This is a genomic window from Mycobacterium asiaticum DSM 44297 (assembly GCF_000613245.1).
Lineage (GTDB): Bacteria > Actinomycetota > Actinomycetes > Mycobacteriales > Mycobacteriaceae > Mycobacterium > Mycobacterium asiaticum.
This window is the reverse complement of the sequence record NZ_HG964939.1, coordinates 327,931-384,708: the sequence shown is the minus strand read 5'-3', so window position 1 is coordinate 384,708 and position 56,778 is coordinate 327,931. Positions and strand designations below refer to the sequence as shown.

At 65.9% G+C, this 56,778-nt stretch carries 52 protein-coding genes, 2 pseudogenes and 1 riboswitch (1 of these 55 only partly in view); of the genes and pseudogenes, 33 read left to right on the top strand and 21 right to left on the bottom strand.

The features are described from left to right. The 4 genes from BN972_RS25725 to BN972_RS25710 form a co-directional block, all read left to right on the top strand. On the top strand, positions 1-535 hold the 3' portion of the coding sequence (locus tag BN972_RS25725; protein WP_036365057.1) for a hypothetical protein. Its footprint begins 299 nt before the window's first position; only the last 535 of its 834 coding nucleotides appear in the window; its start codon lies beyond the left edge, outside the window; its stop codon occupies positions 533-535. Then, positions 532-1,080, top strand: coding sequence for a hypothetical protein (locus BN972_RS25720; RefSeq protein ID WP_051545811.1), 549 nt, complete (start codon positions 532-534; stop codon positions 1,078-1,080). Before BN972_RS25725 ends, BN972_RS25720 begins: the two co-directional genes overlap by 4 nt. A 105-nt stretch (positions 1,081-1,185) precedes the next feature. Beyond that, positions 1,186-1,815 carry a hypothetical protein gene (locus tag BN972_RS25715; RefSeq protein ID WP_036365055.1) on the top strand — a complete coding sequence of 210 codons (630 nt, stop codon included), beginning with the start codon at positions 1,186-1,188 and terminating at the stop codon, positions 1,813-1,815. A gap of 9 nt (positions 1,816-1,824) precedes the next feature. After that, positions 1,825-2,001, top strand: coding sequence for a (2Fe-2S)-binding protein (locus BN972_RS25710; protein WP_036365052.1), 177 nt, complete (start codon positions 1,825-1,827; stop codon positions 1,999-2,001). Here BN972_RS25710 and BN972_RS25705 read toward each other — a convergent pair. Further along, a complete protein-coding gene (locus tag BN972_RS25705; RefSeq protein WP_036365050.1) occupies positions 1,998-3,674 on the bottom strand; it encodes an alpha-keto acid decarboxylase family protein in 1,677 nt (558 codons plus the stop codon). The genes BN972_RS25710 and BN972_RS25705 overlap by 4 nt on opposite strands. A gap of 82 nt (positions 3,675-3,756) precedes the next feature. Here BN972_RS25705 and BN972_RS25700 point away from each other — a divergent pair, with 82 nt between their 5' ends. The 5 genes from BN972_RS25700 to BN972_RS25680 are packed head-to-tail and all read left to right on the top strand — an operon-like array spanning position 3,757 to position 6,716. Beyond that, on the top strand, positions 3,757-4,212 hold the full coding sequence (locus tag BN972_RS25700) for an SRPBCC family protein (protein ID WP_036365047.1): 456 nt from the start codon (positions 3,757-3,759) through the stop codon (positions 4,210-4,212). 5 nt (positions 4,213-4,217) lie between these two features. Further along, on the top strand, positions 4,218-5,297 hold the full coding sequence (locus BN972_RS25695) for a CaiB/BaiF CoA transferase family protein (protein WP_036365044.1): 1,080 nt from the start codon (positions 4,218-4,220) through the stop codon (positions 5,295-5,297). Between the two features lie 56 nt (positions 5,298-5,353). Continuing rightward, entirely contained in the window at positions 5,354-5,809 is a 456-nt protein-coding gene (locus BN972_RS25690; RefSeq protein WP_036365042.1) for an SRPBCC family protein, read from the top strand. Positions 5,810-5,849: 40 nt separating this feature from the next. Next, positions 5,850-6,221, top strand: coding sequence for a hypothetical protein (locus BN972_RS25685; RefSeq protein ID WP_036365039.1), 372 nt, complete (start codon positions 5,850-5,852; stop codon positions 6,219-6,221). Positions 6,222-6,281: 60 nt separating this feature from the next. Continuing rightward, positions 6,282-6,716 carry an SRPBCC family protein gene (locus tag BN972_RS25680; RefSeq protein WP_036365036.1) on the top strand — a complete coding sequence of 145 codons (435 nt, stop codon included), beginning with the start codon at positions 6,282-6,284 and terminating at the stop codon, positions 6,714-6,716. Here the strand turns inward: BN972_RS25680 and BN972_RS25675 are convergent. Beyond that, on the bottom strand, positions 6,713-7,879 hold the full coding sequence (locus BN972_RS25675; protein ID WP_036365033.1) for a pyridoxal phosphate-dependent aminotransferase: 1,167 nt from the start codon (positions 7,877-7,879) through the stop codon (positions 6,713-6,715). The genes BN972_RS25680 and BN972_RS25675 overlap by 4 nt on opposite strands. Before the next feature lie 43 nt (positions 7,880-7,922). Then, positions 7,923-8,204, bottom strand: coding sequence for a hypothetical protein (locus BN972_RS25670; protein WP_036365030.1), 282 nt, complete (start codon positions 8,202-8,204; stop codon positions 7,923-7,925). A 160-nt stretch (positions 8,205-8,364) separates the two neighbouring features. Between BN972_RS25670 and BN972_RS25665 the strand changes: the two genes are divergently transcribed. Then, complete coding sequence (locus BN972_RS25665; RefSeq protein WP_036365027.1) at positions 8,365-9,576, top strand: acetyl-CoA C-acetyltransferase; 1,212 nt, start codon at positions 8,365-8,367, stop codon at positions 9,574-9,576. Between the two features lie 17 nt (positions 9,577-9,593). Then, complete coding sequence (locus tag BN972_RS25660) at positions 9,594-11,738, top strand: 3-hydroxyacyl-CoA dehydrogenase NAD-binding domain-containing protein (protein WP_036365023.1); 2,145 nt, start codon at positions 9,594-9,596, stop codon at positions 11,736-11,738. A 118-nt stretch (positions 11,739-11,856) separates the two neighbouring features. Here the strand turns inward: BN972_RS25660 and BN972_RS25655 are convergent, their stop codons facing one another. Together BN972_RS25655 and BN972_RS25650 are read right to left on the bottom strand one after the other, a co-directional pair. Further along, positions 11,857-12,717 carry an LLM class F420-dependent oxidoreductase gene (locus tag BN972_RS25655; protein WP_036365021.1) on the bottom strand — a complete coding sequence of 287 codons (861 nt, stop codon included), beginning with the start codon at positions 12,715-12,717 and terminating at the stop codon, positions 11,857-11,859. Between the two features lie 50 nt (positions 12,718-12,767). After that, positions 12,768-13,970 carry an FAD-dependent monooxygenase gene (locus tag BN972_RS25650; RefSeq protein ID WP_036365019.1) on the bottom strand — a complete coding sequence of 401 codons (1,203 nt, stop codon included), beginning with the start codon at positions 13,968-13,970 and terminating at the stop codon, positions 12,768-12,770. A 166-nt stretch (positions 13,971-14,136) separates the two neighbouring features. On the opposite strand from BN972_RS25650, the gene BN972_RS25645 reads away from it, so the two are divergent. Continuing rightward, positions 14,137-15,120, top strand: coding sequence for an LLM class F420-dependent oxidoreductase (locus tag BN972_RS25645; protein WP_036365016.1), 984 nt, complete (start codon positions 14,137-14,139; stop codon positions 15,118-15,120). On the opposite strand, the gene BN972_RS31055 is transcribed toward BN972_RS25645, so the two are convergent. Continuing rightward, on the bottom strand, positions 15,117-17,021 hold the full coding sequence (locus BN972_RS31055) for a serine/threonine-protein kinase (RefSeq protein WP_036365013.1): 1,905 nt from the start codon (positions 17,019-17,021) through the stop codon (positions 15,117-15,119). The two genes, BN972_RS25645 and BN972_RS31055, sit on opposite strands and share 4 nt — an antisense overlap. Positions 17,022-17,169: 148 nt before the next feature. Here BN972_RS31055 and BN972_RS25635 point away from each other — a divergent pair, with 148 nt between their 5' ends. Beyond that, positions 17,170-17,595, top strand: a complete 426-nt coding sequence (locus BN972_RS25635) for a Zn-ribbon domain-containing OB-fold protein (RefSeq protein WP_036365009.1) — start codon at positions 17,170-17,172, stop codon at positions 17,593-17,595. Between the two features lies 1 nt (position 17,596). Further along, positions 17,597-18,743 (top strand): annotated as a pseudogene (locus tag BN972_RS25630) (thiolase family protein). Positions 18,744-18,874: 131 nt separating this feature from the next. Here BN972_RS25630 and BN972_RS25625 read toward each other — a convergent pair. Both BN972_RS25625 and BN972_RS25620 read right to left on the bottom strand, forming a co-directional pair. Further along, positions 18,875-20,524 (bottom strand): DNA repair helicase XPB, encoded by a 1,650-nt coding sequence (locus tag BN972_RS25625; RefSeq protein WP_036365902.1) that lies wholly within the window; start codon positions 20,522-20,524, stop codon positions 18,875-18,877. 16 nt (positions 20,525-20,540) lie between these two features. Continuing rightward, positions 20,541-22,796: a helicase-associated domain-containing protein gene (locus BN972_RS25620; protein WP_036365007.1), complete on the bottom strand. Its 2,256-nt coding sequence runs from the start codon at positions 22,794-22,796 to the stop codon at positions 20,541-20,543. Positions 22,797-22,859: 63 nt separating this feature from the next. Between BN972_RS25620 and BN972_RS25615 the strand changes: the two genes are divergently transcribed. From BN972_RS25615 to BN972_RS25600, 4 genes are read left to right on the top strand one after another with little or no spacing between them, the layout of a single operon-like run. Continuing rightward, complete coding sequence (locus BN972_RS25615; protein WP_036365005.1) at positions 22,860-23,054, top strand: hypothetical protein; 195 nt, start codon at positions 22,860-22,862, stop codon at positions 23,052-23,054. 9 nt (positions 23,055-23,063) lie between these two features. Beyond that, entirely contained in the window at positions 23,064-23,567 is a 504-nt protein-coding gene (moaC, locus tag BN972_RS25610; protein ID WP_080697209.1) for a cyclic pyranopterin monophosphate synthase MoaC, read from the top strand. Continuing rightward, positions 23,564-24,043, top strand: coding sequence for a MogA/MoaB family molybdenum cofactor biosynthesis protein (locus tag BN972_RS25605; protein WP_036364999.1), 480 nt, complete (start codon positions 23,564-23,566; stop codon positions 24,041-24,043). Before moaC ends, BN972_RS25605 begins: the two co-directional genes overlap by 4 nt. Next, complete coding sequence (locus BN972_RS25600) at positions 24,040-24,465, top strand: molybdenum cofactor biosynthesis protein MoaE (RefSeq protein WP_036364996.1); 426 nt, start codon at positions 24,040-24,042, stop codon at positions 24,463-24,465. The genes BN972_RS25605 and BN972_RS25600 overlap by 4 nt, the downstream gene beginning before the upstream one ends. Positions 24,466-24,489: 24 nt before the next feature. Here BN972_RS25600 and BN972_RS25595 read toward each other — a convergent pair whose 3' ends face one another. The 4 genes from BN972_RS25595 to BN972_RS25580 form a co-directional block, all read right to left on the bottom strand. Beyond that, positions 24,490-25,422 (bottom strand): transglycosylase family protein, encoded by a 933-nt coding sequence (locus BN972_RS25595; protein WP_036364992.1) that lies wholly within the window; start codon positions 25,420-25,422, stop codon positions 24,490-24,492. Positions 25,423-25,431: 9 nt separating this feature from the next. After that, positions 25,432-25,635, bottom strand: a riboswitch (cyclic di-AMP (ydaO/yuaA leader). A 216-nt stretch (positions 25,636-25,851) separates the two neighbouring features. Then, positions 25,852-26,127 carry a MoaD/ThiS family protein gene (locus BN972_RS25590; protein WP_036364989.1) on the bottom strand — a complete coding sequence of 92 codons (276 nt, stop codon included), beginning with the start codon at positions 26,125-26,127 and terminating at the stop codon, positions 25,852-25,854. Beyond that, entirely contained in the window at positions 26,120-27,199 is a 1,080-nt protein-coding gene (moaA, locus tag BN972_RS25585; RefSeq protein WP_036364988.1) for a GTP 3',8-cyclase MoaA, read from the bottom strand. Before moaA ends, BN972_RS25590 begins: the two co-directional genes overlap by 8 nt. Beyond that, on the bottom strand, positions 27,196-27,597 hold the full coding sequence (locus BN972_RS25580; RefSeq protein ID WP_036364986.1) for a YccF domain-containing protein: 402 nt from the start codon (positions 27,595-27,597) through the stop codon (positions 27,196-27,198). Before BN972_RS25580 ends, moaA begins: the two co-directional genes overlap by 4 nt. A 162-nt stretch (positions 27,598-27,759) precedes the next feature. Here BN972_RS25580 and BN972_RS25575 point away from each other — a divergent pair, with 162 nt between their 5' ends. The 3 genes from BN972_RS25575 to BN972_RS25565 all read left to right on the top strand — a co-directional run bounded on the left by BN972_RS25575 (position 27,760) and on the right by BN972_RS25565 (position 31,228). Next, a complete protein-coding gene (locus BN972_RS25575) occupies positions 27,760-28,179 on the top strand; it encodes a cold-shock protein (RefSeq protein ID WP_036364984.1) in 420 nt (139 codons plus the stop codon). A gap of 85 nt (positions 28,180-28,264) precedes the next feature. Continuing rightward, the gene (locus BN972_RS25570; protein ID WP_036364982.1) at positions 28,265-30,214 is read left to right on the top strand and encodes an acyl-CoA dehydrogenase family protein; all 1,950 of its coding nucleotides are present in this window, start codon (positions 28,265-28,267) and stop codon (positions 30,212-30,214) included. 9 nt (positions 30,215-30,223) lie between these two features. After that, positions 30,224-31,228 (top strand): glutathione S-transferase family protein, encoded by a 1,005-nt coding sequence (locus BN972_RS25565; protein ID WP_036364976.1) that lies wholly within the window; start codon positions 30,224-30,226, stop codon positions 31,226-31,228. 18 nt (positions 31,229-31,246) lie between these two features. Here the strand turns inward: BN972_RS25565 and BN972_RS25560 are convergent, their stop codons facing one another. Together BN972_RS25560 and BN972_RS25555 are read right to left on the bottom strand one after the other, a co-directional pair. After that, positions 31,247-31,732 (bottom strand): DUF2771 domain-containing protein, encoded by a 486-nt coding sequence (locus BN972_RS25560; RefSeq protein WP_036364609.1) that lies wholly within the window; start codon positions 31,730-31,732, stop codon positions 31,247-31,249. After that, positions 31,729-33,405 (bottom strand): MFS transporter, encoded by a 1,677-nt coding sequence (locus BN972_RS25555; protein WP_036364607.1) that lies wholly within the window; start codon positions 33,403-33,405, stop codon positions 31,729-31,731. Before BN972_RS25555 ends, BN972_RS25560 begins: the two co-directional genes overlap by 4 nt. 156 nt (positions 33,406-33,561) lie before the next feature. Between BN972_RS25555 and BN972_RS25550 the strand changes: the two are divergent. Continuing rightward, positions 33,562-34,350: pseudogene (locus tag BN972_RS25550) on the top strand (DUF3027 domain-containing protein); the annotation flags it as partial. A 188-nt stretch (positions 34,351-34,538) separates the two neighbouring features. Here BN972_RS25550 and BN972_RS25545 read toward each other — a convergent pair. Further along, positions 34,539-34,994 carry an SRPBCC family protein gene (locus BN972_RS25545; protein ID WP_036364599.1) on the bottom strand — a complete coding sequence of 152 codons (456 nt, stop codon included), beginning with the start codon at positions 34,992-34,994 and terminating at the stop codon, positions 34,539-34,541. A gap of 23 nt (positions 34,995-35,017) precedes the next feature. After that, positions 35,018-35,287 (bottom strand): DUF2530 domain-containing protein, encoded by a 270-nt coding sequence (locus BN972_RS25540; protein WP_036364596.1) that lies wholly within the window; start codon positions 35,285-35,287, stop codon positions 35,018-35,020. 124 nt (positions 35,288-35,411) lie between these two features. Here BN972_RS25540 and BN972_RS25535 point away from each other — a divergent pair, with 124 nt between their 5' ends. From BN972_RS25535 to BN972_RS25525, 3 genes are read left to right on the top strand one after another with little or no spacing between them, the layout of a single operon-like run. Beyond that, complete coding sequence (locus BN972_RS25535; protein ID WP_036364593.1) at positions 35,412-35,843, top strand: Rv0880 family HTH-type transcriptional regulator; 432 nt, start codon at positions 35,412-35,414, stop codon at positions 35,841-35,843. Then, complete coding sequence (locus tag BN972_RS25530; protein ID WP_036364590.1) at positions 35,840-36,679, top strand: TrmH family RNA methyltransferase; 840 nt, start codon at positions 35,840-35,842, stop codon at positions 36,677-36,679. Before BN972_RS25535 ends, BN972_RS25530 begins: the two co-directional genes overlap by 4 nt. Before the next feature lie 11 nt (positions 36,680-36,690). Beyond that, positions 36,691-36,966 carry a DUF2537 domain-containing protein gene (locus tag BN972_RS25525; protein WP_036365893.1) on the top strand — a complete coding sequence of 92 codons (276 nt, stop codon included), beginning with the start codon at positions 36,691-36,693 and terminating at the stop codon, positions 36,964-36,966. Here BN972_RS25525 and sepH read toward each other — a convergent pair. After that, on the bottom strand, positions 36,963-37,757 hold the full coding sequence (gene sepH, locus BN972_RS25520; RefSeq protein ID WP_036365890.1) for a septation protein SepH: 795 nt from the start codon (positions 37,755-37,757) through the stop codon (positions 36,963-36,965). The genes BN972_RS25525 and sepH overlap by 4 nt on opposite strands. A gap of 119 nt (positions 37,758-37,876) precedes the next feature. Continuing rightward, complete coding sequence (gene serC, locus BN972_RS25515) at positions 37,877-38,995, bottom strand: phosphoserine transaminase (RefSeq protein ID WP_036364588.1); 1,119 nt, start codon at positions 38,993-38,995, stop codon at positions 37,877-37,879. A gap of 183 nt (positions 38,996-39,178) precedes the next feature. Here serC and BN972_RS25510 point away from each other — a divergent pair, with 183 nt between their 5' ends. Together BN972_RS25510 and BN972_RS25505 are read left to right on the top strand one after the other, a co-directional pair. Beyond that, entirely contained in the window at positions 39,179-40,204 is a 1,026-nt protein-coding gene (locus tag BN972_RS25510; RefSeq protein WP_036364586.1) for an AurF N-oxygenase family protein, read from the top strand. Positions 40,205-40,243: 39 nt separating this feature from the next. After that, positions 40,244-41,938, top strand: coding sequence for an FAD-dependent oxidoreductase (locus BN972_RS25505; protein ID WP_036364584.1), 1,695 nt, complete (start codon positions 40,244-40,246; stop codon positions 41,936-41,938). Here the strand turns inward: BN972_RS25505 and BN972_RS25500 are convergent. Further along, complete coding sequence (locus BN972_RS25500) at positions 41,935-42,390, bottom strand: VOC family protein (RefSeq protein ID WP_036365887.1); 456 nt, start codon at positions 42,388-42,390, stop codon at positions 41,935-41,937. The two genes, BN972_RS25505 and BN972_RS25500, sit on opposite strands and share 4 nt — an antisense overlap. Positions 42,391-42,633: 243 nt before the next feature. On the opposite strand from BN972_RS25500, the gene BN972_RS27915 reads away from it, so the two are divergent. Both BN972_RS27915 and BN972_RS25490 read left to right on the top strand, forming a co-directional pair. Continuing rightward, positions 42,634-43,245 (top strand): TetR/AcrR family transcriptional regulator, encoded by a 612-nt coding sequence (locus BN972_RS27915; RefSeq protein WP_051545810.1) that lies wholly within the window; start codon positions 42,634-42,636, stop codon positions 43,243-43,245. Beyond that, on the top strand, positions 43,242-43,988 hold the full coding sequence (locus BN972_RS25490) for a sterol desaturase family protein (RefSeq protein ID WP_158086297.1): 747 nt from the start codon (positions 43,242-43,244) through the stop codon (positions 43,986-43,988). Before BN972_RS27915 ends, BN972_RS25490 begins: the two co-directional genes overlap by 4 nt. Here BN972_RS25490 and BN972_RS25485 read toward each other — a convergent pair. Further along, entirely contained in the window at positions 43,975-45,096 is a 1,122-nt protein-coding gene (locus tag BN972_RS25485; protein WP_036364578.1) for a citrate synthase 2, read from the bottom strand. The genes BN972_RS25490 and BN972_RS25485 overlap by 14 nt on opposite strands. Before the next feature lie 106 nt (positions 45,097-45,202). Here BN972_RS25485 and pdxH point away from each other — a divergent pair, with 106 nt between their 5' ends. Together pdxH and BN972_RS25475 are read left to right on the top strand one after the other, a co-directional pair. Continuing rightward, a complete protein-coding gene (gene pdxH, locus BN972_RS25480) occupies positions 45,203-45,829 on the top strand; it encodes a pyridoxamine 5'-phosphate oxidase (protein ID WP_080697235.1) in 627 nt (208 codons plus the stop codon). Positions 45,830-45,858: 29 nt separating this feature from the next. Next, positions 45,859-47,133, top strand: coding sequence for an MFS transporter (locus BN972_RS25475; protein WP_036364572.1), 1,275 nt, complete (start codon positions 45,859-45,861; stop codon positions 47,131-47,133). On the opposite strand, the gene BN972_RS25470 is transcribed toward BN972_RS25475, so the two are convergent. Further along, positions 47,093-54,994, bottom strand: coding sequence for a BTAD domain-containing putative transcriptional regulator (locus tag BN972_RS25470; protein ID WP_036364569.1), 7,902 nt, complete (start codon positions 54,992-54,994; stop codon positions 47,093-47,095). The two genes, BN972_RS25475 and BN972_RS25470, sit on opposite strands and share 41 nt — an antisense overlap. 218 nt (positions 54,995-55,212) lie before the next feature. Between BN972_RS25470 and BN972_RS28610 the strand changes: the two genes are divergently transcribed. After that, positions 55,213-55,710, top strand: a complete 498-nt coding sequence (locus BN972_RS28610; protein WP_235192587.1) for a PE family protein — start codon at positions 55,213-55,215, stop codon at positions 55,708-55,710. 64 nt (positions 55,711-55,774) lie between these two features. Further along, on the top strand, positions 55,775-56,778 hold a 1,004-nt coding region (locus BN972_RS30690), incomplete at its 3' end, for an AAA family ATPase (protein WP_036365878.1).

Sequence of the window (56,778 nt, the reverse complement as noted above, 5' to 3'; positions counted from 1 at the left end):
GCCCACCGCCGAGCCCGGGGGGAGGGCGCCCGGCCTACTGAGCCGACGGGGACTGGGCCTGGTTGCCGCAGCGCTCGCCGTCATCGTGATTCTTGCCGCGCTCGGCGCGGGCGTCGAAATGATTGTGTTGCACAAGAACGCGGTCCGGGAGCGTCAGCGGGTAGCGGAATATGCCGCGGCCGCGCGGCAGGGAGTGGTGACGCTGACATCGTTGGACTACCAACACGCCAACGAGGACGTGCAGCAAATCCTTGAGGTCTCCACCGGTACTTTCAAGGACGATTTCTCGAAGACGGCGGAAGACTTCACCACCACCGTTCGGGAGTCAAAGGTGGTTCTACAGGGCACCGTTCAGGCCGCGGCGGTCGAGCTGGATTCGGTGACAGACAAGTCTGCGGTGGTGCTGGTCGCCAGTTCCTCGGAAGTCACCAATGCGGACGGCGCCAAACAGGATCCGCGCAAGTACCGGCTCATCGTTACGGTCACCCGCGAGGGCGGGCAGTTCAAGATGTCGAAAGTCGAGTTCATCCCGTGATCGCTGAAGGATTCACGCCGGAGGAAGCCGCGCGAAAGGGACGGTGGACGCCGGGGCGATGGTCGGGCAAAGTCGGTGCCGCCCTGTTGATGCTGCTGGTGGCCACCTCTCTGTCGGTGTTGGCCGCACTGTACTGGTCGACCTACAAACCGGATCGCGACGTCAACAGCGAGGCAGCGAAGGCGGCGATCACCGCGGCCAGCGAGGGAACGATTGCCATCCTTTCGTATTCACCCGACACGCTTGACCGCGACTTCTCCACCGCCAGGTCGCATTTGACCGGTGAATTCCTGACTTACTACGACAATTTCAGTAAGCAGGTCGTCGCGCCGGCCGCCACGAGCAATGGGGTGAAGACGAGTGCGGTGGTACTGCGTGGAGCGCTTACGGAATTCCACCCCGACTCGGCCACCGTGTTGGTGTTCGCTAATCAGAGCACCCAGAGCCAGGATCGGCCCGAGCCGGTCATGAAATCCAGCACGGTGCTGGTCACGCTGACGAAAGCTGATGGGAAGTGGCTGATTTCGCAGTTCAACCCGGCGTAAGGGAGCGGCGCCCGCGCCGGCGACGATGCAGAGCGTAGCGATGAGGAGGAGCGGCGCCCGCGCCGGCGACGATGCAGAGCGTAGCGATGAGGAGGAGCGGCGCCAATGACGAACGGTGACCTGCACTCGATGGTGATCGCATCGGACTACCGGATCCCGGACCCGACCCGGGTGTGGCCGCTGCTCGAACGCAACAAGGCGGCCCTTGCCGACATCGGCGCCCACCACGTCTTGGTCTACCTGTCGACGCACGATTACGGTCGCGTACTGGTCATGATCGGGGTGCACAGTCGCGAACCGATCGTCGAACTGCTGCAATCGCGGGTCTTCTTCGACTGGTTCGACGAGGCTGGAGTCGACGACATCCCGGCGGTGTTCGCCGGCGAGATCGTCGAAAGATTCATCACTACCCAACCCGCAGCGCCCAAGGCGCCGGGTGTGGTGCTGGCCGCGTTCGCTTCGGTGGAGGACGTCTCGACACTCACCGCAGAGGTCGGGTTCGCAATGGACAGGTTCGCCGCGGCCGGGATCCGAAAAACCTGGGTGTTTCAAGCCTTTGACGACTCCCACGAGGTACTGATCCTGCAGGAGTTTCCGGACGAAGAGGGTGCGCGGCGGTGGATCGACCATCCCGATTCCACCGCCGAGTGGATGACAGGCGGGGCAGGCACGGGCGCCTATCCGCCGCTCTTCGTCGGCCGCTACTTCGACATGATGCGGATCGACGCGGAATAAGGCCAGTCGATGTTCGTGTGCCTGTGTAACGGCATCACCAGTCAGGCCGTGGCCGATGCCGTCGCGGCCGGAGCCACCACCTGCAACCAGGTTGCCGCCGCGTGCGGGGCAGGCGACGATTGCGGGCGATGCCGGGGCACGGTGCGGGCGATCATCTCGTCGACCGGACGAGCGTCGAGCGGCTAGCGGCGGTGCGCGTCCTCGGGCGGTGACATGGATCCCACCAATTGCCCGAGCAGGTAAGGGATTTCCAGCCGAGGCAACACCACTTCAACAAACACCATGCGGTCCTTGTGTTCGGCGGCGGCCGTCAGCGCGTCGTCGAGTTCGCCGTAGGTTTGTGCACGGAACGCCAGGTGATTGGCCACCCCCAACGTGTTGGGAACGTCGGTCCACCGCCAGGCCACGATGTCGTTGTACGGGGCCGTTTCCCCGTGGATGGCTCGTTCCACGGTGTAGCCGTCGTTGTTGACCACCACGATCACCGGGGACAGCCCTTCCCGGGAGAAGCTGCCGAGTTCCTGCACGGTAAGTTGCGCTGCCCCGTCACCGATCAAGAGGACGGTTCTGCGTTCCGGATGTGCCACCGCGGCGCCGAACGCGGCTGGCAGCGTGTAACCGATTGAGCCCCAAAGGGGTTGGCCGATGAAGGTGACACCCTGGGGCAGTACGTGGTCGGCCATGCCGTAGAACGACGTTCCCTGGTCGGCCAGCACGACGTTGCCGGGGGTGAGCGCCGAGCACAACCGGTCCCACAACATCCGTTGCGTAAGGGGCTCGTCCCGGGCGGGAGTGGGGGGCGGCGGCGCGGCGGGTGGCGGCGCCACCGCCGGCGATTTGACACCGCGTTCGGTCAGGATCGCAGCCAATGCCGTGAGGGCGGCACCCATCTCGAGCGGGGCGAACACCTCGTCGCCGACGCTGCTCTGGTACTGCCCGATGTCGATGGTGCGGGCGGGGTCGATCCGTTGGCTGAAAAACCCGCTGACCATATCGGTGAACACCACCCCGGCGGTGACCAGTACCGGTGCCTGCTCGATAGCCGCGCGGACCCGTTCGGCGCTGGCCGCTCCGGCGTAGATGCCCAGGAAGTTGGGTGAGCTCTCGTCGAGCAGGCTCTTGCCCCACACCAGCGTGGCGTGCGGCACCACGTCGGCCGCCAGCAACGATTCGAGCTCCTCGACCGCCTGCAGGCGATGAACCAACAAGTCGGCGAGCACCGTCAATTGGTGGTCGGCGATCAGTTTGGCGGCGGCCTCGGTGAACAGCGCCAGGGCCCGGGGACTGGTGCCACCGGAGTAGCTGCGCAGGGGCGCGACCGGCGGTTCGGTGGGAAAGCGTGCCACGTCGGTCGACATCAGAATGTATCCGGGGCGCTTCTGCTCCCGCACCTCCTCAAGCACCCGGTCGATCTCCCGGCACGCCGTGGCGGGCATGAGATTGGCTTGAGCACAGGTTATTTCGCGACTGATTCGGTAGAAGTGCTCGAAGTCGCCGTCGCCGAGCGAGTGGTGCAGCGCCCGGCGAGTGGCCTGGGCGTCCTTGGATGGGCCGCCGACGATGTGGACGACGGGCACGTGTTCGGCGTAGCTGCCCGCGATAGCGTTGGCGGCGGAGAGCTCACCCACGCCGAATGTCGTTACCACAGCCGACAATCCGCGCAACCGGCCGTAGCCGTCGGCGGCATAGCCGGCGTTGAGTTCGTTGGCGTTGCCGACCCACCGGAGCTTCGGATGGGCCACGATGTGGTCGAGGAACGCCAGGTTGTAGTCGCCGGGCACGCCGAAGATTTCCGAGACGCCGAGTTCGGCGAGGCGGTCCAGGAGGTAGTCACCGACGGTGTAAACGGGATCAGCCACGGAAACGACGGTACGCCCCGCAAAGGGCGCGTCGGCAACATGACTATTCCCGCCGCGGCACTGTTTCGATATCGTGCGGGCCATGGCAATCAAAGAATCCCGCGACATCGTCATCGAAGCCAGTCCCGAGGAGATCCTGGATGTCATCGCTGACTTCGAGGCGATGCCGGAGTGGTCCGAACCGCACCAGAGCGCCGAGATCCTCGAGACGGGAGCCGACGGGCGTCCCAGCAAAGTGAAGATGAAGGTCAAGACCGCGGGCATCACCGACGAGCAGGTTGTGGCCTACAGCTGGAGCGGCAATGAGGTCACCTGGACGCTGGTCAGTTCCGGCCAGCAGAAGTCGCAGGATGGGAAGTACACCTTGGTGCCGCAAGGCGCCAAGGACGGAGAGGCCACCCTGGTGAAGATGGAGATCACCGTCGACCCGAACGTCCCGCTGCCGGGGTTCGTGCTCAAGCGGGCCGTCAAGGGCACCATTGACTCGGCGACCAAGGAACTGCGCAACCGGGTGCTGAAGGTCAAGAAGGGCAAGTAGTTCACGTGGTTCGCGGGGGGCCGCTGGCCGGGGTCAAGGTCATCGAACTCGGCGGCATCGGACCGGGACCGCACGCCGGCATGGTGCTGGCCGATCTGGGTGCCGACGTGGTGCGGGTGCGCCGGCCCGGCGGCCTGACGATGCCGGCCGAGGATCGCGATCTGTTGCACCGCGGGAAGCGGATCGTGGATCTGGATGTCAAGACGCAACCCGAGGTGCTGCTGGGGTTGGCGGGCAAGGCCGACGTGCTGCTGGACTGCTTCCGGCCGGGAACCTGTGAACGCCTGGGCATCGGCCCCGAGGACTGCGCTGCCGTCAATCCTGGCCTGATCTATGCCCGCATCACCGGCTGGGGACAGCACGGGCCGCTCGCGTCGACGGCGGGGCACGACATCAACTACCTGTCGCAGACCGGCGCTATGTCTTCGCTCGGCTACCGCGACCGGCCCCCGACGCCGCCGCTGAACCTGGTCGCCGACTTCGGCGGTGGATCGATGCTGGTGCTGCTGGGTATCGCCACCGCGCTGTACGAGCGGGAGCGCTCGGGACGGGGCCAGGTCATCGACGCCGCCATGGTCGACGGGGTCAGCCTGCTGGCCCAGATGATGTGGACGATGAAGTCGACGGGCGCGCTGCGCGATGAGCGCGAATCGTTTCTGCTGGACGGCGGCGCTCCGTTCTACCGCTGCTATGAAACTTCCGACGGCAAGTACATGGCCGTCGGTGCCATCGAACCGCAGTTCTTCGCGGCGTTGCTGGCCGGTCTCGGCTTGTTGCCCGAAGAAGTGCCGAATCAGCTTGACCTGACGGCCTTTCCGCGGATGCGTGAGTTGTTCACGGAAAAGTTCGCCAGCCGCACCCGCGACGAATGGACCGAAGTGTTCGCCGGTACGGACGCATGCGTGACGCCGGTGCTGACTTGGTCCGAAGCGGCGGTCGACGCGCATCTGCGCGGGCGATCCACGGTGATCACCGCACACGGTGTCGATCAGGCCGCGCCCGCGCCGCGGTTTTCTCGCACACCGGCCGATCCGGTGGGACCGCCACCCGCTGCCACCACGCCGGTTAACGAAATCGGCTGGTAACAACTAATTGACGCAACACCGCCCGCAACCGCGGCGGCGTTGCTAGCTTGGCCTGGATGGCCGTACAAGCATCGCGGGAAATCGTGATTGACGCACCGCCGGACAAGATCATGGCGGCGCTGCGAGACATCGATGCCCTGCCGCAGCTGTCGCCGGTGCACAAGAAGGTCGAGGTTCTCGACTGCTATCCCGACGGCAGTCCGCATCACGTCAAGGCGACGGTCAAGATTCTGGGCATCGTCGACAACGAGATCCTCGAATATCACTGGGGACCGGACTGGGTGGTCTGGGACGCCAAAGAGACCTTCCAACAGCACGGCCAACACATCGAATACACCGTAAAGCCGGAAGGCGTCGACAAATCCCGCGTGCGATTCGACATCACCGTCGAACCGGCCGGACCCATTCCTGCTTTCCTCGTCAAACGGACCAGCAACGCGGTACTGGCGGCGGCGACCGAAGGCTTGCGAAAGTTGGTCGAGGACGCCGACCGCTCCGATCAATCCGAGTAGCCACGATTAAATCGGCCGCGGCCGGGTAGCCGACTTGGCGATGAGCGATTCTCCGACGACGGCGGGCCCGCCCGGGCCGCGGGACCAGCGGACAGTCGCAAACGCCACCCGGTTCGCCGGTGCGGTGGTGGTGGTCGCACTTCTCGTACTGTTCCTGACCGTCATGTGGGCCATTGGCTGCAAATCCGGTTCCGGTGACCAAGCGCTGGAGCGGTGCGGCCCGTTGCGGCGCAACGCCTTAGCGTTTGGGTCTCCGCTGATTTTGTTGCTGGGCGGTATCGCCGCATTCGTGCGCACCTACCAGGTCTGGCGAGTGCGAGGACGCTGGTGGGTCTGGCAGGGCGTCGGCTGGTTCCTGCTGGCGCTGATGCTGGCCGTGCTGTTCATGGCGGTTCCCGCCAGTCTGCTTTAGCGTCGGCACGTGGCGTTTCGCCATGGTCCGTGACGGCATTGCATTGATAATTTGGTAGCAATGGCCGTCCAAGCATCGTCTGAAATAGTCATCGAGGCTTCCCCCGAGGTGATAATCGACGCGCTCGCCGATATGGACTCGGTGCCTTCGTGGTCGTCAGTGCACAAACGTGCCGAGGTGATCGACACCTATCCCGATGGCCGCCCGCATCACGTGAAGGTCTGGATCAGGGTGACCGGCATCGTCGACACCGAGCTGCTGGAATATCACTGGGGTCCGGACTGGATGGTCTGGGACGCAAATAGGACCGCCCAGCAACACGGACAGCATGGCGAGTACAACCTCATTCGCGAGGGTGAGAACAAGACCAGGGTGCGCTTCACCATCACCGTCGAACCTTCGGCGCCGTTGCCCGAATTCTGGGTAAAACTGGCTCGAAAGAAGATCCTCAATGCCGCGCTGGAGGGTTTGCGCAAGCGCGTGATGGGCGATTAGCGCAATGCGGCCAGTCGCCGCAGTGCCTCGTCCAGGGTGTCGTCGCGTTTGCAGAATGTGAAGCGCACCAGATGATTCCAGAGGTCTGCGTGCGGGGCGGCCGGGTCACAGAAAGCTGACATCGGGATGGCCGCTACCCCCACCTGCTCCGGGAGCGCCGCGCAGAAGGCGGTGCTGTCGTCGTAGCCCAACGGACGCGGATCGGCGCACAGAAAGTAGGTGCCGCGACTGTCGTGCACCGAGAAGCCGATCTCGGTCAGGCCGGATGCCAACCGATCGCGCCGGGCCTGCAACGAGTTGCGCAAGCCGGACACCCACCTCTCCTGGGTGTTCAGTGCCAGGGCCACCGCCGGCTGGAACGGTGCACCGCCGACATAACTCAGATACTGTTTGGCCGCGCGCACCCCGGTGATCAATTCCGCAGGGCCGCAAGCCCATCCAATCTTCCAGCCGGTGCAGTTGAACATCTTCGCCGCGCTCGAGATGGTCAGGGTGCGCTCGGCCATGCCGGCGAATCCGGCCAGCGGCTGGTGGGTGTGGCCGTCATACACCAGGTGCTCGTACACCTCGTCGGTGATCACGAGCAGGTCCGCTTCGACCGCGATGTCCGCGATCGCCTGTAGTTCGGCCGTGCTGAGCACCGTGCCGGTCGGATTGTGCGGCGAGTTCACGATCAACGCCCTGGTTCGGGGTGTCACGGCTCGCCGCAGCGCGTCGGCGTCCAGTGCGAAGCCCCGCCCGTCGGGGACCAGCGGCACCGCGACCCGGTGCGCGCCGGCCATCGCGACCACTGGTGAATAAGAGTCGTAGAACGGCTCGATCAGCAACACCTCCGAGCCGGGCTCCACCAGCCCCAGAACGGCGCTGGCGATGGCCTCGGTGGCGCCGACGGTGACCAGCACTTCGGTGTCGGGGTCGTACTCGATGCCGAAGTGTCGTTGGCGCTGGGCGGCGATGGCCTGGCGCAGCGAAGCGATGCCCAAACCAGGTGGGTACTGGTTGACGCCTTCAGCGATGGCGTCCTGGGCTGCGCGCAGCATTTCCGGGGGTCCGTCCTCGTCGGGAAAGCCCTGCCCGAGGTTCACTGCGCCGATGCGCGCGGCCAGCGCCGACATCTCGGCGAACACCGTGGTCGCGTAGGGCCGCAGCCTCGGCACCGTCATGTTGGACGAGCTTAGGGCCAGGGCTGTTGTTCGCCGATTCCTGCTACTTGCTGAGCACCATCACCGGCGGCGCCGGTGCCAGTGACGGAGACGGCGCCGGTGACCGGGTCGAGCGCAACTCCGCTTGGCGGGTCGGCGACCGGGATGGTGTTGGTCGGTCGTTTCCAAACAAGCGGGCCAGTCCGAGTGATTGCAGGTGATGGAGCGGCGCATCGTCCTTCTGGACGCCGAACGTCACGCTGGCGTGACGCTCGACGCCGACGGCAACACTGGCGTGACGCTCGGCGGCGGCATGCAGCGAAATCACCGCCCATGGCACAGCCATGTGGCCGAACCCGTCCCGCAGACAATTCGCCCTTCGACGGGGTCTGACCTGCAAAATCCCTCCCAACCAACAGGTTGGCCGAGCGCCCTGTTAGTGTGCCTGTACTGGACCTAGTCTGTAAGACGGATCCAAACCCTCCCTTTTGGAACAGGAAATCGACATGTCCGAAGAAGCCTTCATCTATGAGGCCATCCGTACGCCCCGCGGTAAGCAACGCAACGGCTCGCTGAACGAAGTCAAGCCATTGAGCCTGGTCGTGGGCTTGATCGAAGAACTTCGCAGGCGCAACCCCGACCTCGACGAGAACCTGATCAGCGACGTCATACTCGGCTGCGTCTCGCCAGTCGGCGACCAGGGCGGCGACATCGCCCGCGCCGCGGTGCTCGCCTCGGGTATGCCCGTCACCTCCGGCGGCGTGCAGCTCAACCGGTTCTGCGCGTCTGGCCTCGAAGCTGTCAACACCGCGGCCCAGAAAGTGCGTTCGGGCTGGGACGACCTGGTGCTGGCTGGCGGCGTGGAGTCGATGAGCCGGGTGCCGATGGGATCCGACGGCGGCGCCATGGGTCTGGACCCGGCCACCAACTACGACGTGATGTTCGTCCCACAGGGCATCGGCGCCGACCTGATCGCCACCATCGAGGGATTCTCGCGTGACGACGTGGACAACTATGCGCTGCGCAGCCAGGAGAAGGCCGCCGAGGCGTGGTCGGGCGGCTACTTCGCCAAGTCCGTCGTGCCCGTTCGCGACCAGAACGGTCTGCTGATCCTCGACCACGATGAGCACATGCGGCCCGACACCACCAAGGAAGGCCTGGGCAAACTGAAGCCGGCGTTCGAGGCCCTCGCGGCGATGGGTGGCTTCGACGACGTGGCGCTGCAGAAGTACCACTACGTCGAGAAGATCAACCACGTCCATACCGGCGGCAACTCCTCTGGGATCGTCGACGGCGCGGCGCTGGTGATGATCGGGTCGGAAAAGGCGGGCGCGGCCATCAACGCCACCCCACGGGCACGTATCGTCGCCACCGCCACCAGCGGTGCCGACCCGGTCATCATGCTGACCGGCCCCACTCCGGCCACCAAGAAGGTTCTCGACCGGGCCGGCCTGACCGTTGACGACATCGACCTGTTCGAGCTCAACGAGGCCTTCGCGTCGGTGGTGCTGAAGTTCCAGAAGGATCTGGACATCCCCGACGAGAAGCTGAACGTCAACGGTGGCGCGATCGCTATGGGTCACCCGCTGGGTGCGACCGGCGCCATGATTCTGGGCACCATGGTCGACGAGCTGGAGCGGCGCAACGCCCGGCGCGCGTTGGTGACGCTGTGTATTGGCGGCGGCATGGGTGTCGCGACGATCGTAGAACGAGTCTGAGAGGGTTTCGAACAGCAATGGCTGACAACACCATTCAGTGGGACAAGGACGACGACGGTATCGTCACGCTGACGTTGGACGACCCGTCCGGGTCGGCGAACGTGATGAACGAGGCCTACATCGAGTCGATGGGCAAGGCCGTGGATCGTCTTGTCGCCGAGAAGGATTCGATCACCGGTGTGGTGATCACCAGCGCCAAGAAGACATTCTTCGCCGGCGGCGACGTCAAGAGCATGATCCAGATCGGGCCGGAGAACGCCGGTGAGGCATTCGATCTGGTCGAGAACGTCAAGAAGCAGTTGCGCACGCTCGAGACACTGGGCAAGCCGGTGGTGGCCGCCCTCAACGGCGCCGCGCTCGGCGGCGGCCTCGAGATCGCGCTGGCCTGCCATCACCGCATCGCCGCCGACGTGAAGGGATCGCAGTTCGGGTTCCCCGAGGCGACGCTGGGCCTGCTGCCCGGTGCCGGTGGCGTGACGCGCTCGGTGCGCATGTTCGGCATCCAGAACGCGTTCGTCAACATCCTGTCGCAGGGCACGCGGTTCAAGCCGGCCAAGGCCAAGGAACTGGGCCTGATCGACGAATTGCTGCCCACCGTCGAGGAATTGGTGCCCGCCGCCAAGGCGTGGATCAAGGCCAACCCTGACGCACACGAACAGCCGTGGGACAAGAAGGGCTACAAGATGCCCGGCGGGACCCCCTCGTCGCCGGCCCTGGCGTCGATCCTGCCGTCGTTCCCGGCCTTGCTGCGCAAGCAGATCAAGGGTGCGCCGATGCCGGCGCCGAAGGCCATCCTGTCAGCCGCTGTCGAGGGCGCACAGGTCGACTTCGACACCGCCAGCCGCATTGAAAGCCGTTACTTCACCACGCTGGTGACTGGCCAGGTCTCGAAGAACATGATCCAGGCCTTCTTCTTCGACCTGCAGACCATCAACAACGGCGGATCGCGGCCCGAGGGCATCGAGCCGGTGAAGATCAACAAGATCGGTGTGCTCGGCGCCGGCATGATGGGCGCGGGCATCGCGTACGTATCCGCCAAGGCGGGTTACGACGTTGTGCTCAAGGATGTTTCGCTCGAAGCGGCTCAGAAGGGCAAGGGCTACTCCGAAAAGCTCGAAGCAAAGGCGCTAGAGCGGGGCCGCACCACGCAGGAGCGCAGCGACGCCCTGTTGGGGCGTATCACGCCGACTGCCGACCCCGCCGACCTCAAGGGCGTGGACTTCGTCATCGAGGCGGTGTTCGAGAACCAGGAACTCAAGCACAAGGTGTTTCAGGAGATCGAAGACATCGTCGAGCCCAACGCGGTGCTGGGATCCAACACCTCCACGTTGCCGATCACCGGTTTGGCGACCGGCGTCAAGCGGCAGGAGGACTTCATCGGGATCCACTTCTTCTCTCCGGTCGACAAGATGCCGCTGGTAGAGATCATCAAGGGCGAGAAGACTTCTGACGAGGCGCTGGCCCGGGTGTTCGACTACACCCTGGCCATCGGCAAGACGCCGATCGTGGTCAACGACAGCCGTGGTTTCTTCACCTCCCGCGTCATCGGCACCTTCGTCAACGAGGCGCTGGCGATGCTCGGCGAGGGCGTGGAGCCGGCCAGCATCGAGCAAGCCGGTTCCCAGGCCGGTTATCCCGCGCCGCCGCTGCAGCTGTCCGATGAGCTCAACCTGGAGCTGATGCACAAGATCGCGGTGGCTACCCGCAAGGGTGTCGAGGAGGCCGGTGGTACTTATGACCCGCACCCGGCAGAAGCCGTGGTGGAGCAGATGATCGAGCTCGGCCGGTCGGGTCGGTTGAAGGGTGCCGGCTTCTACGAGTACCCCGACGGCAAGCGGTCCGGGTTGTGGCCGGGTCTGCGGGAGGCGTTCAAGTCCGGTTCGTCCGAGCCGCCGCTGCAGGACATGATCGACCGGATGTTGTTCGCCGAGGCGCTCGAGACGCAGAAGTGCTTGGACGAGGGCGTGCTGACGTCGACGGCCGATGCCAACATCGGTTCGATCATGGGTATCGGTTTCCCGCCGTGGACCGGAGGCAGCGCGCAGTTCATCGTGGGCTACGAGGGACCGCTCGGCAGGGGCAAGGAAGCATTCGTGGCCCGGGCCCGGGAGTTGGCTGAGAAGTACGGCGACCGCTTCCTGCCGCCGGACTCACTCACGTAGCGAGCGCGAGCAGACGCAAAAGCCCCTATTTCGTGCCGAAATTGGGTGCTTAGGCGTCTGCTCGGCGTTACGCAATAGCCCCCGAAACAGCGTGGTTTCGGGGGCTTTTGCGTTGCTGTTACCAAGCCGCGGCGATGCGCCGCCACTGTTCGCGCGGAAACTGTTGTGGATCCGCGGTGAGTACCTGCACGCAGACGTGGTCCGCGCCGGCCGAGTGATGCTCGGCGACCCGGCGCAGGATCGCGTCCTCGTCGCCCCATGCGATGATGGCGTCGAAGAGGCGTTGGCTCACCTGCTGCACATCGTCTTCGGTGAAGCCGCTGCGCAACAGGTTGTTGGCATAGTTGGGCAAGGCCAAATACGAACGTAGCCAATCGGTTCCGATGCGGCGCGCTTCGTCGGCGTCGTCGGTGAGGATGGCGGTCTGTTCGGGCAGCAGCAAGGGGCCCGCACCCAATGTTTCTCGGGCTGAGGCGGTGTGCTCGGTGGTGACGAGGTAGGGGTGGGCACCGCGAGCGCGGTTTGCCGACAGCTGCAACATCTTTGGTCCCAGTGCCGCCAGCACGCGGTGGTTGGTGGGTACCGGCCGGTCGGCGGCGTCCAATCCGTCCAGAAATGACGCGGTGGCCGCGAGCGGTTTGCGGTATCGGCCGGGTTCGCGGGAGTCGATCAGCGGTGCATGGCTGACTCCGATGCCGAGCAGGAACCGATCGCCGTGCTGATCGGTGAGTGCGGCGTACTCGGCCGCCACGTCCTGTGGTTCATGCATCCAAAGGTTCAGAATGCCGGTGGCGATAACGGCACGCTTTGTCGCGCAGAGAAGGTTGCCGACCGCGTCGAGCACCGACCGCCCTCCGACATCGGGAATCCACAGTGCGGTGTAACCCAGTTCGTCCAATTCGGCTGCGGCATCGGCGGCTTCGGATTCGTCGTTGTAGCGTAGCTGGCCACTCCACACGCCGATACCAGTGAGCTCCATGCAGAACGTTCCTCTCATTCGTAGTGTTTGGATCACTCTGCCAAACGCACTCAGACGCGCGAGTAATCCTTGAACTGCATCGAGTCGAATACCCGCACGCTCTTGGAGTTCAACCTCGTGATTGCCCGGGTGACGCCGGTGGGTAGCACCGACATCAACTGCGCCGCGCGGGTCAGCGCCCACATGCCCCTTGTCGAGTCAGGGATCAGGCGTTTGGCAGTGACTCGGGCGAACGCACGGCTACGCCGCACCGGATCGGCCAACTGCCGCTCGTATTCGGCGAATGCGCGCCTGTAATCACCGCGGGCTTGGGCCATTTCACCGGCAAGCACATAGGCGCCGAATACCGACAAGCTGGTGCTGCCGCCGACAGCAGGCCCAGGGCAATATCCTGCGTCCCCGACCAACGTCACCCGGCCACTCGACCAGGTGTCCAGTTGCAACTGGGTGATCGAGTCAAAGTAGAAAGCCGGGGTGCGGTCGAGTTCATCCAGCCAAACGCCGACTTCGGGGTTCATACCTGCGAATCGCTCCCGCAGTAAATCCTTCTGCCGCAGCACATCTCGATAGTGGTATTGAAGTTCGACCTTGCTCCGGAACAGGTAAACCACCCGCGCATCCTCCAGCGGTTTGGCGGTGTAGATCATCGCCGTGCGCCCGGGCCCGAAATACGCGGTCGATTCCCCGTCGAGCGCGAGGTCTTTCGGTGCCGAGTGAACGGCCAGGTAACCACCGAGGAACTTCGTGCGACCCACATCCGTGCCGAAGACAAGTTGTCGCACATTGGAGTGCAATCCGTCGGCGCCGACCACGACATCGAAGCTCCGCCGGGCTTGATGCTGGAATGTCACCTCGCCGTCGGAAGAGATGGCGGTGATCGAGTCTCCGAACAGGTACTCGACGTGATCCCGCCCGGCGCCGTAGTACGCCTCGCTGAGGTCGTCGCGCATGATCTCGACGTGCCGATCCGAGGCGGCGGCGACGAGTTTCGAGACGTCGACGACGACAGGGCGCTTGGCTCCCTGGGGGTGGATGGTCAAGCGCGAGGTGCCCGTGGCCGACGCCTCGATCTGGGGCAGTACGCCCATTTTCTCCGAGATTTCCATCGCCGGCCGAAACAGGTCGACCGCGTGGCCGCCGGTCTTGCGCAGTGTCGGCGCGCGCTCCACGACGGTGACTTCGAAGCCGTAGCGGTTGAGCCAGTAGGCGAGCACTGGCCCGGAGATGCTGGCCCCGGAGATCAGAACGCGCACGGCGACCCCTTACTTCGCGTCTGTCAAGGATAGGTGCTGGCCGGTTCGTCATCGCCGCCTCCTCAGCGGCCCGTTCCGGCCCGCATCGTCGCCGGGCTGGGCTCGATTGCCCGCCTCCTCAGCGGCCCGTTCCGGCCCGCATCGTCGCCGGGTTAAAGTCAACCGCATGCGCTTTGGTCTCTTCATCCCGCAAGGCTGGCGAATGGACCTCGTCGGCATCGAACCCGAGCGGCACTGGGCGGTGATGCGCGATCTGGCCACGTACGCCGACGGCAGCGCCTGGGAATCACTGTGGGTCTACGACCACTTCCACACCGTGCCGCTGCCGAGCGACGAAGCGACGCACGAGGCGTGGTCGTTGATGGCGGCCTACGCCGCCGTCACCTCGCGGATCAAGCTGGGCCAGATGTGCACCGCCATGAGCTACCGCAACCCGGTCTACCTCGCCAAGATCGCGGCCACCACCGACATCATCTCCGGCGGCCGCGTGCAGATGGGCATCGGCGGCGGCTGGTACGAACACGAATGGCGGGCCTACGGCTACGGCTTCCCGTCGGCGGGTGTGCGGCTGGCACGGCTCGACGAGGGCGTGCAAATCATGCGTGCCGCCTGGCGCGACGGCAAAGTCAGCTTCGACGGCAAGCACTACCAGGTCGATGGCGCGATCGTGTCCCCCAAACCGTTGCAAGACAACGGTATTCCGTTATGGATTGCCGGCGGCGGTGAGAAGGTCACGTTGCGAATCGCCGCGCAGTACGCGCAGTACACCAACTTCACCCCCGAACCCGAGGCGTTCGCCCACAAATCCGAAGTGCTTGCCGAGCACTGCCGCAACGTCGGTACCGACTTCGGCTCCATCGTGCGCTCAGCCAACTTCACCGCCATCGTGGGCACGTCGGAATCGGAGGTCAAAGACCGGCAGCAGCAGGTGCGCGACCGGATGACCGGTTATGTGCCCGAGGCCGTGGCGGAATCCATGGTCGCGGGCATCCCGGACTCTGCGACAGGCACTCCAGAGCAGGTCATCGAACGGCTGACCAAGATACGCGAGCTTGGCTGCGAATACGCGATCTGCTACTTCCCCGAGGCCGCCTACGACCGTTCCGGTATCGAGTTGTTCGAGCGGGAAGTGATTCCCGCTCTGAGTTAATCGCCGGTGCGCGTGAATACTTCGCTGAAGTCGATATCCACTGCGCAGGAGCCAGTCTGCGTCCAGTGCCCGTTCCCGTTGAGAATCGTTATCGGATCCTGCACTGGTTGCGGCAACGGAAACTGGGCGTTGGCTTTGAGCGTCGCGGGACTGCCGTCCGGGCACTTGCCGCTGTTCGTGTCGACCCACGTCCACATCCCAGCGGCGAAAATCAATGGCACGTCACCGGTTTTGACGTGAAAGTAGCTCATGCACCGATCGCCGGTGCGTAGGCAATTCGTAACGATCTCGGAGTTGCCCATCTGTTGGGGATCTCCGCCGACGAATTTCCGCGTCAGCTGGTAATGACCCCGCAGTCCCTCCGCCACCGATATCACCCGCGGCGGCAGGGTGGCCGGATCAGGGAGGCCGGGGGCGACGTCGCCCGTCCGGGTGAACGTGACGGTCCGCTTTTCCTGGCAGTTGTTGCGGGCCGTGCGGGTTTGCTCGCCGCTGAGCGTGCCGTCCGGACGGGCTTGCAGCCGGAACACCTCCCAGATCTCCCCGGTGCTGTTTCGACACGGACTCGCCGAAAGTGCCACTGCCAGCCAGGTTCCGCCGACTTGGTCGAACACCATGGTCGAGGCGAAGTGAGGTTCCCCCTTCAGTCGCGATGCGGTCGCGACGCACCCATTCCCTGCGCATATCGACCGCACGGCGTATGTGCCGGTGGACGGCTCGGCATCGGGAGCCTGATTGCCGTCCAGATCGGTGAGGGGCCCGAAGTCGGCGCGATAGGTGCCAGTGAACGGACCCGCCGGACCAGCAGACGATATGGACGGCGGCGCGGGGTTCGCAGGCTGGGGCGCGGCGGTACTGGTGGGCTTGCGCGATGATTGGGTGAGCTTGACGCCGGCGAACACGCCGCCGACCAGTAGCAACGCCACGACGACGAGTGCGCCGATCAGTACCGCGGGGCGCTGCGCCCAGCCGCTGCGGGGCTCCCGCGTCGGCACCGGAAGGGGAATAGACGGCTGAGTGTGCTGGGCGTGCAACGCAATTGGAGTGTCGTATTGATACGGGGTGAGGTGCTTGCTCAGTGCCAACGCAAACTCACCGCAGTTAGCGAACCGGTCGGCCGGTTCCTTGGCCAATGCCTTGGCAAACACCGGGTTCAATCCGGCGAGCTCGGGACGCCGGTCGCCGATCGAGGGCGGCGGGGTGCCGATGTGCTGCGTGATCACCACCGTGGGGTTGGTGTGATCGAACGGCGGCGCGCCGGTCAGCAGGTGAAAAGCCGTGCAGGCCAACGCATATTGGTCAGCACGCCCGTCAATCGGCCCGGCCTTGAGTTGCTCGGGGGCGGCGTAGGCAACGGTGCCCACGGCCACGTCGGCGGCCGTGATACCCGTCCCGTCGTCCATGCGTCGCGCGATGCCGAAATCGGCCAGATAGATGCGTCGGTCCTGCCCGCCGTCTGGGTGGGTGAGCAGGATGTTGGCGGGTTTGACGTCGCGATGCAGCAGGCCACGGTGATGGGCGTAGTCCAGCGCTGAGGCGACGGCGCTGATTGTCGAAACCACTTCGTCGACGGGCATCCCGGCCTGGTAACGCTCGGCCAGCAGATTGGCGACGTCGGTGCCGGCCACGTAGTCCATCGAGATCCATAGCAGGCCGTCATTCTCACCGCGGTCATAGATGCGCACGATGTGCGGGTGGGAAAGGCCCGCCGCAAGGTCGGCTTCGCGGGCGAACCGGGCCCGGTATTCGGGATCGTCGGTGAACTCAGCGGGCAGCACCTTCAGTGCGTCGTCACGCGGCAACCGCGGGTGCGTCGCCAAATACACCCGGCCCATGCCGCCGGCACCCAGTATCCGCAGGATCGTGTATCCGGCGAACACCTGGCCAACCTCGAGGGACATGGCCAAATCGTAATTGCTCTCAATCGGGCAGGACGTTATGCATGTGACCGACCGGCGATCAGTAGCGAGAATGCAATTTCCGCTTTTCTGGAACGCTGTTGTACCGTTTGGTGAGTCGTACTTTTCTCCTGCCTGACGGAGGACCTCGATGCAGAAGGTACTTGCCCCCGACATCTCGACCTGGCCTGATGAGAACCCGCAGCTCATCGGGAGTCGCTGCGGCAGCTGTGGGGCCACGACGTTCCCGGTGCAGCAGTGGTGTCCGCGCTGCAGCCTCGGAGAAATGAGCGAGGTGCTATTGCCCCGGCGCGGCAGTCTGGTGGCATGGACCACCCAGGGATTTCCGCCGGGCGCCCCCTATGCCGGCCCGACGGGCAAGGACTTCGTCCCGTTCGGGGTCGGCCTGGTCCAGCTCGATGACGTCATCCGCGTCGAAGGCCGGCTTACCGAGAACGACCCGGCCAAGCTGCAATTCGGTCAACAGGTAGACCTGACGTTCGTCCCGCTGACCACCGACGAAGAAGGCAACGAGATTTTGACCTTCGCGTTCCAACCGGTCTCCGAGGGGGCGTGAGATGACCAACGATGTGGCGATCATCGGCGTGGGGTTGCACCCGTTCGGCCGGTTCGACAAGACCGCGATGCAAATGGGCGCCGAAGCGATCCAGGCCGCGCTGACCGACGCTGGAGTGGAGTGGAAGGACATCCAGTTCGGGTTCGGCGGTAGCCACGAGGTGTCCAACCCCGACGCCGTGACCCGCCTGGTCGGGCTGACCGGCATCACGTTCACCAACGTGTTCAACGCCTGCGCCACCGCTGCCAGCGCCATACAGCAGACGGCGGACACGATCCGGCTGGGCAAGTATGACCTCGGCATCGCGATCGGCCTGGACAAGCATCCGCGCGGTGCGTTCACCGATGACCCCGCCAAGTTGGCGCTGCCGCAGTGGTACGCCCAGAACGGCCAGTTCGTCACGACCAAGTTCTTTGGCATGAAGGCCAACAAGTACCTGCACGACCACAACATCTCCCAGGCCACCCTGGCCAAGGTGGCCGCCAAGAACTTCCGCAACGGTGCGCTGAACCCGAATGCTTTCCGGCGCAAAGCGATTTCCGAGGAAGAGATCCTGAACTCGGCCGTGCTCAATTATCCGCTCACGCAGTACATGTTCTGTGCGCCCGACGAGGGGGCCGCGGCGGTCGTCATGTGCCGGGCCGACATGGCGCACAAGTTCACGGACAAGCCGGTGTACGTGCGTGCCTGCGAGATCCGCACCCGCCGTTACGGCGCCTATGAGGTGCATGCCACCTTCGCCCCGCTGGACGAGGACGTCTCGCCGACCGTCTATGCCGCGAAGGCGGCCTACGAGGCGGCGGGCATCGGGCCCGAGGACGTCGATGTTGCCCAGCTGCAGGACACCGACGCCGGCAACGAGGTGATCCATATGGCCGAGACGGGCCTGTGCGCCGACGGTGAGCAGGAGAAGCTGTTGGCCGACGGCGCCACCGAGATCCACGGCTCGCTGCCGGTCAACACCGACGGCGGTCTGATCGCCAATGGCGAGCCGATCGGCGCCTCCGGATTGCGGCAGATGCATGAGCTGGTGCGCCAACTACGGGGGGCAAGCCGGCGAACGCCAGGTGCCGGGCAACCCCCGTGTTGGCCTGGCGCAGGTCTATGGTGCACCGGGCACCGCGTCGGCGACGATCCTGTCCCTCTAGTAGTAGCGCGAGTAGCGGAGTAGCGCGAGCAGACGCAGAATCGCACAAACCCAAAGGGTTCGGTGCGATTCTGCGTCTGCTCGCGGCACAGCGCTAGATAGCGGGCGCAGCGCTAGATTGCGGGCGCAGCGTTAGATAGCGGGCCCCAGCAGGTCGTCGGCGTCGCGGATGATGTAGCCGTAGCCCTGTTCGGCGAGGAACCGCTGCCGGTGTGCGGCGTATTCGGCGTCGAGGCTGTCGCGCGCCACCACCGAATAGAAGATGGCGCCGCCGCCGTCGGCCTTGGGCCGCAGCAGCCGGCCCAACCGTTGGGCCTCTTCCTGTCGGGAGCCGAACGTGCCCGAAACCTGAACCGCCACGGAGGCTTCCGGAAGGTCGATGGAGAAGTTTGCCACCTTCGAGACCACCAGCGTGGAGATCTCACCCCGGCGGAAAGCATCGAACAACGCTTCGCGTTCCTTGGTTTTGGTGGCGCCCTGAATCACCGGCGCGTCCAGCTCCGCGCCGAGCTCGTCGAGCTGGTCGAGGTAGGCGCCGATCACCAGCGTCTGTTCACCCGGGTGGTTCTTCAAAATAGATTTGACCACAGCGATTTTGGTGTGCACCGTCGAACAAAGCCGATAACGTTCCTCCGGCTCGGCGGTGGCGTACATCATCCGCTCGTTGTCGGTCATCGTGACCCGTACTTCCACACACTCGGCCGGGGCAATCCAGCCCTGAGCTTCAATGTCCTTCCACGGCGCGTCATAGCGTTTGGGGCCGATCAACGAGAAGACGTCGCCCTCACGTCCGTCTTCGCGGATCAGCGTGGCGGTCAGCCCCAGTCGCCGTTTGGATTGAAGGTCGGCGGTCATCCGGAATACCGGCGCCGGCAACAGGTGCACCTCGTCGTAGATGATCAGGCCCCAGTCGCGGCTGTCGAACAGCTCCAGGTGGCGGTACTCACCCTTGGTGCGTCGAGTGACCATCTGATACGTCGAGATGGTGATGGGCCGAATCTCTTTGCGCTCCCCGGAATATTCGCCGATCTCGTCCTCGGTCAGCGAGGTACGCGCCACCAGTTCACGCTTCCACTGCCGCGCCGCGACGATGTTGGTGACCAGGATCAGCGTGGTGGCTTGGGCTTTGGCCATCGCGGCCGCGCCGACCAGAGTCTTGCCGGCACCGCAGGGGAGCACCACCACGCCCGAACCTCCAGCCCAGAACGACTCGGTAGCCAGCTGCTGGTAGTCGCGCAGTTCCCAGCCGTCGGGCTGCAGACTGATCGCATGCGCCTCGCCGTCCACGTAGCCGGCGAGATCTTCGGCGGGCCAACCAATTTTGAGCAGCATCTGCTTGACGCGGCCCCGCTCGCTGGGATGGACCACGACGGTGTCATCGTCAATGCGGGCGCCCAGCATCGGGGCGATCTTCTTATTGCGCAGCACTTCCTCGAGCACCGCGCGGTCAAGACTCACCAATGTCAGCCCGTGCGCGGGATGCTTGACCAGTTGCAGCCGGCCGTAACGGGCCATGGTGTCGACGATGTCGACCAGCAACGGCTGTGGGACGGCGTAGCGGGAAAAGCTGACCAGCGCGTCGACAACCTGCTCGGCATCGTGACCGGCGGCGCGGGCATTCCACAGCGCCAGCGGGGTGATTCGGTAGGTATGGACATGCTCGGGGGCGCGCTCCAGCTCGGCGAACGGCGCGATGGCGGCACGTGCGGCACCGGCCAGTTCATGGTCCACCTCGAGCAGCACGGTCTTGTCCGACTGCACGATCAACGGCCCGTCAGGCACCTGCAACTCCTCTCCACTATTCCTCGGCCGCCATTACCGACGTGATGCGGTGGATCGCGAAATCACGCATCCGCCCCGAAGCCGAATCGAACGCCACCAGCTGACCGCCCTTGACGACGACCGGAGCCACCACCCGCTGGGTGGCCACGCCCGCGGCGTCCAGGTATCCGATCAGCACCGTTTCCTGGTCCTGGGCGGCTCGCTGCAGCAACGACATTGCAACCGCGGGGTCCACGCGGTTATTCCCGAACGGCGCCGCGGTCACCTTACGCAGCACGGCGACGACAGCCTGCAGCGTCTCGGCGCTGGGTCGCTGCGCGGGCCGGTACGGCCGGCGCTGCTGCGGCACCGGCACGCGGGCGCCTCGGCTGCGCATGTCCACGATCGCACCGGTGGAATCCTCGGCGGCCGGTGCGAATCCCGCCGAACGCAACGCCACCAGCACGTCGGCTATCGGCGCCGGCGAGACCGCCACGGTCGGCGCGAGCGCGCGCAAATGCAGCCGTTCGGCCGCCGGGGCCGCAATGGCCTGAGCCAGCAGTGCCGGGTCCTCGCAGCGGACAAACGATGCGGCCATGCCGATGCGCAGCTGACCGTGGCGGCGGGCGACGTCGTCAATGAGATAGGTGAGTCCCTGCGGCACCGGGGTTTTGGAATGATGGGCAAAGAAGGCGTGCATCCAGTCGCGGGTTTTGCCGACGTCGAGTGCATGCCGGATCGACTGCTCGCTGACCCGGTAAACCATTGCCGCGCCAGCGGATTCGACAGTAGCGACGGCGGACAGTTCATCGGCGAGGTCACGCTCCAGCGGCCCCGGTACCACGACGGTGAGGTCGGCTTGGAGCAGAAAGTGGTCGATCGGTTCGGGCAACGCATGCGTCATCGCGGCGACGACGGCACCGGGATCGGCGTTGTCGGCAAGCAGGGCGCGACCGGGCGTACTGATCGCTCCGCGCCCCACCAGGCCCAGCGCATGGCTCTCGGCGAGCAGATCGGCGACGGGTTCGGGCTGAAGCCGACGGGCCCAACGCGGGCGGCGCCAGATCAAAGCCGCCGAGGCGCTCTTCGCGTCGACCCCGGCGCCCGGCGGTAGTGCGGCCAGCATGCCCAGCAACAGCCGCCGGTCCAATGGCGCGGCGGTGGAGAACAGCGAATCCGACAGGGCGCCATACGGTTTGGCGTCGGGGCCTCTGGTGCCAATCAATGCTGGCCGGCCCGGCAGCTCCAGCCAGGTGCTGGCCAGTAGGTACCAACGATCGGCGGCGCCGAGCGTGGTGAACCGGTCGGCCGACGTCGTCGGGGCCCAGTATGGCCCATCACCTTGCGAGGGCTCGGGGTCCGGGATGCCACTGGCGATCAGGCCCGCCGCGGCCGAAAGTTCAAGCACCAGCCCGAGCCGCGGCTCGTCGATTCCGGTCATCTTCGAGAGTCGTTTGAGATCACGAACCCCCAAGCCGCCGCTGCGTAGCTCGGCAACCGGTGCGGTACCCAGGTTTTCGAGCAGCACGTCGACCTCGCGCAGCAGGTCGATGACCGCGCCGGCGGCCGCCGCGTCGACGTCCGCGGGTTTGGTTTTCGAGACGGTCGGATCCGGCTGGGTGAGCCGCATCGGGCCCGGGCTCTCGCCGCGCAACACCTGCGCTACGTGGCGCGGCAGGATCACCGTCTCGGCATCGATGCGTCGCAGCAGGCCCGTCGCCAGCAACCGGGGCACCGGCCGGTCCGGCGGAGCGCCGGGGGCCGCGTCGCGGGTGCGTCCCATCGGTGAACCTTCGAGCAGCTTCTCGAGGACTTCGCGTTGCGCATCATCGACCGAAGCGATCAGGGCCGAGATCTCATCCCCGGTATGGGTGCGGTCCTCGAGCGTGACCTGACCGGGATGCCACGGCAAGGCCGTCCCCGCGTCGGCGGCCACGTGCACTGTGTTCTCGCCCCACACCAGCGCGCGGTCCCGAAGGTCGTCCAGTGCGGCGGCGACGTCGTCCTCGGCTGCGTGGTCCCCAAGCAACGTCAGCAACTTCGAGGCCGGGACTGGTTCGGCGTCGGCCTGCAGCACCAAGAGCGCGTCGAGCACGGCCAGCCGCAAGAAATCGAGATCGTCGGTGGCAGCCTTTACCGACTGACGCGCCTGGGCGCGCGCGGCCAGCGCCGCGATGCTGCCGGGCGGCGGCTGGGCGAGGTCCGGTCGCAGCTCCAGCAGCAGGATCAGCCGCTCGTCGGGCAAGTCGGCCAGCCAGGACCCCAGCGGAATATCCGGGGAATGTTCGGTCATTGCTGATCAAGCCTAGGCGCGACCGGCAGCCTTCCGCCGCACACGGTGTGACGACCTGTCAGAATGGAGCGCGTGGCTGACAGAGGCAAAGCAAAGTACGTGGACAACGGCTGGCCGACCACCGACCCGGACGACCACGCGGTGAGCGAACTCGTCACAGACCGCACGGGTGCGCTCTCACCCTTTGGTGAGGTGGTGTTCCCGGTGCCCGCCGACGAGCTGCCCTATGTCCATCCGGTGACCGACGCGACCTGGTAGGTCATCGGCATGTCCGGGGCGGCCGGGCCGTCTGAAGCCCCGGTGAACGCGCTGTCTCACCTCGATGAGCGAGGAGCAGCGCACATGGTCGACGTCACCGAAAAAGGAACGACGCGACGTACCGCCGTCGCGGCCGGTGTCGTGCGTACCGCTGCGGAAGTCGTGGCGCTGATCTCCAGCGGCGGTCTGCCCAAGGGTGATGCGCTGGCCACCGCCCGGGTAGCGGGCATCCTGGCGGCCAAGCGCACCAGTGAGCTGATCCCGTTGTGCCATCAGCTTGCCCTCACCGGAGTGGATGTCGATTTCGCCGTCGGCAAAGCGGAGATCGAGATCACTGCTATGGTGCGCAGCACCGACCGAACTGGGGTGGAGATGGAGGCGTTGACCGCGGTGAGTGTGGCGGCCCTGACCCTGTACGACATGATCAAGGCGGTCGACCCGGCCGCGCGCATCGACGACATTCGGGTACTTCGCAAAGAAGGCGGTCGTCGCGGAAGTTGGGTGCGGCCATGAGCCGCACCGCCCGCGTCATCATCGCCAGCACCCGAGCCGCCAGCGGTACCTACACCGACGAAACCGGGCCGATCATCGCGGAATGGCTGGAGAAGCACGGGTTTTTGCCGGTGCAGCCTCAGGTGGTCGCCGACGGCAACCCGGTCGGTGAGGCACTGAACGATGCTCTCGACGACGGTGTCGACGTGGTGATCACCTCCGGCGGCACCGGCATCTCCCCCACCGACAGCACCCCGGAACAGACTGTGGCCGTGCTGGATTTCGTCATTCCCGGGCTGGCCGACGCCATCCGGCGTGCGGGCGAGTCAAAGGTGCCGACCGCGGTACTGTCGCGCGGGGTGTGCGGGGTGGCGGGCCAGACGTTGATCATCAACCTGCCGGGATCGCCCGGCGGCGTTCGGGACGGACTCGGGGTCCTCGCCGAGGTGCTCAACCACGCACTGGATCAGCTCGCCGGCAAAGATCACCGGCGATGACCCTGGTCCTGCGCGCCGCAGTGACCGAGCAGCCGATCTCGCTCGCCGAACACGAGGCCCTGGTCGGCCACCAGTCCGCGGGAGCCGTCGTCGGCTTCGTCGGCATGATCCGCGACCACGACGGCGGACGGCAGGTGGTGCGGCTCGAATACTCCGCACACCCGTCGGCTCAGCAGGTGTTCGCCGAGGTGGTCGCCGACGTCGCCGAGCGAGCCAGCGGTGTGCGCGCGGTCGCGGCCAGCCACCGTATCGGGGTACTACACATCGGGCAGGCCGCTTTGGTGGCCGCGGTCGCCGCGGACCATCGCCAGGCCGCTTTCAGCACCTGCGCGGAGTTGGTGGACACCATCAAGGAACGACTACCGGTGTGGAAGCACCAGTTCTTCGACGACGGTGGTGAGGAATGGGTGGGTTCGGCCTGAACCGGCTGGGCTCAGGCCGCCACCTCAGCTGATCGGGCCCGCCGCGAACGCGTCGAGCGCGTCGTTACCGGCAACTCCCTGGTCGACGATCGCCTGCCACAGCTGCTGGGTGTAGCCGACGGTCGAGACCTCGTGGATCGTGACGGGCTGCGGGGCCTCGGCGGGCGCCGGCGGCACCTCGGCGGGCTGGAAGCCGGCCTCGATGACCGGGGGAGCGACCTCCGGAGCGGGCGGCACGTCGCCGGGCGCCGGTGCGATTTCCTCGGGGGCCGGCGGCAGCTCGGCAGGCGCCGGCGGGAGCTCCTCGGCCGGCGCGGGCGGCAGCTCGGCGGGTGCCGGCGCGAGTTCGGCCGGCGCGGGCGGAAGTTCGGCCGGCGCGGGCGGCAGCTCGGCCGGAGCCGGTGCCAGCTCGACGGACGCGGGGGTCACCTGGGCGGGAGCAGGCAGGTCGTTTCCGGCCAGCTGCACCCCGGGGGCGGGCGCCACGGCGGGCGGCGGCACGTCACCCGGCGGCGGGGCCAGCTCGCCGTTCAGGCCAGGGGCGTCCAGCGGCTGGTCGAGGCCGGCCGGCTGGGGAAGTGCGTTGCGCGGCGTGGGGCCCGACAGCCCGGTGCCGCACACCGGCCAGGCGCCGCGGCCCTGGGTGGCCAGCACGCGCTCGGCGATGGCGATCTGCTGGTCCTTGGTGGCCAGCTGGGCCGAGGGCGCGAACTCACTGCCGCCGTGCGAGGCCCAGGTGCCGGCCGCGAACTGAACGCCGCCGTAGAACCCGTTACCGGTGTTGATCGACCAGTTGCCGCCGGACTCGCAAGCAGCGACGCGGTCCCATTCCTGGTCGGTCGCGGCGGCTGCCTGGGCGGCCATGGCGATGCTGCCGCCGCCCAGCACGGCGCCGGTGAAGGCAACCTTGGCGACGCTGACGCTGGAGGTAGTGGGCTTACGGTGCCGTCCACTCATACGCTCAGAAATTCCTCTCGTGTGCACGCCTGCGAGGTCAGCTGTCGGGTTCGGGTGGAAGAGGTCACCCGGCCGCATCGGTCACCGTTGACGCAACGTCGGCTTCACCCCTAGGGCCGCACGGCCCGGTCCGATCTCGGCGGACCTGGTGGGTCCCCCGCCTCCATCCGCGGGTCGGAATCCCTCACCTACTGGATGGAGCTCGGCGCGTTATAGGTAAGGGAGGGCTCGTCATTCGGGTTGGTTTGACGAACCCCCCGAGACGCTAGCGGGTTCAAGCGATCTCGTCACGTCTGGATGAAACGGGCGTTTTGGTCACAGCCGCCGCGCAAAACGCCAGGAACGGTCGACGTTTGCCCAGCTCATAGCACCCGAAATCGGAGCGTGGCCGGGTTGTTATCTTTCCGTTACGTGAGATATGTCACAGTTTTAACCGCCAGCGAAGGGCGGAAGTACGTCAACCGTGTTTCCGGCGGATAACGTCGACGTCTCATCTCGGACGGCAATTCCGTCCAGTAGATAGGAGCAGCGGCTCAACACCGTTGCCAGCGGAGTACCCCGATTCGCGAGTTCCTTAATCAACTCGGCCACGGTGGTACCCGTTCGCAACGCGAGCGTTTCCGACTCGGTACCCGCCGCCGCGCGGGCAGCCGCGAAGTAGCGAACGGTGACCGCGATCTGATCCGCGCTGGATTTCTCAGCCACCGATGGCACTCATCGGTCGGTCGGGTTGGACGAACCCGGCGTCGTTGATGCCGTGGCCGGCGGGCTTGCCCCACATCGCCGCGCGCCATGCCGCCTCGATGGTGTGATCGTCGGCGCCGCCGCGCAGCAGCCCGCGGAGGTCGGTCTCCTCGGTGGCGAACAGGCAGCTGCGAATCTGCCCATCGGCGGTCAGCCGGGTGCGGTCACACGCCGAGCAGAACGCGTGCGACACCGAGGCGATGATGCCGAATTTTCCGGACGGGGTGTTCGGGCCCGTGTCGACCAGCCACAGCTCGGCGGGCGCCGAACCCCGCGGCGCCGGGTCGGGCCGGAGCCGGAAATGCGGCCGCAGGGCCGCGAGCACATCGTCGGCGCTTAGCCCGGCGCCACGGCGCCACTGATGGCCGGCGTCGAGGGGCATCTGCTCGATGACGCGCAACTGATAGCCCAACCCGAGGCAGTACCGCAATAGTTCGACGACGTCCTCGCGGCCGGTGGCGGGGTCCAGCACCGCGTTCACCTTGACCGGTCCGAGTCGGGCCGCGCTGGCGGCCGTCAGCCCGGCCAGCACGTCGTCGAGGCGGTTGCGGCGGGTGATGGCGGCGAAGTGGTCGGGGTCGATGCTGTCCAGCGACACGTTGACCCGGTCCAGACCGGCCGCGGCCAATGCCGCCGCCCGTCGGGCCAGCCCCACCCCGTTGGTGGTCAGGGATATCTCCGGACGGGGATCCAGGCTCGCGGCTCCGGCAATGACGTCTTCGAGGTGGCGCACCAGTAGTGGCTCACCGCCGGTGAACCGCACGCTGGTGACGCCCAGCCGGGTCACGGCGATGCGCATCAGCCGGATCAGTTCCTCCGGGGTGAGCAGCTCGTCGCCGGGCAACCAATTCAGACCCTGCTCAGGCATGCAGTAGGTGCACCGCAGATTGCAGCGGTCTGTCAGGGACACCCGCAGATCGGTCGCGATGCGGCCGTAGGTATCGATCAGCGGGCCTTGCGCGGGGGCACCCTCCGACGACCCACTCGAACGCGGACCCGGCACGGTTGGCAGTCCCAGCGCGGTCAGGGTCATGCCGGTACCCCATAACGGCCCGGCGCGTCGGCCGGAACGATTTCCTTGCCCAGCGGCACCAGCGACACCGGGATCAGTTTGAGGTTCGCCAGTGCCAAGGGAATCCCGATGATCGTGATGGCCATCGCCAGCGCGCTCGCCAGATGCCCGATCGCCAGCCAGATTCCGAACAGCAGCACCCAGATGACGTTGCCGATCAACGCGCCCGTCCCAGCGCCCGGCTTCTCGACGATCGTCCGGCCGAACGGCCACAGCGCGTAGGACGCGATGCGCAGCGACGCGAAGCCGAACGGGATGGTGACGATGAGCAGGAAGCAGACAAGCGCAGCGAGCAGGTATCCGAGGGCCAACCAGAGGCCACCGAAAACCAACCAGATGACATTCAGGATCAGGCGCATATCTCCTCCAGCGGTAAGACCAGGGTACCGAGTGGCGGGTAAACCGGGGTGCTCGGTGGTGAACCGCGCGAGTAGGATCTGAGATCGTCATCGCGTCCTGTGCATGCGGGACGCGTTTTATGTTGCATACCCAGTGATTCGTCAGACAAGCAGGTGAGAGCAGTGCCGACCGGCAAAGTGAAGTGGTACGACCCCGAAAAGGGGTTCGGCTTCCTGTCGCAGGAGGACGGCGAAGACGTTTACGTCCGCTCTTCGGCGTTGCCCGAAGGTGTCGAGGGCCTCAAAGCTGGTCAGCGCGTCGAGTTCGGCATCGCGTCCGGTCGGCGCGGACCGCAGGCGCTGAGCCTCAAGCTGATCGACCCGCCGCCGAGCCTCACCAGGACCCGTCGCGAGGCAGCGCGTCAGGCGCCGGCCGAACACAAGCACAGCCCCGACGAACTGCACGGCATGCTCGCGGATCTGATCACCTTCCTCGAGGACAAGGTGCAGCCGGAGTTGCGCAAGGGCCGCTACCCGGACCGCAAAACCGCGCGCCAGGTCTCCGAGGTGGTGAAGGCGGTCGCCCGGGAGTTCGAGGCTTAGCGCGTCTGGGCGCGCCTGGCTCGGCGTATCCTCACCCGAAGCGGGTATCCCGGTCTAGTCGGGATGCATCGGCGAGGAGGCGGCAATGGCACAGCAAGAGGTCACCGAGGAACAAGCGCGAGCCGTCGCCGAGGAATCTCGCGAAAGCGGTTGGGACAAGCCATCTTTTGCCAAAGAGCTGTTCCTGGGACGCTTCCCGCTGGAGCTGATTCACCCGTTCCCCACGCCAGCCGCCGCCGAGGAGGCGCGCACCAAGGACTTCCTGGGCAAGCTCAAGCAGTTTCTTACCGGCATCGAGGGTAGCGTCATCGAGCGCGAGGCACGGATTCCCGACGAATACGTCAAGGGTTTGGCCGATCTGGGCTGCTTCGGCATGAAGATCCCGACCGAGTACGGCGGTCTCGGCATGTCGCAGGTTGCTTACAACCGCGCGCTGATGCTGGTGACGACCGTGCACCCCAGCCTGGGGGCGTTGCTGTCGGCGCACCAGTCGATCGGTGTGCCCGAGCCGCTCAAGCTGGCCGGGAGTGAAGAGCAGAAGCGAAAGTTCCTGCCGCGGTGCGCCGCCGGCGCGGTGTCGGCGTTCCTGCTCACCGAACCGGACGTGGGTTCCGACCCCGCCCGGTTGGGTTCCACGGCGACACCGGTGGACGACGGTCGGGCCTACGAACTCGAAGGCGTGAAACTGTGGACCACCAACGGGGTGGTCGCCGATCTGCTCGTGGTGATGGCTCGCGTTCCCAAGAGCGACGGGCACCGCGGCGGCATCAGTGCCTTTGTGGTGGAGGCTGATTCGCCCGGGATTACCGTCGAGCGGCGTAACCAGTTCATGGGTCTGCGCGGCATCGAGAACGGCGTGACCCGGATGCACAAGGTGCATGTTCCGGCCGAGAATCTGATCGGCCGAGAAGGCGACGGGTTGCGGATCGCGTTGACCACCCTCAACGTCGGGCGACTGGCGTTGCCCGCCATGGTGACCGGTTCGGCCAAGTGGTCGTTGAAGATTGCGCGAGAATGGTCGCGCGAGCGCGTGCAGTGGGGCAAGCCGGTCGGCAAACATGAAGCGGTGGCCCGCAAGATCGCGTTTATGGCGGCGACCACCTATGCCCTCGACGCGGTGGTGGAGTTGTCCGGTCAGATGGCTGACGAAGGGCGCAACGACATTCGGATCGAGGCGGCACTGGCGAAGCTGTGGTGCAGCGAAATGGCCTGTGTCATCGCCGATGACCTGATGCAGGTCCGCGGCGGGCGCGGGTATGAGACGGCCGAGTCGCTCGCGGCGCGTGGCGAGCGTGCCGCGCCGGTGGAGCAGTCCCTGCGCGACCTGCGGATCAACCGCATCTTCGAAGGCGCCAGTGAGATCATGCGGCTGCTCATCGCCCGCGAAGCCGTCGATGCGCACCTGGCCGCAGCCGGTGACCTGGCCAAGCCCGACGCTGACCTGCGCCAGAAGGCCGCGGCCGCCGTCGGTGCGAGCGGCTTCTACGCAAAGTGGTTGCCCAAGTTGGTATTCGGTGAGGGGCAGCGACCCACGGCGTACGGCGAATTCGGGCCGTTGGCGTCACACCTGCGGTTCATCGAACGTTCCAGCCGGAAACTGGCCCGCAACACCTTCTACGGGATGGCACGCTGGCAGGCCAAGCTGGAGCAGAAGCAGGGTTTCCTGGGTCGCATCGTCGACATAGGTGCCGAGCTGTTCGCGATGGCCGCAGTGTGCGTCCGCGCGGAAGCGCAGCGGGCAGCGGATCCAGTGATCGGTGAGCAGGCCTATGAGTTGGCCGAATTGTTCTGCGAGCAAGCGACTTTACGGGTTGAGGCGCTGTTCGAAGCCTTATGGAGAAACACCGACAGCGGCGATGTACGGTTGACCAACGATGTACTGGAGGGTCGCTACAGCTGGGTGGAAGATGGCATCCTCGACCAATCGGAGGGGAGAGGGCCATGGATCGCAGCGTGGGAGCCGGGCCCGTCGACCGAAACGAATCTGGCCCGGCGATTCACCAGCGGCTCAGAACCGACCGCGGCGAGCGTGTAAGGCGGCCTGATGGGTAGCTATGTTGCCGGTACCGGCGAATTCAACCGTGACACCAACTACATCACCACCCGCATCACGGCTGACGGGCGCGACGGCTACCCGGTGGAGCCGGACCGCTACCGGCTGGTGGTCGCCCGGGCGTGCCCGTGGGCCAATCGCACCATCATCGTTCGCCGGCTGTTGGGTCTGGAATCCGTTCTCTCCATTGGATTTTGCGGACCCACCCACGACGAGCGCAGCTGGACATTCGACCTCGACCCAGGTGGCGTGGATCCGGTGCTCAAGATTCCGCGGTTGCAGGACGCCTTCTTCAAGCGAATCCCCAACTACGACAAGGGCATCACGGTGCCGGCGATCGTGGACATCCCGACCGGGGCGGTGGTCACCAACGACTTCGCGCAGATGACCATGGACTTCTCCACCGAGTGGACCCCCTACCACCGCGACGGTGCGCCGCAGTTGTATCCGGAGAAGTTGCGGGACGAGATCGACGAGGTCAGCACGCGGATCTACACCGAGATCAACAATGGGGTCTACCGGTGTGGCTTCGCCGGCTCACAGGACGCCTACGGAAAGGCCTACGACCGGTTGTTCACCGCGCTGGACTGGGTGAGCGACCGGCTGGCCCGCCAGCGGTTCCTGGTAGGGGACACCATCACCGAGGCGGACGTGCGGCTGTTCACCACGCTGGCGCGCTTCGATCCGGTGTATCACGGTCACTTCAAGTGCAATCGCACCAAGCTGTCGGAGATGCCGGTGCTGTGGGCCTATGCCCGGGATCTGTTCCAAACGCCGGGTTTCGGCGACACCATCGACTTCGTGCAGATCAAGCAGCACTACTACATCGTGCACGCCGACATCAACCCGACCGGCATTGTGCCCAAGGGGCCGGACCTCGCGGGCTGGCGGACGCCGCACGGTCGGGAGGAACTAGGTGGCAGGCCGTTCGGCGACGGCACCCCGCCCGGACCCACCCTCGAAGGGGAACGCGTGCCACCCGGACACGGCGCGTAGGTGTGCCTTAGCCCGGTGTCAAAACGTCAGGCGTACCGACCATTCCGCATGCGGAGCCTCGCGTAGTTCACCGTTGTCGACGACCAGCGTCAGCAGCTGCACGACCAGCCCCGCCAGCCGTCCCCGATGCGGGTCGACAGTCGGAATGGTAAGAGCCAAGCGGGAATTGGGCCGAAAGAAGGTGGTCGCGGTGTTGGTCGGATCGTCGTAGATCTGCAGCAACCGCCAGGGGGCCCGGCCGATGGCGTCGGGCACCGAGAGCTGCACCGGATAGCGCTCACTGACCCGGAGTTCGCCCTGCGACTGCGGAGTTTGGCAGTCGTTGAGATTGAGCACGTTGCAGTACATGTAGGGGCCAACCCGCGTGGAGTGGCCGTGTGAGTAGGCGCTGATCGTCGGCCAGTGCGGACCGGAGGACCGCAGCACCAACCACGTACCGATCCCGGCGCCGACGGCCAGCACCAGTGCAATGACCGTAAGCAGCACGGCCCCAGAGCGTTTCACCGTGGCATCGCGCTCGTCGTCGAAGCGCCGCGGCGCCCTCCCTCCTGCTCGACCATCACCGGCCGGTTGCCGCCGAGTCCAGGAATGAGCGAGTCACCCCGGAAACTGACGATCGTCTGGGCCAAGCCGAGAATCAACAGCGCGCTGACCGCGGTGAACCCGACCCACAGCTCGGTGTACACCAACACCCCCACCGCGCCGCCCAGCACCCAGGCGAGTTGCAGGGTCGATTCCGATCGGCCGAACCCGGAGGCGCGTGACTCCTCGGGCAGATCGTGCTGCAGCGAGGCATCCAGTGAGGCCTTGGCGATGGCACTCGATCCGGACGTGATTAGGGTGGCCACGGCGGCGACGACCAGATTCCCGGCGACCGCGGCGGCCAACGCGAACGCGGTGACCACCAACGTGCAGCGCACCACCAGCACGGCCGGTCGGCCTAGTTTGAGCCTGGCGCTGGCGAAATTGCCGGCAAAGTTACCGATGGCGGCGGCGGCGCCGATAATTCCGAGCATGGCCAGCTGCACCCAGCCGTCGGCGTCATGGGCCTTGGCGACGAACGCCGGATACAGAAACAGGAAGCCGACCATCACCTTGATCGTGCAGTTGCCCCACAGCGAGGTGATGATGTTGCGGCCCAACGGTTGCCGGAGTTTGCCGCCGACCTGCTTGGGTTCCTCCTGCCAACTGAGGTGTGCCGCGTCGCTGTGCCGGTGATAGCTCAATGTGGCCGGTACCTCGCCCGCGGTCACCTCCACCCAGCTCGGAATCCGCATCGACAGCAGAGCGCCGACGATGGTGATGCCGACGACGACGAACAGGGCGCCGGGCAGCTTGAACAGATGGGTGCACGCGAACTCGACACCGGCTGCGATCGCTCCGCCGGCGATGGTGCCGCCGAGGAGGCCGAAGACGGTCAGCCGCGAATTGACCCGGACCAGGTCGATGCTCGGCGGCATGACCCGCGGCGTCACCGCGCTGCGCAGCACGCTGAATGACTTCGAGAAAACCATCATGGCCAGCGCGCAGGGGTACAACACCCAGGGCGGGAAGCTGCCGCTGGCACCGTCGTAGTTCATGACCAGGATCAAGGCCAATGCGGTGCGCAGCGCGAAGGACAGGGCGAGCGCTACCCGCCGGCCATGCTGCAGTTTGTCCAGCGCCGGCCCGATCAGCGGCGCGATGACGGCGAACGGTGCGATGGTGATCAATAGGTACAGCGCGACTTTGGATTTGCTCTCACCGCTGGCCGCCGCGAAGAACAGCGTGTTGGCCAAGGCCACCGCCATCGCGGAGTCGACGGCGAAGTTAGCCATCACCGGCCAGGTCAGCGCCGTGAGCCCGGACTTGTCGGCGCCGTCGGCGGTGGCGGCGCGCTGCACCATCCAGTACATCCGCGATCCCATTTCGCGGCTGCGCATGGCAGCGGCGCGGGTGACGGTGATCCGTTCACCGTTGGCGTAGCCACGCTGTGGCGGCGGCTCGCTGGGATGCTCCGGCGGCGGGTCCTCACCCAGCGGGGGCAGGTAGCGGTTGGCGCTGGGCATCGGCGGGGGCCGGCGGCGCCGATAGTCGGCGTCGCGATCGTCTTGGGCCGGGTAGTTCGCCATACCTGGATGCTCTTGGTAGGACCTCGGTGGTCCTTTGGGGGGTCGGCGGCCCGGCGGTGGGGCCATTCGGCCCGGATGGTCACCTCGCCGTGCGGACACCATTCAATTCTGTCCTATGCCGCCTCGCTGCGGAGGAAACCGGGTGTGGCTCGGCCTCCGTGTCTCTCGCAAGAGCGGTGCAGTAGGGAAGGGTGACGAGTGCGGTGACGTTAAGCTGTGACCGTGACCGGACCCAGTGACGAGACCGCCCAGGAGGGCGGCGCCGTGACGGTGGCCGAGTGGCCTGACGAGCTGGCGGGCGTGCTGACCGGTGCGGCCGAGCAGGCCCGTGCTGCCGTGGCCGAGTTCAGTGGAGCCGACGCCGTCGGGGACTATTTGGGCGTCACCTATGAGGACCCGAATGCCGCCACCCATCGGTTCCTGGCGCATGTGCCGGGCTATCAGGGCTGGCAGTGGGCCGTCGTCGTCGCTGGGTATGCCGGCGGTGACCGCGCCACGATCAGTGAAGTGGTGCTGATTCCGGGACCGACGGCGCTGTTGGCGCCCGAATGGGTGCCGTGGGAGCAGCGCGTGCGGGCCGGGGACTTGAGCCCGGGCGACCTGTTGGCTCCCGCGAAGGACGACCCGCGACTGGTGCCCGGCTACACCGCCAGCGGTGACCCGGAGATCGACGAGGTCGCGGCCGAGATCGGCCTGGGCCGGCGTTGGGTAATGAGCGCCTGGGGCCGCGCCGATGCGGCCGAGCGATGGCATGAAGGCGACTTCGGTCCCCACTCGGCGATGTCGCGCTCGACCAAGCGGGTGTGCCGCGATTGTGGGTTCTTCCTTCCGCTGGCCGGATCGCTGGGTGCGATGTTCGGGGTTTGCGGGAATGAGCTGTCCGCGGACGGGCATGTCGTCGACAAGCACTATGGCTGCGGTGCCCACTCAGATACCCCGGCGCCAGCGGGCACCGGATCGCCGATGTACGAGCCGTACGACGACGGCGTGCTGGACGTCGTGGACAGGCCGGTCGTTGAGCCGGCCGGCGCCGTCGAGCCTGCTGACGCTGCCGAACCTGCTGAGTCTGCTGACGCTGCTGACGCCACCGAGGCCGCTGATGCTGCCAAGCCTGCCGACGCTGCCGAGCCTGCCGACGCTGCCAAGCCTGCTGACGCTGCCGAGCCTGTTGACTCCGGCGACCCTGCTGACTCCGGCGACTAACTCTGCTCGGCGGCGGCCTTGATCCGCGCTAGTGACGCGTTCATACCCTCGACCAACTCGCGCTCGAAGCTTTCGGTTCCGCCCATCAGTGCGTTGACCGACATGCTGGAGAAGGCGCTTACTCCGTTCTCGGCGTGACGGCTTTCGGTCACCCGAGTGCCCTCGCCGTTGGGTTCAAGTTCATAGCTCCAGATGGTCCGGTTGATGTCCACCCGGAATGCCAGCTTCTGCTCGGGGATCACCTCCACGACCGTGCTCGTGGTGGGCCAGAACAACCGGTTGCGCCGGTTCATGTTCAGCGTCCGCGTGCCGGTACGCAATGGGCCGAATTGGCGCAGCCAGCGACACTGCGGGCTCCACTGCGGCATGCGCTGCAGGTCCGATATCAACTCCCAGACCTTCGCGGGTGGTGCGTCGATATCGATCGATGCCTGAAGCAGCGGGGCTGCCATGCGACCTCCTACGTTGCTGGATGTCATTTTTTGTCGAGATAGGTTTCCAGTCCGGACTGCGCGCCGCGGGCTCCGCGTCGGGCGGCGGCGAGCTGCCAAACGAAGATGCTGGTACCCAGCACGCCCACTCCGAGTCCGGCGATCGACACCGGTCGCCACGTCTGCAGGCTCGGTATCAGGAACGCGGCAGCCACAGCGACCAGCCAACCAAGCGCGCCGACCGCGATGACCGGCCAGACCGCGAGCAGGGCAGGCGGCAATGGCGGCGGTTCCGGTGCGGGCTCGTCACTCATCGCGTTTCAAGATAGTCCGCCGCTGCAACGGCAAGACAGCGGTCCTGATGCCCAGTAGCGCTGACAGCGGCGGTGTTCGCCGTTTCTTAGCCAAGTTTCGGAATTTCCGTTGTAACCTCGCGCTGTGCCTGACAGCGATGCGCGGTTAGCTGCCGATTTGTCGTTGGCGGTCATGCGGTTGGCCCGTCAACTCCGGTTCCGCAACCCGTCGGCGCCCGTGTCGTTGTCGCAGTTGTCGGCGTTGACGACGCTGGCCAACGAAGGCGCTATGACCCCCGGTGCGCTGGCGATCCGCGAACGGGTTCGACCGCCGTCGATGACGCGGGTGATCGCGTCGCTGGCCGACGAGGGTTTGGTTGATCGCGCCCCGCACCCCGTCGATGGCCGGCAGGTGCTGGTTTCGGTGTCCGAATCGGGCGCTGAGTTGGTCAAAGCCGCCCGACGGGCTCGGCAGGAATGGCTGGCCGAGCGGTTGGCGACCCTGAACGACGAGCAGCGCGACATCCTGCGCAATGCGGCCGACCTGATCTCGGCCTTGGTCGACGAAAGCCCGTGACCGCACCTCCTCCCGACCTCGACGTTCAGGACGTCACCGAGCCCGACGACCCACGCCTCGACGATTTCCGAGACCTGAACAGCGTCGACCGACGGCCCGACCTGCCGACCGGCAAGGGGCTGGTGATTGCCGAGGGTGTGCTGGTGGTGCAGCGCATGCTCGCGTCGCGGTTCACCCCGCGCGCGCTGTTGGGCACCGATCGCCGGCTGCAAGAGCTCCGGGACGACCTGGCAGGGACATCAGTGCCCTACTTCCGGGCCTCGGCCGAGGTGATGGCGCAGGCGGTGGGATTTCACCTCAACAGGGGTGTGTTGGCCTCCGCAAGCCGGGTACCGGAGCTCAGCGTCACCGAAGTCGTCGAGGCTGCCCACACTGTCGCCGTACTCGAGGGCGTCAACGACCACGAGAATCTGGGTTCGATCTTCCGCAACGCCGCCGGCCTGGGGGTGGACGCCGTGGTGTTCGGCAGCGGCTGCGCCGATCCGCTCTACCGCCGTGCCGTACGGGTGTCGATGGGTCACGCTTTGCTGGTGCCCTATGCCCGGGCCGGCGATTGGCCCGCTGATCTTGCGCTGCTGCAAGACCGCGGGTTTCGGCTGCTGGCGATGACCCCGCAGGGCGACGCCCGGGATCTGCCGCAGGCGGTGGCCGCCGTACGGGACCAACCCATCGCGTTGTTGGTCGGCGCGGAGGGCCCGGGCCTGACCAGGGCCGTCCTGCGGATCGCCGACATGCGGGTACGCATCCCGATGTCGCGTGGGACCGACTCGCTCAATGTCGCGACCGCGGCCGCGGTCGCGTTCTACGAGCGGGCCCGCTCGCTGGCGACGGGTTAGGGTCGGGTGTGGTGAACGACGAGTCCGTCCCGTGGGCAACGGGTTTGGCGGTGGCCGGCTTCGTCGCCGCGGTCACGGGCGCGGCGATCGTGGTGTTGAGTCTCGGTCTGATCCGGGTGCACCCACTGCTGGCGGTGGGGCTGAACGTCGTGGCGGTCGGGGGACTGGCGCCGACGTTCTGGGGCTGGCGACACAAATTGGTGCTGCGGTGGTTAGTGCTGGGCGCCGGGGTCGGCGTCGCTGGGGCGTGGCTGGCCCTGCTCGCGTTGACGTTGTTGGGCGGCTAACGCTGACCGCTTGAGCGCACCCCGAGCAGCACGTCCTCCCACGCGGGGATAGCTGGCTTGCCGCGCCGGCTGGCGGGCTGCTCGGCCGGCGGAGTGGGAGCGGTGGGTGCAGCCGGTGCCGGGGGCGCGGCCGGCGGTGCGGGTTCCGCGACCGCGTCTGCGGTTTCAAAGGCCAGCCGTGCCACCGGCGCCAGTTGCCGGGGCTTGAAGTCCGGGTCGATCAGCTCGCTGGCGGCGTCGTCGATCGCGGTGACCGTGCCGCCGTGGGCGCCCGGGGTGAAGCGGAAATGCGCCACATTGTCCGACCGGCCAGCCTGCCAGCCCAGCTGTACCGTCCACCGGCTGTCCTCGTTGCGCCAGGCGTCCCAGCTGAGCTTGTCCCCGCTCAGGCCCCGGGCCACCAGCGCCGCGGTGACCGTTTCCAGCAGGGTCAGCACCGCCGGTCCGTCCGCCAGCACGGGGTGCGCCGCGGTGGCGAGCTCGGCGGCGCGGAAACGTTCGAGTAGTACCGGGTTGGCGAACCGCTGGATGCGGGACACGTCTGATCCCGATGCGGCCGCCACCTGTTCGACGGAAGCCCCGGCCCGGATCTTGGCTTGGATCTCCTTGGGACTGAGCATGTTTGTGACGACGATGTCCAGCGCCGGTTGCTCCGGCGGGATCGGCTCGCCGGCCAGCACCGCCCGCAGCCGATCGTCGAACGGCAACCGGAACTTCTCGGCCGAGCTGGCACCCTCGCAGAGGACGTATTTGCCGTCGGGGTCGAGCCCAACCACTTTGAGTTCCCGCATGGCTTCTCCTCGCAGGCTCCGAGCAATCAGCGCCGGACCCATTACGTGCGCACTTTAATGCAGCAAACCCCGCAACCGATGCTGACACGCTGGATGGTTGCGGGCTGATAACGGGCCGGTTAAAGCCGCTCGACTACCCAGTCGATGCAGGCGATGAGCGCGCTGATGTCATCGGGGTCGACGGCCGGGAACATCGCGATCCGCAACTGGTTGCGGCCCAGCTTGCGGTACGGCTCGGTGTCGACGATGCCGTTTGCCCGCAGCGTCTTGGCGACGGCCCCGGCGTCGACATCGTCGACGAAGTCGATGGTGCCCACCACCTGCGAGCGCAGCGCCGGGTCGGTGACGAACGGGGTCGTGTAGGGCCGCTCCTCCGCCCACGAATACAACCGCTGCGACGAATCCGCGGTGCGCTTGACCGCCCAGTCCAGGCCGCCGTTGCTGAGCAGCCAGTCGACCTGCTCGGCCATCAGCGCCAGCGTGGCGATCGCCGGCGTGTTGTAGGTCTGGTTCTTCACGCTGTTCTCGATCGCGACGGGCAACGACAAGAAGTCCGGCACCCAGCGCCCCGACGCCGCGATGGCCTCGACGCGGGCCAGCGCCGCTGGGCTCATGACGGCCAGCCACAGCCCGCCGTCGCTGGCGAAATTCTTTTGCGGGGCGAAGTAGTAGGCGTCGACGTCGGTGATGTCGACCGGCAATCCACCCGCACCTGACGTGGCGTCGATGACGACCAACGCATCGCCGGAGTCGGCGGGGCGGCGCACCGGTACCGCGACCCCGGTCGACGTCTCGTTGTGAGCCCACGCGATCACGTCGACCGACGGGTCTGATTGCGGTTCGGGCGCGCTGCCGGGGTCCGCCTTGACGATGATCGGGTCGCCGACGAAGGGGTTCTTCGCCACGCCCGAAGCGAACTTGGAGCTGAATTCGCCGTAGGTCAGGTGCAGCGATCGCTTGTCGATCAGGCCGAATGCCGCCGCGTCCCAGAAGGCGGTCGCGCCGCCGTTGCCCAGCACCACCTCGTAGCCGTCCGGCGTCGAAAACAGCTCAGCTAGGCCTGAGCGAACCCGTCCTACCAGATTCTTCACCGGCGCTTGCCGATGCGAGGTGCCGAACAGCTCGGCAGCGGTGGTGGTCAGCGCTTGCAGCTGTTCGGGTCGCACCTTCGAGGGGCCGCAGCCGAAGCGGCCATCGCGAGGTTTCAGGTCGGCGGGAATCTCGAGCTGGTCAGCCATGGTGATCAGGGTAGTGAGCCATGCTGCGCGCTAGCTGAACGGGCCGCTGCTGTGATCTGGGCCACACGCGATGGGTAGATGCTGCGCAGGCCACAGCAGCAGCTGGAGGCCTGGATAATTCCCAGTACCGCCGGTACCGTATTTCTCAACCGTCCGATGTACACCTCAGTGGGGAGGCTTTGAATGGCCAGGACGCGCATGGTTCGACGGTGGCGCCGCAACATGGAAGTGCGGGACGACACCGAGTACGTGGAGATGCTCGCCACGCTGTCCGAGGGGTCGGTGCGACGAAACTTCAATCCGTACACCGACATCGACTGGGATTCGCCCGAGTTCGCGGTCACTGACGACGACCCCCGCTGGATACTGCCGGCGACCGACCCGCTAGGCCGGCACCCGTGGTATCAGGCGCAGCCGGACGAGAAGAAGATCAAGATCGGGATGTGGCGGCAGGCCAACGTCGCCAAGGTCGGGCTGCATTTCGAGTCCATCCTGATCCGCGGACTGATGAACTACACCTTCTGGGTGCCGAACGGATCGCCGGAGTACCGATACTGCCTGCATGAATCGGTCGAAGAGTGCAACCACACCATGATGTTCCAGGAGATGGTGAACCGCGTGGGCGCCGACGTGCCGGGGATGCCACGGCGGCTGCGCTGGGTCTCGCCGATGGTTCCGCTGGTGGCTGGTCCGCTGCCGGTGGCGTTCTTCATCGGTGTGCTCGCCGGCGAGGAGCCGATCGACCACACTCAGAAGCAGGTGCTGCGCGAGGGCAAGTCGCTGCACCCAATCATGGAGCGGGTCATGGCCATTCACGTGGCCGAGGAGGCACGACACATCTCCTTTGCCCACGAGTTCCTCCGGAAGCGGTTGCCGCACCTGACCAAATGGCAGCGGTTCTGGGTTTCGCTGTACTTCCCGCTGACGATGCGGATGCTGTGCAACGCGATTCTGATCCCGCCGAAGGCTTTCTGGGAGGAGTTCGACATCCCACGCTCAGTGAAGAAGGAGCTTTTCTTCCGGTCGCCGGAATCACGAAAGTGGCTGCGCGACATGTTTTCCGACGTCCGCATGCTGGCCTACGACACCGGGCTGCTGGAGAATCGCTCGGCTCGGCTGATGTGGCGGCTCTGCAAGATCAACGGCAAGCCGTCGCGCTATCGCAGCGAGCCGCAGCGCCAACACCTGGCTCCGGTCAGCGCGGCGTAATGTCAACCGGCCCCTGCGGGCCTTGAAGGGTTAGTTCACATGCCGCACGTGATAACTCAGTCGTGCTGCAATGACGGGTCCTGCGTCTTCGCGTGTCCGGTCAATTGCATTCATCCCTCACCGGACGAACCGGGCTTTGCCACATCGGAGATGCTTTACATCGATCCGGTCGCTTGTGTCGACTGCGGCGCCTGCGTGAGCGCCTGCCCCGTGGGCGCAATCGTTCCCGACAGTCGACTGGACATCAAGCAACTGCCGTTCGTTGATATCAATGCGTCGTTCTACCCGGAGCGGCCGGCCGGTGTGAAGTTGCCGCCGACATCCAAGCTTGCACCGGTGATCCCGGCCGCGGAGCTGCGGCCGCACCGGCATCCGCTGACGGTGGCTATTGTCGGCTCGGGTCCGGCGGCGATGTATGCCGCCGACGAGCTGCTCATTCAGCACGGCGTGCGAGTTAATGTCTTCGAAAAGCTGCCCACGCCTTACGGTTTGGTGCGCGCCGGGGTCGCCCCCGATCACCAGCACACCAAGCAGGTCACGCGGCTATTCGATCGGGTGACCGGCCACCGCCGCTTCCGGTTCTACCTCAATGTCGAGGTCGGTAAGCACGTGACGCACGCTGAGCTGTTGGCTCATCACCACGCCGTGCTGTACGCGGTCGGCGCCCCCGACGACCGGCGGCTCCAAGTCGACGGTATGGGCATGCCGGGCACCGGTACGGCCACCGAGTTGGTCGCGTGGATCAACGGGCACCCGGACTACGCCCAACTGGCGGTCGATCTCAGTCACGAGCGGGTCGTGGTGATCGGCAACGGAAACGTCGCCCTCGATGTTGCACGTATGCTGACCGCCGACCCAGATGCTCTGGCCCACACTGACATTGCCGATCACGCCCTTAAGGCATTCCGCAAGTCGGCGGTACGTGAGGTGGTGATCGCCGCCCGCCGTGGTCCGGCCCACGCGGCCTTCACCCTGCCCGAGTTGATCGGACTGACGGGCGCCGCCGAGGTCGTGCTGGATCCCGAGGATCACCAACGGGTGCGTCGGGACCTGGCGACGGCGTCAGACCCGTTGTGCAAGAAGAAGCTGGAGATCCTCAGCACGCTGGGCGACGGTTCGGCGCCGGTGGCGCGGCCACGCATCCGGTTGGCCTTCGAACTGACGCCGCAGCGGGTGCTGGGTGCTCAGCGGACCGCCGGGGTGGAGTTCTCGGTCACCGGCACCGACGAGCTGCAACGGATCGCCGCCGGCTTGGTGCTGACCTCGATCGGCTATCGCGGCAAGGCTATTCGGGATCTACCGTTCGACGAGTCGGCAGCCGTCGTCCCCAACGACGGCGGCCGCGTCACCGACCCAGGCACCGGTGAACCGGTCACCGGCGCCTATGTCGCCGGCTGGATCAAACGCGGGCCGACCGGCTTCATCGGCACCAACAAATCGTGCTCCTTTGAGACGGTTCAAGCGCTGGTGGCCGACTTCAACGCGGGCAAACTGACCGACCCGGTGGCCAAGCCGGCGGCGCTGGCCGAGCTGATCGCCGCCCGCCAGCCTGATGTCGTCGATTACGCGGGCTGGCGCGCCATCGACTCTGCCGAAGTTGCGCGCGGCGACATCGACGGCCGCCCACGCAACAAGTTCATCGACCCCACCGAGATGCTTGCCGTCGCGGCCACCGCCCCGCAGGCGCCGTCCAAGCGACGACGCCTGCTGGCGCGGCTGCGCGAGCTGGTCTAGCCGGCCTGGGCGGACATCGCCTCTCGCAATTCCTCCATGCTGACCTCACGCACCGGCTGACCCAGCGACCAGTTGTGTCCGAACGGATCGGCGAGCACGCCGTAGCGGTCACCCCAGAACTGGTCCTCCAGCGGCATAACCACGGTGGCTCCAGCATCGATTGCCCGTTGAAACTTGGTTTCGACGTCGGTGACGGTGAGGTGAATGGTGACCGGTGTGCCCCCGAGCGCCTTGGGCGTCATCGACTGGCCGCTGCACATCTCCGGGAAGTCGTCGTTCAGCATGACCGTGAAGCCGTTGATTTGCACCGCGGCATGGATGAGCCGACCGTCCGGGCCGGGCACCCGGCCCAGCTCGACTGCGTCGAACGCCTTGACGTAGAAGTCGATCGCAGCCGCAGCATTGTCGACCACGAGGTGCGGGGACAGTGCAGGTTCGACGTTGATGGCCATCATCACTCCTCTGTTGTTGGTAACGCCCACCCAGGGCTCACGAGTACTGACTGAGCCGGGCCGCATTTCTCATCGCGGGCCGGCGCTGGGCCGTACACCCCGACGGTAAACCCACCCACCGACAGGCGGCTGGCCGCTAATCCGGCCGGGCATTGTGCATCGAGATAGCTGCTGATACATTCGTCTCAGTCATTGGTGATACAACTGTCTCATCAACCATCTCCGATCTGGGAGGGAGTTCGCGTGAGCGGGACGACGCTGACGATTCACCGCACGCTGGACGCGCGGCAGCGAGATGTGCGCGAGCGACTTCTGGCGGCGGCACGCCAGCTGATCCGCGAACACGGTCACGAAGTAGTGCGGATGGAGCAGATCGCCGGGGCGGCCGGCGTATCCAGGGCCACCACCTACCGCTATTTCGCCTCGAAGGAACACGTGGTCTGCGAAGCGGCCCTGGCCTGGGGGCAGCAGGTGGCGCAGCGCATTCCGCAGGCGATTGCGTCAGCCGAGCCGACAGCGGCCATCGACGTGGCCATCGAGCAGGTGGTGCGGGAAGCGGCGTCGGATCTGGCGATGGTCCGCGCCACCATGGCCTCGGTGCTTGCCCAGGGCCCAGTCGCCGAGCAGTTCCGCATGGGTGTGCGTCAGATGTTCCTGGACCTCGTGGGCGGTGCCGTCGACGAGGTGCCACCCTCGTTGTCCCTCGACCCGGCGCTGACGGTACTGGGGCGGGTCTTCTTCGCCGACCTAGCTCTGCTCGGGGTCGGTGACATCACCGTGGAGCAATGCATCACCGAGCTTCGGCTGGCCGCGGCGCGGCTGCTGCCGATCGGGGACCACCAGGAGGAACAATGAATCAAACAGCGCTGCAACCCGTTTGGTCTTGGTTGCGGGATACCCTCGGGGTGGGATTCTTCGAATTCCCGTTGTATTTTCTGCCCGTCGTCGTCGCGGTCGTGCTGGTAACCGGCGTCATCTACTCGATATTCGACGTCGCTGTCTACCAACGGATCTCGGCACGAGCGGCTATGAAACTCGGCCTGCGCATCATGTCGACCTATGTCGGCGCCGCGGTCGCATTCTTCGTGCTGCACCGCGTGTTTCGGCCATGGGTGGCTGAAGTTCCCACCGCGGCACCCACTCTGGTCGCGTTCGTCACTCAGCTTGTTTGCTTCATGATTATCGGTGAATTCCTGACCTATTGGTGGCACCGGTTGGAGCATGGCAGTCGCTGGGTTTTCCAGAAGGTGCACTACATGCATCATCGCGTCCAGTCGCCACTGACCATCTGGACCAACTTCGTCGTGCATCCCGCCGAGGGTTTGATGGTGATGCTGTGCCTCTACGTTCCGCCGTTGCTCGTCGGGGCACACCCGCTGGTGGTGGTCGCCTACGCGGTGTTGAACACCACCGCCATGGTGATCACGCACAGCGGGTACGACATGAAGCTCTACCCGCGCTGGCTGCTGCCGGCGGCGTCCGGTCACGAACTGCATCATTCCGAGAAGCGGCCGACCAACCTATCGGTGGTAATGACCTACGGCGACAGGCTGTTTGGCACGTACAAGCGGCCGCTGGCGGCGGTTACGCAGAAGTGACGACGTGGCCCCAGCCCGAGACGGACTCCGGGCTGCGCGGACCCGGACCGACGTAGATCGCCGACGGGCGCACCAGCTTGCCGAGGCGCTTCTGTTCCAGGATGTGTGCGCACCATCCGGCGGTGCGGCCGCAGGTGAACATGGCCGGCATCATGCTGGCCGGTACGCCGGCGAAGTCCAGGATGACCGCGGCCCAGAACTCGACATTGGTCTCGATCGCCCGGTCTGGGCGCCGCTCCCGCAACTCGGCCAGGGCGGCCTGCTCGACGGCGGCAGCGACCTCGTAACGGGGCGCGCCCAGCCGCTTGGCGGTGGCCCGCAGCACCCGGGCGCGCGGGTCTTCGGCGCGATAGACCCGATGCCCGAAGCCCATCAACTTCTCTTTGCGGTCCAGGATGCCCTTGACCAGACCGCGGGCATCGTCGGTGCGCTCGACTTCTTCGATCATCGGCAGCACACGTGCCGGAGCCCCGCCGTGCAGCGGGCCGCTCATCGCCCCGATGGCCCCGGACAGGGCCGCGGCCACGTCGGCTCCGGTCGAGGCGATCACCCGTGCGGTGAAGGTTGAGGCGTTCATCCCGTGTTCGGCCGCGGACACCCAGTAGGCGTCGATCGCCTCGATGTGCTTGGGGTCGGGCTCGCCTTTCCAGCGAGTCATGAAACGTGCTGTCACGGTGGTGCACTGGTCGATCATGCGCTGCGGGACTGCGGGCTGGTAGATGCCGCGTCCGGATTGCGCGACATAGGACAGGGCCATCACCGAAGCGCGGGCGAGCTGGTCGCGGGCGGTGGGTTCGTTGGTGTCCAGCAACGGCTTGTAGCCCCAGATGGGCGCCAGCATGGCCAGGCCGGCCTGCACATCGACCCGCACGTCGCCGGTGTGGATCGGCAACGGGAACGGCTCGGCCGGCGGCAAGCCGCGACCGAAATCACCGTCGACCAAAAGCGCCCACACATCGCCGAACGTGACACCGCGACCGATCAAGTCCTCGATGTCGACGCCCCGATAGCGCAACGCGCCGCCGTCCTTGTCGGGTTCGGCGATTTTGGTGGTGAAGGCCACCACGCCTTCCAGGCCTGGGACAAAATCCTCCGGGACCACAGTCATGGGCAGATTGTTGCACCCGCCCCTGGGGCCTCTGCTACCGGCCGGTAACCGGCCGCCGAGTAGCGTGGGGACGGTGACGGGACCTGACGTGCGGCACCTGGCCGGGATGCGGGTTGAGTACGGATCCGTCGAGAAAGACGGCAGTCCCGACCTCGACGCGGACTGGCTCGCCGACGGCTGGCTTGCCTTGTTCCGGGCCTGGATGGCCGATGCTGAGCGGGCCGGCATCGCCGAACCCAACGCCATGGTGCTGGCCACCGTCGCCGAGGGCAGACCCGTCAGCCGCTCGGTGCTGTGCAAGAACGCGGACGAAACCGGCATCACCTTCTTCACCAACTACGACTCCGCGAAGGGGCTCGAGTTGGCGGCGACGCCGTACGCCTCGGCTACGTTTCCGTGGTATCTGCTCGGCCGTCAGATCCATATCCGGGGACCGGTGAGCCGGGTGGATCGTCAGGTCACCGAGGATTACTGGTCCAAGCGCCCGCGTGGTTCGCAGCTGGGTGCCTGGGCTTCACACCAATCCCGGCCGATCGCCTCGCGGGCGGCACTGCTTGAGCAACTGGCCGAGGTGACCGCTCGCTTCGCCGACTCCGAGCAGGTGCCCGTCCCGCCGAACTGGGGCGGCTATCTGATCGCCCCCGAGGTCGTGGAGTTCTGGCAGGGGCGGGAAGACCGGGTGCACAACCGGATTCGCGTTGTCGGCGGCCAGGTGGAGCGCCTGCAGCCCTGACCGTCGGTCGGCCACTACGCTCGTCGGGGATGTCTGTCTTCGCGGATACCACTCCGCTGCGCACACCCGATTTCCGCCGGCTTTGGGTCGCCGGAATCCCGACTGTCATCGGTGCGAACCTGACGATTTTCGCCGTTCCCGTGCAGATCTACGCGTTGACCCAGAACTCCGGTTACGTCGGTCTGGCCGGCTTGTTCTCGCTGCTTCCGCTGGTGGTGTTCGGCCTACTGGGCGGTGCCTGGGCGGACGCGATGGATCGGCGGTCGCTGTTGATCGTCGCCTCCTGCGGGCTAGCGGTGGCGTCCCTGCTGTTGTGGTTGCAAGCCGTGCTGGCCGTGAACAACGTCTGGGCAGTGCTCTGTCTGCTGGCGGTCCAGCAGGCGTTCTTCGCGGTCAATTCACCGGCGCGCTCCGCGGCGATCCCGCGCATGGTGTCCGGTGAGCAATTGCCGGCCGCTAACGCGCTGAACATGACCGTGGGCCAGTTCGGTGCAATCGCCGGCCCGTTGCTGGCCGGTGTGCTGCTGAACTGGGTGGACCTGTCCACGCTGTACCTGCTCGACGCGCTGACATGCCTGTTGCCGATCTGGGCGACCGTCCGGCTGACGCCGATGCCTGCCGTGGCGTCCGACGACAGGCGACGGTGGGGGATCGGTGCGGTGCTGGAGGGCTTCCGCTACCTGACCGGTAACACGGTGGTGTTGATGTCGTTCGTCGTCGATCTGATCGCCATGATTCTGGGCATGCCGCGCGCGTTGTTCCCCCAGATGGCGCACCAGAGCTTCGGTGGTCCGATCGAAGGCGGCTCGGCGATGGCGCTATTGTCGGCGGCCATCGCCGTCGGCGCGGTCGTCGGTGGGGTGTTCTCCGGCTGGCTGCCCAGGATCCGACGGCAGGGCCTGACCATCGTTGTCGCGATCGTGGCGTGGGGCCTGGCGATGGTGGGTTTTGGAGTGGTCAGCGGGATGGCGCACGGCCGCGCGGGCCCGATGCTCTGGATTGCGTTGGCGTTTTTGGCATTTGGCGGCGCAGCGGACATGGTGTCCGCAGCGTTCCGGTCCACGATCTTGCAGACGGCGGCCTCCGACGACGTCATCGGACGGCTGCAAGGCGTGTTCGCTGTGGTGGTCGGCGGCGGGCCCCGGCTGGCCGACACACTGCACGGAGCCGCCGCTGCGGTCGTCGGTACTTCGGCGGCCGCGGCCGGTGGTGGGCTGCTCGTTGTGGTCGGGGTGGTGTTGGCGGCGCTGATTGCGCCGGCCTTCATCCGGTATCAGGGACCGAGCTCGCCTGCCGAGCCGTGAGCTCGTCGAAACGGGCCAGGGCGGTGTCGAGGCCTGCCTCGTCGAAGATTTCGCAGCGATCGATCCGCCCCGCTTTGACGCCGAGGAGGTTGATGATGTGCCATTCGGCGTCGACGCCCTCTGCCGAGGTCCCCTGCGCCCTATACGTGACGACCGCCCCGATGTCGCTGATTCGGTGCACCGCCTCGATACGTATGACTAGGTCTGGCGTGACGTCCCAAATGCCGCGCACGGCTGCCGGCAGATCCGCGGCTTCGATGATGGCAAGTTTGCGGTGGTCGACCATGGTCCAATCCGCCGCGGGTTGTTCGCGCCGGTTGAAATCGGTGCACTCGCGTGCAATTAACGACCAGGTGTGCGCGTGGGCGGCAGCTTCGCCTGCGAGGTACCGCGCGTCGAGTTCTGCGAACGCGGCGTCCATGTCGTCGAGGCTGAAGGTGACTACCGCAACGATCCGCTCGGCCGCGTCGATTTCCAGGACGCCGAGCACCTCGGTGAAGAAGGCGTCCGCCCCCTGATTGCGACCCGAGTAATGCGCGCGTCCGAGGATGAGGCGCTGCCCTCGGGTGGCAAGGACGGCCGTGGTGACAACTCTTGTCCCGAGGTCCGCTGTCGCCTGCATATCCGCGATCACAGTATTTCGGCCTTGCCGGATCCCGGAGTTCACCACCCGCTGGCGATCCTCCATCCGGATGTTTTCGGTCATCGTCTGTGCCGCTGCGGCCCAGTCGCGAGCGGCGAAACATGCTGCGAGGCGGTCATTTACCCGACTTGCTGCGTTCTGGAGTTGCGGGGTCGGCGGCTGCAGCTCCGCAAACCGGGCTAACGCTGCGTCGAGGTCTGTTTCATCGAACATTTCGCAGCTGGTGATCAGGCCGTCATTTGCAGTAAAGACGACAAGCATCCGCCACTCGCCATCGAAGCCTTCGCGAGAAGTCCCTTTGGCAATATGGGTGATTACCGCACCGATGTCGGTCATCTTGTGAACGGCCTCGATGTAAACGGTGGTGTTCGTCAACTGCTCAAACGTGGCTTTCAAGTAAGCCGTTAGATTATTGGGCCCGATCATGCTGAGTGAGCGATGGTCGACCTCTAAGCAGTCAGGAGCCACCACCGGGATTTCACGCCGGTTGAGGATCGCATATGTCCGAGCGATGACCGACCACGTATGCGCCTGAGCGGCCGCTTCGCCAGCGAGGTAACGCGCGTCGAGTTCCGCTAGGGCCGCACCGATGTCGTCGTGATCAAATATTGCGAGCGCTGCAATCTGGCCGTCGTCGTTGGTTTCGACGATGTGCAGGAGATTGGTGTGGAAGGCGTCGGCTCCCTGATCGCGGCCCGACATCCGAGATCGACTTAAAGCGAGATGATTTCCGCGGGTGGCGATGAGCGTTGACGCCATATTAGTGACGCCGACATCGGACGGGGCCCGTCCATTCCCGAGGTCAGTGTATCCGGAAGCCATCTGCCGCATCACTACATCTCGGCCTCGCTGACTTTCGGCGCCAATCACCTGACGACGATCGTCGGTGCAGATGTCTTCGGACAGCAGTTCGGCCATTGCAGCCCAGTTGCGGGTTACGAAGCTGGTGCGGAATCTCTCGGCCAACCGGCTGGCGGCATTGTCCGGCAGCCTTGGCCGGGAGTGCAATTCGTCGAACCTCGCGAGAGCGCCGTCGAGGCCGGCATCATCGAACACCTCTGCTCGGCAGAGTAGATCACCGTCGAAAGCGAGGACGGCGACCGACCGCCATTCGGCGTCGAAACCCGCGACCGACGTCCCATGCGCCGCATACGTGATCACCGCTCCGAGGTCGCTAAGGCGATGCACCGACTCGATGTAGAACGTGAGCTCTGGCATCAGGGTCAATGCGGACTGGAGATAGTTGATCAATTCACCCGGCGCGAACGTCGTGCCGTGACGGTGGTCAAGATTCATGAAGTCCGCTGAAGTCCCTGGCAGCTCGTGGCGGCTCAGTGTGGCAACGCAATTGGTGACGAGCGACCACGTGTGTGCGTGCTCAGCCGCCTCACCTGCGAGGTAGCGGGCGTCGAGCTCGGTGAAGGCGGCATCGATGTCGTCGACGTCGAATGACACGGCCGCGACAAGTTGCGCGTCATCGTCGATTTGGAAAACTCCGAGCACCTCCGATAGGAAGGCTTCGGCGCCCGACTTGCGGCCCGAGTAGCTTGCCCGCAAAAGCGCGAGGTGGCTTCCGCGCGTTGCGACGACAGTCGACGTCATATCCATGGCGGGCATGCTTGCGATGGTCCGCATATCCGCGAACAGCGCGTGCTTGCCCTGTCGGATACCAGCGCCCACGACTCGGCGGCGATCGTCGGTGAAGATGTCGTCGATCATGATCTCCGCCATCGCGTCGATATCTCCTGTCGCAATGTGTTCCAGGTACCGCTTGGCGGTTCGGCTTGCGCAATTCTGCGGTTGCCGATGTGGTTGCAGTTCGTCGAATGTGGCGAGTGCAGCATCGAGGTCGATTTCGTCGAATAGCTCGCAACGATTTACCATTTCACCGTCAACTATTGAGAGAACAACCTCTCGCCACTCACCTTCCAAGCCATCGCGTGAAGTCCCGTGGGCCGTATGGCAGACCACCGCGCCAAGACTGCTCAGCCGATGTACGGCCTGTATGTACGCGACCATCTGTCCAGGCGGGAACGCTGTCACTCTCCGATGATCGACCGACATTACATCGGTTGTGAGGGGAGGGAATTCGTCGAGGCCGATCGACGCATAGCTACCCGTGATGACGCGCCATGTGTCGGCATAAGGGGCCGCTTCGCCGGCCAGGTACCGCGTTTCGAGCTCTTGTAAGGCCGCGTCGAAGCCGTCGGGATCGAATACGATCTGCGCCGCAATACGCTCGTCGGCGTCGATCTCGGCGACGAGGAGCATCTCGACGCTCGACTTATCGTGCCGCGGATCCCGGTTGGGTGAACAGCACCTGGTGAGAACCAGGCGTTCGCCACGGGTGGCAATCACGTCCGTCGTTATTGGTGCCCCCTCGGCCAAGGGCATCAGGTTCGCGATGACGGCGTCGCGGCCGGCCCACAAGCCGGAATTCTTGAGGTCATGGCGATGAACGAGAAGGCTGTCGTCGGTCAGCATCTCGCCGATTGCTGCCCAATTGCGATCCTGGAAATGCGCAAAGAAGCGGTCAATTGCCATGCTTGCCGCGTTTTGAAGTCGCACCGACTCATGCCCGAGTTGATCAAACATGGCAAGCGCGACGTCGAGGTCCGCCTCGTCGAAGATCTCGAAGCGGCTGACCCGATCGCCGTCGACGGTTTGCAGGTCGACGCTGCGCCACTCGGCGTCGAAGCCCTGCGACGAAACGGAATGTGCCACATGGGTGCACACCGCTCCCCGGTCAGTGAGTCGATGTACCGCCTCCGGGTAGAGCCGTACGTTGCGGTCGTGGTTGACCGCATCGCTGATGAACGGGATCAAGTCGCCGGGGGCGAACGCCGCACCTCGGCGGTGGTCCACGCTGACGCACTTCGTCATGGTCGCGGGTGTCTCTCCTCGGTTGAGCGCAGCGGGCCCGGTCGTGATCACCGCCCAGGTATGGGCGTGTGCGGAGGCTTCGCCGGACAAATACCTGCGATCGAGTTCAGCGACCGCTGCATCGAAGTTCTCGAGGTCGAAAACCACACGTGCAGTCACCTTTTCGTCGGTGTTCACCTCCACCACGTCAAGCACGTCGATGCCGAATGCACCCGGATGTTCGTCTCCGAACGAAGACCGGACGCGATTCAATACAAGCCGCGCCCCGCGCACCGCGATGATGTCGGTCACCATGCTCTTCACCCCGGCATTAGCCACAACCATGATCTCGGCAATCACCGCATCACGGCCCCGTCGCAGCCCCGCACCAACCACTGTCCGCCGGTCATCCTGCATGATGTCCGTTGCCAGCGTTTCGGCGAGGGCAGCCCAATCGCCAGCGACGATGCGCGAGGCGACGCGCCGGCTCACCAGGCCCGCCAGGTTCTCCAACTTCGATGGTTGAATGTCCGCCGAAGAGTCTTGTGCCGCACCAAGTCCGGACCTGGACTGATCCAGTGCGGTCGTCGACGGTTGAGCGACGCGCTGGCCCAGGAACGCGCGCGCCTTCTCGGCCAGTACCGCCGCCCCTTTCTGTTCGTAGAGGCTCTCCGCTTGCGTGGCGGCGGCCCGTGCCCGCGCGGCATCACCGGCGGCGTCGGAAACCGTTGCCAGTCCCAGGCATGCGTCGGCATGGTCGACCAGCAGGTCGGTGCGCTCGGCGAGGCGGACCGCATCCTCGGCGACCTGACGGGCCTCGACATGTTCGTGACGGCGTGACAACAAGTGTCCACGCAGCGTGCGCCACGCAATCGAGGGCTTGAGTGCATGGCCCGCGAGACGTTCACTCTCGACGCACAAAGCGTCCGCCTCGGCGTCTCGGTCGAGCATCAGGCAGGTCCGTCCGAGCAGCGCCGCCGTTTCGGCGGTGTCCGCATCGAGGTGCATTCGCCGGAAGCCGTTGTAGGCCTGGCGAAGGTGCGGCTCGGCGCCGGCGGCATTGTCGGCGACGAGCTCGACGATGCCGGCGAACTGTTCGACTTCAAGCAGCGCGTGGCGCAAGCCGAGTTCGGTGACCGTGCGCCTGGCCGAGTCGATCATCCGTCGGGCCGCAGCCGCGCGGCCGCGGAAGGCCTCCAGCACGGCCTGACACCGCGTAGAGGTGGCCTCGACGGAGGGCGAATCGGTGGTGATACGCAACAGCCGCACCACGTCGAGGCATCGGCCACCAGCGCGCGACACCGGGTTCGGTCCCCAGAGCGCTGCGAGCGGTGCACCGGCCAGAACCGCGTTCACCCGGCGGTGTTCACGCGCCCGTCGTGCCGCGGTCAGCGCCTCGTCCAGTGCGGCCTCGCAGTCGCCGATGCGGCCAAGGCGCGCCAGGCATCCGGCGCGAACGGTGTGCGCCTTGGCTTCACCGGCGGCATCATCCAAGCCGGCGAGCTCTTCGGCGGCGGCACGCAACGCCACCTCGATTTCGTCGAGCCGGTCGGGATGGACCAACATCGACAGTTGGCCGTCAAAACACGTTGCCCAGGCTCGCAATTTGGGCGAATCGACTGTCGTCCTATGCAATTGCGAGACAGCGCCGGCAGCCGAGGTAACGTCACCCGCGGCGAGCAAGGCTTCGCAGCGGGCCACAAGTAGCTCGGCGGCCTGATCTGCCCGGTCGGGAAGTTCGTAATCGAGCTCTTCCAACGCGTGCAGAGCGCGGTCGTACAAATCGGCCGCCCCTTCGTAGGCCAGGCGCGCCATCGCTTGGTCTGCGGCTCGTCGGCAGTATTCGACTGCCTTGCGCGCGTTGCCGGCCCAGGCGCACTCGAAGTAGTGGTGCGCCAGTTCCGCCAGTAGCTCGTCCTTGGCGCCGGGCAGGTTCTCCAGCGTGGTGGCGATCCGTTGGTGTAGCCGCATACGCCGTACCGACGCGAGTTCGGCCAGCAGCGACTGGCGGACGATAGCGTGGTTGAAACGGTAACGGCCGCCGTGCTCCTCGACCACGAGTCCGGCTTGACGCGCCTCATCGAACGCGTCGACGAGGTCGCTGCCGATCACTTCCTCGACCAGATCCAGCGCGAACCGACTACCGACCACGGCGGCCGCCGCGAGGGCCTTGTTCGCCTCCGGCGAGAGCCGAGACAGCCTGCGACTCACCGCCTCTCGCACGCCCTGCGGCAGGGTGCTCTGATCCCAGACGCCGTCACTTTCGTCGACGTGGCGCAGCGCCTCGATCAGGAAGAACGGGTTTCCGCCCGTGACCGATGCCAAAGCGTGGGCCAGTTCTTCGTCGTCGTAACCGGCCTCAACGACGTAGGCGGTCACGTCGTGTTCGTCAAGCCCGTTGAGCTGCACGCGGTCCGCGGTACCGTCGCGGTGCAGATCAGCCAGCATCGCCGCCAACGGGTGGGAGCGGTCCAGGTCGGTGCTGCGGTAGGTGCCCACGACCTGCACCCGAGCTCGGTCGCCGAAGCGCAGCAGATGCCGTAACAGGAGCAGCGTCGGTTTGGCCGCCCAATGCAGGTCGTCCAGCACCAGCACGACGGGCGAAGCGGTCGAAGCTGTTTCGAGTAATGCGACGACGGCGTCGAAGAGCGCGTACCGTTCCGTGTCGGGATCCGCGCGGGCCGGCGACGCCAGATCCGGTAGGACGTCGGGCAAACCGGGGACCAAGGAGAGTAGCGCTTCCACGCCGCGCAATCCCCGCAGCCGGCCGGCGCCGACGCACGGCACCAGGGAACGCAGGGATTCCGCAAATGGCTGGTAGGGGGCGCCGAGGTCCTCGTCACAACGTCCGTAGAGCACGATCGCTCCCTGACCATGGGCTCGTTGGGACCATTCGCCGGCTAGCCGCGTCTTGCCGACGCCCGGTTCGCCGGCGATCAGCACCGCGTTCGTGCCAGCGGACTGCCATGCAGCAAGGAGCCGCTCGAGTTCTGGGCCCCGGCCGACGAATGGGCCGGGTCCGACCAATACCGATGGCAGCGGTGGCCGATCTATCGGCGTTTCAGGGATGGTTGTGTCGGGACGTTCGACGTCCAATCGGAGCTCGAAGACGTGCTCCGGGCGGGCAAGATTCCGCAATTGGCGCATACCCAAATCGGTCAGCGTGACGTCATCGGTCAATGAGTCGACGACGAGCTCGGCGCTGGCTCCCGAGCACAGGATCTGACCGCCAACCGCCAGCGACCGCAGTCGGGCGGCGCGGTTAACCGCCCGCCCGAAATAGTCGCCGTCACGGAGTTCGACTTCTCCGGTGTGCAACGCCACCCGGATCCGCATGGGTTCGGCCAGCGCCCACGGCTCGTGGGCGATTGCTTCTTGCAGTTCGATCGCGGCGGATGCCGCCGCTGATGGGCGGTCGAACACCGAGAACGTGGCATCGCCCTCGCCACGGGTCTTGATCAAACGCCCGCCGCGTGCGGTGACGACTTGTTTGACCAGTTCATCGTGTCGCGCCAGTGCTAGTGCCATTGCATCCGGTTCTGCCTCCCAGGCAGCGGTCGACCCTTCGATGTCGGTCAGCAGGAACGTGACCGTTCGCGTCACCGCCGACGGGTTCTGCGCTGCGGGGATTTCCAAACCGGGATCCTGAGCAACGATCGCTGCTTCGAGGCGCCGCAGGTTGGGCCCGGGGTCGACCCCCAACTCGTCGGCCAGCAGCACGCGCGCCCTCTGGAAGGCGCCAAGGGCTTCGCCCTGCCGGCCGGCGCGGTACAGCGCCAACATCAGCTGTGCCCAACGACTTTCGCGCAGTGGCGCTTCCGCTACCGCGGCCTCGAGCTCACCGATGATCTCTGCGGCGCGGCCGGTCGCGAGTAGCGCATCGGCACGGTCCTCCACCAGTGCGGCGTGGGCCTCGATCCATCGCGTCTTCTCGGCCGCCCCCCGTGGGCTATCGGGCAGTTCAGGGATTGCGCGCCACAGCGCCACGGCCTCATCAAAGTAGGTAACCGCTTGGCGAACCTCACCGGCGGCGACGGCCTCGCGTCCCTTCCGCGCGGCCGCTCGGTGCCGTACGGCGTCGATCTCGCTGCCCAGCAGAACCCATCCCGCCCCCTCCGTCAAGACGAAGCCGTCGCCCAAAATGCGGCGCAATAGGGAGATGTGCGTTTGCAGGGCCTTCGCGGCGGTGCGCGGGGGATTTTCACCCCATAGCATCTCGGCGAGCGCTTCAGCCGAAACCACCGAGCCGCCGTGCAGGCCGAGCATGGTGAGCAGGGCCCGCGGCTTGGCGCCGGGTATCGAGACCGGCGCGCCGCGTTGCCGAACTTGGAGAGGTCCCAAAACCCCCAGTTCCACGTCTTGAAGAGTAACCACGTCCGCAATCGTCGGGGAGAATATTCAACGCCCGGTCAAGGTCGAGTAAAAGTGCCATAATCCGGGCCATGGCGAAATCGGATCGGATTAAGTAGGCACTTACTGCTGTCCCCACCGTAGATTCGGGCCACCCTCAAGGTGCCGGCGATCTGCTTGCCGGTTCTCGCCTGGACAGTTGGGAGGGGACGAATGTGTCTCACGTGAAAGTTGCGCCCGATGTGGTGGCCGCTGCGGTCGCGGATCTGGAAACTCTGGCGGATACGGTCGAGGCGGCTCATCTCGCAACAGCGCCTAGGACTCTTGCAGTGACCCCGGCGGCCGCCGACGAGGTGTCGGTGAATATCGCGCACCTATTCTCCGGCCACGCCGAGGACTATTTCGCGGCGGCTGGGCAGGCCGCAGCGTTTCAGCAAAACTTCGCCCAAACTCTGAGTGCAAGCGCGGTGTCCTACGCCAGCGCCGAAAGTGTCAACGGCGCGTTGCTACAGGGCTTCGAGGCATTTTTTCAACAGGGGCAGAACGCTATTCTCAACGCGTTGGCCGCGTACCTGGTCTGGTCGGAATCCTGGATATCTTTCGTACCTGGCCCCCTGCGAACCTACGTGTATGCCCCGATACTTCTGGCTCTACTTGCTGCGCTTGGGAATGCGTTATTCGCGGCAATCGTTTTGCAGGCCATCGGGATGATTCCTGGATAGCGGCCGTTGGTCGTTTCGCCGCGATCTGCCCAGCACTTAAGGTGATCGCCAGTACGCTGCTCACGTGCGCTTGTCGTGGCCACTGGTGGGCCGCTCGAAGGAAATCGAGATCATCGAGGCCGCGCTCGCGGCCTCGGACGTTGCCGGGGTCATTATTTTCGGCGTAGCCGGCGTGGGTAAGAGTCGGATCGCTCGGGACGCATTGGCGGCGGCCGTCGCCCGGGGATGCGAAGGCCGTTGGGTCGTTGGCACATCAACTGCACGGGCGATTCCGCTGGGGGCTTTTACCGCCTGGGCGCCCCCGGGGGTGAGCGGCACCCTGCCGCTGCTGCGCGGAGTGATCGACGCGCTGACTGCCGCCCCTCCCGGCGTCACCGTGGTGCTGGCCGTTGACGACGTGCACCTGCTCGACGATTTGTCGATCTTCGTCTTGCACCAGATCGTGCAGCGAGGCGCGGCGAAGGTGATACTCACCGCCCGCGATGGCGACCCTATCTCCGCCGCAGCACAGGAGATATGGACCGGTGGCCAATTCGACCGGCTAGACCTGCAACCGTTGACCCTCGACCAATCCGGGGCGCTGCTTTCGGCCGTCTTGGCGGGGCCGGTGGAACCCACTGCAAATCAACGGCTTTGGGAGCTCACTCGGGGCAATACGTTGTACCTGCGCAACATCGTCGAACAAGCAGTCGCCGACGGTCGACTCGCACAACACCGCGGATATTGGCGGTGGATCGGCGAGCCGGAAATGCCTCCGGGCCTGGTTGAGCTGATCGAGTGTCGCATCGGAGCCCTGCCGAGAGCGCTGAGCGATGTCATCGACGCGGTAGCGGTGGCGGAACCAGTCGAATTGGTTTGTCTGAGACGTCTGGTCGAGCCGGCGGCCATCGAGGAGGCCGACACACGTGCCCTGATCACACTCGAGCCATCAGACGGCGGTGTCCAAGTGCGCCTTGCGCATCCGCTGTACGGCGAGGTGCGTCGACGGCGCGCCGCACCCACCCGACTGCGCCGGCTGCGTGGTTTGGTCGCTGCCGAGCTCGCCGCCGGCACCGATCGGGACGACAT

What these genes read in the sequence shown, in the direction of transcription:
- BN972_RS25715 (WP_036365055.1), top strand. Translation starts at nt 1,186, where the DNA reads ATGACGAACGGTGACCTGCACTCGATGGTGATCGCATCGGACTACCGG.
- BN972_RS25710 (WP_036365052.1), top strand. Translation starts at nt 1,825, where the DNA reads ATGTTCGTGTGCCTGTGTAACGGCATCACCAGTCAGGCCGTGGCCGAT.
- BN972_RS25700 (WP_036365047.1), top strand. Translation starts at nt 3,757, where the DNA reads ATGGCAATCAAAGAATCCCGCGACATCGTCATCGAAGCCAGTCCCGAG.
- BN972_RS25690 (WP_036365042.1), top strand. Translation starts at nt 5,354, where the DNA reads ATGGCCGTACAAGCATCGCGGGAAATCGTGATTGACGCACCGCCGGAC.
- BN972_RS25685 (WP_036365039.1), top strand. Translation starts at nt 5,850, where the DNA reads ATGAGCGATTCTCCGACGACGGCGGGCCCGCCCGGGCCGCGGGACCAG.
- BN972_RS25680 (WP_036365036.1), top strand. Translation starts at nt 6,282, where the DNA reads ATGGCCGTCCAAGCATCGTCTGAAATAGTCATCGAGGCTTCCCCCGAG.
- BN972_RS25675 (WP_036365033.1), bottom strand. Translation starts at nt 7,879, where the DNA reads ATGACGGTGCCGAGGCTGCGGCCCTACGCGACCACGGTGTTCGCCGAG.
- BN972_RS25670 (WP_036365030.1), bottom strand. Translation starts at nt 8,204, where the DNA reads ATGGCTGTGCCATGGGCGGTGATTTCGCTGCATGCCGCCGCCGAGCGT.
- BN972_RS25665 (WP_036365027.1), top strand. Translation starts at nt 8,365, where the DNA reads ATGTCCGAAGAAGCCTTCATCTATGAGGCCATCCGTACGCCCCGCGGT.
- BN972_RS25660 (WP_036365023.1), top strand. Translation starts at nt 9,594, where the DNA reads ATGGCTGACAACACCATTCAGTGGGACAAGGACGACGACGGTATCGTC.
- BN972_RS25655 (WP_036365021.1), bottom strand. Translation starts at nt 12,717, where the DNA reads ATGGAGCTCACTGGTATCGGCGTGTGGAGTGGCCAGCTACGCTACAAC.
- BN972_RS25645 (WP_036365016.1), top strand. Translation starts at nt 14,137, where the DNA reads ATGCGCTTTGGTCTCTTCATCCCGCAAGGCTGGCGAATGGACCTCGTC.
- BN972_RS31055 (WP_036365013.1), bottom strand. Translation starts at nt 17,021, where the DNA reads ATGTCCCTCGAGGTTGGCCAGGTGTTCGCCGGATACACGATCCTGCGG.
- BN972_RS25635 (WP_036365009.1), top strand. Translation starts at nt 17,170, where the DNA reads ATGCAGAAGGTACTTGCCCCCGACATCTCGACCTGGCCTGATGAGAAC.
- BN972_RS25620 (WP_036365007.1), bottom strand. Translation starts at nt 22,796, where the DNA reads ATGACCGAACATTCCCCGGATATTCCGCTGGGGTCCTGGCTGGCCGAC.
- BN972_RS25615 (WP_036365005.1), top strand. Translation starts at nt 22,860, where the DNA reads ATGGAGCGCGTGGCTGACAGAGGCAAAGCAAAGTACGTGGACAACGGC.
- moaC (WP_080697209.1), top strand. Translation starts at nt 23,064, where the DNA reads ATGTCCGGGGCGGCCGGGCCGTCTGAAGCCCCGGTGAACGCGCTGTCT.
- BN972_RS25605 (WP_036364999.1), top strand. Translation starts at nt 23,564, where the DNA reads ATGAGCCGCACCGCCCGCGTCATCATCGCCAGCACCCGAGCCGCCAGC.
- BN972_RS25600 (WP_036364996.1), top strand. Translation starts at nt 24,040, where the DNA reads ATGACCCTGGTCCTGCGCGCCGCAGTGACCGAGCAGCCGATCTCGCTC.
- BN972_RS25595 (WP_036364992.1), bottom strand. Translation starts at nt 25,422, where the DNA reads ATGAGTGGACGGCACCGTAAGCCCACTACCTCCAGCGTCAGCGTCGCC.
- moaA (WP_036364988.1), bottom strand. Translation starts at nt 27,199, where the DNA reads ATGACCCTGACCGCGCTGGGACTGCCAACCGTGCCGGGTCCGCGTTCG.
- BN972_RS25580 (WP_036364986.1), bottom strand. Translation starts at nt 27,597, where the DNA reads ATGCGCCTGATCCTGAATGTCATCTGGTTGGTTTTCGGTGGCCTCTGG.
- BN972_RS25570 (WP_036364982.1), top strand. Translation starts at nt 28,265, where the DNA reads ATGGCACAGCAAGAGGTCACCGAGGAACAAGCGCGAGCCGTCGCCGAG.
- BN972_RS25565 (WP_036364976.1), top strand. Translation starts at nt 30,224, where the DNA reads ATGGGTAGCTATGTTGCCGGTACCGGCGAATTCAACCGTGACACCAAC.
- BN972_RS25555 (WP_036364607.1), bottom strand. Translation starts at nt 33,405, where the DNA reads ATGGCCCCACCGCCGGGCCGCCGACCCCCCAAAGGACCACCGAGGTCC.
- BN972_RS25545 (WP_036364599.1), bottom strand. Translation starts at nt 34,994, where the DNA reads ATGGCAGCCCCGCTGCTTCAGGCATCGATCGATATCGACGCACCACCC.
- BN972_RS25540 (WP_036364596.1), bottom strand. Translation starts at nt 35,287, where the DNA reads ATGAGTGACGAGCCCGCACCGGAACCGCCGCCATTGCCGCCTGCCCTG.
- sepH (WP_036365890.1), bottom strand. Translation starts at nt 37,757, where the DNA reads ATGCGGGAACTCAAAGTGGTTGGGCTCGACCCCGACGGCAAATACGTC.
- serC (WP_036364588.1), bottom strand. Translation starts at nt 38,995, where the DNA reads ATGGCTGACCAGCTCGAGATTCCCGCCGACCTGAAACCTCGCGATGGC.
- BN972_RS25510 (WP_036364586.1), top strand. Translation starts at nt 39,179, where the DNA reads ATGGCCAGGACGCGCATGGTTCGACGGTGGCGCCGCAACATGGAAGTG.
- BN972_RS25505 (WP_036364584.1), top strand. Translation starts at nt 40,244, where the DNA reads ATGCCGCACGTGATAACTCAGTCGTGCTGCAATGACGGGTCCTGCGTC.
- BN972_RS25500 (WP_036365887.1), bottom strand. Translation starts at nt 42,390, where the DNA reads ATGGCCATCAACGTCGAACCTGCACTGTCCCCGCACCTCGTGGTCGAC.
- BN972_RS25490 (WP_158086297.1), top strand. Translation starts at nt 43,242, where the DNA reads ATGAATCAAACAGCGCTGCAACCCGTTTGGTCTTGGTTGCGGGATACC.
- BN972_RS25485 (WP_036364578.1), bottom strand. Translation starts at nt 45,096, where the DNA reads ATGACTGTGGTCCCGGAGGATTTTGTCCCAGGCCTGGAAGGCGTGGTG.
- pdxH (WP_080697235.1), top strand. Translation starts at nt 45,203, where the DNA reads ATGCGGGTTGAGTACGGATCCGTCGAGAAAGACGGCAGTCCCGACCTC.
- BN972_RS25475 (WP_036364572.1), top strand. Translation starts at nt 45,859, where the DNA reads ATGTCTGTCTTCGCGGATACCACTCCGCTGCGCACACCCGATTTCCGC.